Origin of the sequence: Chromobacterium piscinae (assembly GCF_021129175.1) — a bacterium.
Taxonomy (GTDB): domain Bacteria; phylum Pseudomonadota; class Gammaproteobacteria; order Burkholderiales; family Chromobacteriaceae; genus Chromobacterium; species Chromobacterium piscinae.
The window spans coordinates 1-53,072 of the sequence record NZ_JAJOHV010000018.1 but is presented as its reverse complement, the minus strand read 5'-3'; the positions used below and the strand labels follow the sequence as shown (position 1 = coordinate 53,072).

Sequence of the window (53,072 nt, the reverse complement as noted above, 5' to 3'; positions counted from 1 at the left end):
CGCCCATCGCATCGCGCTCGGCCAGCGGCAGCACCGCCATCCGTTTGACCGCGTCGGCGATCACCGCCGGGTCTTCCACGCCTATGCTCAAGCCCGCGCCGGCATCCTTCACCATGTCGTTGCCGGCCTCCACCGAGTGGATCACCGGCTTGCCCGCCATCATGTAGTCGAACAGCTTGTTCGGGTTGATGCCGAAGCGATAGATCGGCAGCTTGCGCCAGCCGATGTATAACGCGTCGCACTCGGCCAGAAAGGCCGGCACGCTGCGTTTGGCGATGGACGGCAGGAACATCACGTTGTCCAGCTTCAGCTCGGCGGCTCGCGCCACCAGCGCCTCTTTGTCCGGACCGTCGCCGACCAGAACGAAAGTCACCGGCGCGTCGCGCATCAAGGAAGCGGCTTCCAGCAGATAATCCAGCGCGTTGGCCAGGCCGTGGCCGCCGGCGTAGCCGACGATGAAGCGCCCATGGGCCTTCAATTCCGCCAGCCGCATCCGGTGTTCGGCTGACAGCGGCAAGGCCTCGCCCTGCCACTCGCCCACGTCCACCCCATTGGGAATCACCGCGTATTTTTCCGGCGCCATGCCGTGCGCCATCATATAGTCCCTGGCGCAGGGCAGCATCGACACCACGGTGTCGGCGCGCTTGTAGCCGAAATCCTCGGCCCACTGCAGCAGGCGGATGAACGGGTGCTTCGGCGACATGCCACCCACTTCCACCGGCGTCAGCGGCCACAGGTCGTGCACCTCGTACACCAGCCGCGCGCCGGTCTTGCCGGCGATCCACGCCGCCGGCACGGTGTCCAGCGGATAGGTGGACGAGGCGATCACCACATCCGGCTTCCACTCTTTCAGATAGCGGCGCGACAGGCCCATCACCTTGGCCAGGAAGCTGAAGATGTTCAGCACCCGGCCGATGCCATTGCCTTCGTAAGGGCGCGTCTTGCACCAGGTGTAGCGGATGCCGTCGATATCCTCGTCGCGGTACTTGCCGTCCACCTGCGGATGGGTCTGACGCAGGTGCGACACGTCGGCCGCCAGCATGTTCACTTCGTGCCCGGCCTGCACCCATTCGCGCGCCAGGTAATACGGGCGGAATTCCATGCCGTGGCGTGGGCTGCCGGCGTAGTGGTTGATGTAGAGAATTTTCATGGTTTACAGCGTCGCGTACAGCTTGATCAGCTTGTCGGCCTCGGCCGCCCAGCTGTATTTATTGAGCACCGCCCGCTTGCCGGACTCGCCGAGCGCGCGCATGCGCGCTTCGTCGCCCAGCAGCTCGTTGATGGCGGCGGAGATGGCGGCCGCGTCCTGCGGATCGACCAGCACGCCGCAGCCTGCGTCGTCGACGATCTCGCGCCAGACCGGGAAATCGCTGGCGATCACCGGCATGCCGGCGGCCATGTATTCAAATAGCTTGATCGGCAGCGCGTCGACGTAATTGGGCGTGGGGAACAAGGTCACCAAGCCGATCTTGCTGCGGGCCAATACCTCGGCCACGCCCTTGCGGTCCAGCACGCCCAGGTCGTTGACCCGCGCCCAGCCCGGCTCGGCCGTGACCTTGGCGCGGAGATCGCTCTCGCTCCACGGCCCGGCCAGGTTCAGCCGGGTGGAAGTGCCCGGCAGCGCGGCGACAATGGGCTCGATGCCGCGGATGCGGCTGATGCCGCCGATGTAGCACACCTCGTTGCGGCGGCTTTCCCACGGCGTGTCGCGCACCAGCTCTTCCAGTATCGGGAAGTTGCACACGTCCAGCGCGTTGGCGCCCAGCTTCTCGAAGCGTTTGCGGATGTGCGGGGTGGAGGTGACGATGGCGTCGAAGCGGCGCGCCGCCCAGTCCTCCAGCGTCTCGAAGCCGCCGGACACCAGCGGACGCACCGCGCCGGGTATCCAGTGCTTGGCCAGGATCTGGCGCGGCACGTCCTCGTGCACGTCGTACACCACCTTGATGCCGGCCTGCTTCAGTCGCACGCCGGCGGGGATCAGCTCCGGGTCGTGAAAGTGCACTACGTCCGGCCGCAGCTTCAGCGCGGCCTGGTAGACGCGCTTGACGGTGCCGGTCATCCGCGACAGCCGGCCGCCGGTCTTGGGGCCGACATCATGGATGCGCACGCCGTTGCGGATTTCCTCGCCCTGGCCGTCGGCGACGATCAGCGTCACCTCATGGCCGGCCGCCGCCAGCGAGCTGCACTCCTTGACGAAGATGCGGATGTCGTGGCGCGGATGGGCGGAGGTCAGGTGGGCTATTTTCATCAGGTTCAAACCTTGTTGGCGGCCAGTTCGCGGATCAGATCGGCGAAGCCGGCCATATTGGCCTGGTGCAGCGCCTTGGCCGCCACCAGGCCGCGGTTGGTCTCGGCCATGCCGCGCAGCGCGTCGTCGTCGGCGGCCTTGATCATCGCGCGGCACAGCTCCGGGCCCAGCCGGCCGGCATCCTCGGCGATCATGCCGTTGAGGCCGTCGATCACCCATTCGCCGTTGGCCGGCAGATTGGACAGCAGCGGCAGGCAGCCATGGCCCATCGCCTCCATCAGGCTGACGCTGGTGGCGTCCGAGCGCGGCACGCTGACGAAGACGCGCGACTCGGCGTACAGCTTGCCCAGCGCGGCGCTGTCGACGAAGCCGGCGAACTCGACGCGCTGAAGGCCCAGCGACGCCGCCAGCCGTTTCAGATTCTCGGTCTCGCCGCCGCTGGCGGCGACGACCAGGTTCCAGTCGGCGCAGCAGCCGCTGTTCTCCACCCCGGCCCAGCCCTTGAGGATGGCGTCGATGCGGTACAGCGGCTTATGCAGTCGGCAGGACAGCACCTGCTTCTTCTTGGCCGGAACAACAGGCTCCGGCGGCAGCGCGTCGATGCCGTAGCTCAGCAGGCTGATGCGGCAATCGCCGGCCAGCTCGCGGATCTTCGCCGCCATGTACAGCGAGTCGGACGTGATCGCGGCGGCGGCTTTGAGGTTGCCGCGCACCATCGCCCGCAGCAGCGGGTTCTGGTCGGGCAGCAGCAGCACGTCGGAGCCCCAGGCGGTCAGCAGCATCGGAATGCCTGAACCGGCCAGCGCGCGGCGGGCGTGCCAGGCCACGCTATTGGCCTGGTGGACGTGGACCACGTCGGGCTTCACTTCGGCGATCCAGTTCTTGAGCCGCGCGGCGGTGGACAACGCCTTCAGACTGAAGTCGACCCGCAACTCGCCTTTCAGATTGGCCGGACGGCGGTCCGCCGGCACGTCGCCGTTGCAGGCCAGGTACAGTTCGTCGACATGCGGCGCGATGCCGGCCAGAAAGCGCCAGGTATGGATGGAGGCCGAGCCCGCCACCAGCAGGCGGGCGATCTTGTCAGTCATTGGCCCAGGCCTCGTACAGACGGTGCAGCTCCGGACTCTGCGCCAGCCACTCGGCATCGCCGTCGCGGGTATCGCCGACCACCCGCGCCGGATTGCCGGCCAGGATGGCGAAATCCGGATACTCGCCGGCCGGCACGAAGCTGTAGGCCGACACGATGCTGCCCTTGCCCAGCTCCACGCCCGGCATCAGCACCGAGTGCGGGCCGATGAAGCTGTACGCCCCCAGCCGGGTGGATTTCTTCAGATAGCCGACATGGTTGTCGCGCGTCAGGTACTCGCGGCCATACAAACGAATCGCCACATGGCTGGAGTGGGTCAATACAGACACGTAGTTGGTGACCTGGCAGCCCTCGCCGATGTACAGGCCGCCGGAAGCGTCGATCAGATTGAAATGGCCGATGTAGACATTGTCCTCGACCATCAGTTTGTCGATGTGTTCGATGCGCGTCATATTGGAGACGCGGGTGCGCTTCAGGAACACGCCGTCGCCGCGCTGGAAGCCGTATACCATGCGCGGCCGCACCCATGCCGACAGCCGAAAGCGGATGCGGCTGAAGAGTCCATTCCAGTTCATCGTGCCGCCTTATAAAGCCAGGTGAAGTAAGCAAGGAAATAGCCGGCCATCACGACCGACACCAGTTGGAACGTGGCTACCGCATCCTGCCAGAGATGGAAGCCCAGCCACAACGAGCCCAGGAACAGCACGGCCTGCACCAGGGACAGGAAAAACGCGAAGCGCTGGCGATTGATCACCGGCGGCACCATGCCCAGCGGCGAGGCGACGAAATGGAACAGGATGTACAGCGACATCGCCTCGGCGTAGCGGCCTGCCTCGGCCCAGTTGCGGCCGAACACCAGCGTGAACAGCGGCTCGCCGAAAATCTGGATCACCAGGAAGGGAAACAGCGACATGCCGAACAGCGTCAGCATCATCTTGCGCAGGATGGGGCGCAGCGGCTTGCCCAGATTGCGCGCCTCGGCCAGCTCGCGGTAGGCCACCTGGGCCACCGCCTGGCCGATCAAGGCCGCCGGCAGTTTCAACACCCGCATCATCAAGCCGTAGAAACCGACCGCCGAGGTGCTGGCCAGCACGGCCAACACCGCCAGCGTGGCGGAGTCCAGCAGCGCCGTGCTCAAGGCGTGCGGCGCGTTGATCTTGGGAAATTCGATATAGGCGATCGCCGCCTCGCGCATGCCCTGGCGGCTGACGCCGCGCCGCCAGCCGAAGCGGGCCTTCAGGTCCTGCCAGCTTTGCGCCAGCAGCGAGCCGATCTGGCCAGCCAACTGGCCCAGGATCAGGCCGCCGGCGCCGGCGCCCAGCCAGCCGGCCAGCACCTGGGTGCCGGCCATGCCGAAAGACTGGGTCATGCGGCCGTTGGCGTTGGCCTGGTAGCGGCGATGGCGGTTGTTCCAGTTGGTCCAGGCCTGCATCAGGCCCGCCAGCCACACCGACAGCGGCAGCAGCACCAGCCAGGACTCCAGCTCTGGCGCGCCCAGACGGGCGGCGATGTGCGAATGGCCGCCCATCAACACCACCAGGCCGATCAACAAGGCCAGCGCGCTGGCGCACAGCAGAGACAGGCCCATCAGGTTGTCCGCACGGCTTTCCTCGGCCGGCAGCACGATGGCCATCTCGTAGCGGGCAGTGGCCAGCACCGCCAGCGTCGACATCCACGACACGTACACCGCCTGGATGCCCACCTCGTGCGGGTCGTACAGGCGGGTGATCAGCGGCGAGGCCAAGAGCGGCACCACCTGGGCCACCGCCGCCCCGGTGACCAGGGTGATGATGTGGCGGATGAAACCGCTTTTAGGCACGCGCAGCGACGACAATGACACCATCCGCTCAGCCCAGCGCCTTCTTCACCGCGGCGACGATGGCGTCCTGCGCCTCTTCCGTCAGGAAGGGATGCATCGGCAAGCTCATCACGCGGCGGCCGGCGGCCTCGGACAGCGGGAAGCTGCCCTCGCCCTGGCCCAGGTGGGCAAAGGCCGGCTGCAGGTGCAGCGGGATCGGGTAATGGACGGCGGTGGGCACGCCCAGCTCTTTCAGCTTGGCCTGCACCGCCTCGCGCTCGTCGACCTCGATGGTGTATTGCGCGTAGACGTGGGTGTTGCCCGCGCCGATCACCGGCACGCGCGCCACGTCCTTCAGCAAGTCGCTGTAGCGGGCGCCGATGCGCTCGCGGGCGGCCACCTCGTCGGCGAAGCTGGGCAGCTTGGCCAGCAGCACCGCAGCCTGGATGGTGTCCAGCCGGCCGTTCAGGCCGATGACCGGATGGTGGTAGCGGCGGTCCTGGCCGTGCACGCGGATCTCGCGGATCTTCTTGGCCAGCGCGTCGTCGCTGGTGAACACCGCGCCGCCGTCGCCGTAGCAGCCCAAGGGCTTGCTGGGGAAGAAGCTGGTGCAGCCGATGGTGGACAGGTTGCCGGACTTGTTGCCGTGCTGGCTGGCGCCGAAGCTTTGCGCGCCGTCCTCGATCACCGGAATGCCGTGCTTGTCGGCGATGGCGTTGATGGCGGCGAAATCGGCCGCCTGGCCGTACAGGCTGACCGGCATGATCGCGCGGGTGCGCGGCGTGATCGCCGCTTCCAGCAGGTTCGGGTCCAGGTTGTAGCTGACGGGGTCGATGTCGACGAACACCGGCTTGGCGCCCAACAGCGCGATCATCTCGCCGGTGGCGATGAAGGTGAACGGGGTGGTGATCACCTCGTCGCCGGGACTGATGCCCAAGGCCATCATCGCGATCAGCAGCGCCTTGGTGCCGTCGCAGACGCCGATGGCGTGCTTGGCGCCGGTATAGGCCGCCAGCTGCTCCTCCACCTCCTTCACCTCCGGCCCCATGATGTACTGGCCGTGGTCCAGCACCGCGTGGATGCGGGCGTCGATGTCGGCTTTCAGATGCTGGTATTGCGCTTTCAGATCGATGAACTGGATGGACATAAGAGGATCAACCCCAAATCAATATTTTGGAAAATCGCGCGGCGGCGGCCCATCCCAAACAATGAGGAGCCGCCCCTAGACAAGCCGCGCGGGCGGCGCTTACTCGCCGCTCTTGATCGGCGTGCAGTGGTTGCCGCCGACCTCGTAATGAATGCCGCACACCGGGCAGGAATGGGTACCGATGTCATTGGACAGGCGCTCGCCGCACGAGCACATCCAGCCGATGCGCTTGGCCGGCGTGCCCACCATCAGCGCGTAGGCCGGCACGTCGCGCGTCACCACCGCGCCGGCGCCGATGAAGGCGTACTCGCCCACCGTGTGGCCGCAGACGATGGTGGCGTTGGCGCCGATCGACGCGCCCTTCTTCACCACCGTGCGGCGGTATTCGTTCTTGCGGTTGACGTGGCTGCGCGGATTGTTGACGTTGGTGAACACCATGGACGGGCCGCAGAACACGTCATCCTCCAGCGTCACCGCGTCGTAGATCGACACGTTGTTCTGCACCTTGACGTTGTCGCCGATCAGCACGTCATTGCCGACGAACACGTTCTGGCCGAAGGAGCAGCCCTTGCCGATCTTCGCGCCGCCGCAGATGTGCACCCAGTGCCAGACGCGGGTGCCTTCGCCCAGGGAGGCGCCTTCGTCGACGATGGCGCTGGGGTGGATGTGAACCTGGCTCATTTCTGCCGCTCCCATTTTTCCAAAAGCTTGTCCAAGCGAGTCAATTGCTGCTCGGAGCGAGCCATCGCTTTTTCCTGACGGCTCATCAAGTCCTCATAGCGGGCATGTTGGCGCTCGGCCTCCCGCTGCTGCGCCGATGCCGCTGAAACTTGCTTCTGGGCTTCAACGTGGTTCCCGAAAGAAGAAAATATCAACATCAAAACGCCACCGACCAGCCAGAACCCCAGGCCCCACAATGCGCCGTCCACTATTTTTCTGAACATGCTGTCCGCCTTAATAATCCAGCGGCAGGCTGACGCGGCGGCCGTCGCGGGCCGACAGATACATCGCGATCAGCAATTCCAGCGACTTCAGGCCCTCGCGGCCGTCGGTTTCCGGCGTGGCTTCGCCGCGCATGGTCTTGATCACGTTGTCGTAGTACAGCGGGTGGCCGAAACCGTACACGCTGGTGGTCGCGTAGCTGGCTTTCTTGATGTCTTCATCCATCGCGTGCGGCTCGGCGAACTCCCAGTGCTGGATCTCGTTGACGGCCACGCCGCCCACGCGCACCGAGCCCTTCTCGCCCAGGATGGTGATGCTGCCTTCCAGATTCTTCGGATAGGTCAGCATGGTGACGTTCATGCTGCCCAGCGCGCCGGAGCGCCATTTGACGCTGACGGTGCCGGTGTCTTCCACCTCGATATTGCGCGCCAGCGTGGCGGTGTAGGCCTGCACGCTTTCCACCGGGCCGATCAGCCAGTCCAGCAGATCGACGTAGTGGCTGGCCTGATTCATGAAGGCGCCGCCGTCGAATTCCCAAGTGCCGCGCCAGCCGGCCGCGTCGTAGTACTCCTGCGGACGGGTCCAGAACACATTGACGTTGACCATGTAGATGCGGCCGAAGCGCTTTTCAGTCATCGCGCGCTTCAACAGCTGCAGCGTGTCGTTGCGGCGGTTCTGCTTGACCACGAACAGGTGCCGGTTCGCCTTGTCGGCGGCCTTGACCATCTCCAGGCCGTCTTCCCAGCGGGTGGCCATCGGCTTCTCGGTCATCACGTGGAAGCCTGCTTCGGAGCACTGAATGCTCTGGCTCGGATGCAGGCCGGACGGCGTGGTCAGGATGACGATGTCGGCGTTGGTTTGCGCCAGCATGTCGGTCAGGCTGGCGTGGCCGCGGGCGCCGGTGCGCTCGACGGCGGCCTTCAGCGCGGCCGGATCGATGTCGCAGACGTCGACCAGCTCGGCGCGGTCGGCGTGTTTCTCCAGCGCGCCGAAGTGGTTGTTGGCGATGCGGCCGCAGCCGACCAGGGCGAAGCGGATCTTGCGATCGGCAATCGGAGGAATCACTATCATTTGAACGTCCAGTAACGTACTGAATACACCAGTATCTTCAAATATTCGGTCAGCACCGCGCCGGCCTCATACCAGGCCAGGCTGTGGTACAGGTCGTTGCCCGGGTACACGATGTGCATGCCCCAGTCCACTTCCGGCCAGGCCTGGCGGAAAGTCTCCAGCGCCCGCCGCGAGTGGAACCACGAGGTCACCAGCGTCACGCGCCGCGGCTGATGCGAGGCCAGCGCCAGCCGGGTGAACTCGGCGTTCTGCCGCGTGTTTCTGGACTGGCACTCATAGCCTATCTTCCCGCGCGGCACGCCGGCCATCTGCAGCCGCTTGACAATCAACAGGCAATCGCCCTCGCCGCTGACGAAGACGAAAGGCGCGCGGCCCTGATGGTACAGTTCCGCCGCGCCTATCACCCGCTCGCCGCTCTCCCCGCCCAGCACCACGATCCAGTCCGCGCGCGGCTGGGGCGCCTCAGCCACCAGCCAGCTCTTGGAATAGCGGATCAGCGGCGTCATCGCCAGCACGGCCAACAGCGAGAGCGCGCCCAGCGCCGCCAGCCACGCTCCCGCCCGGGAAAAGCGCCCTTGCACGCCTTAAGCCTTGACGATGTGCTCGGCCGGCTCCAGGTACTTGCCGCGGCTGTCGACCACCAGTTGGGCCTTGGCCTTGATCAGCTCGTAGTCGAACTTGTCGTGGTCGGTGGCCAGCAGCACGCAGTCGTAGCCGGCGATGGACTCGGCGCTCAGCGGCACGCTCTTCAGATCGAACGCGTGTTCGCGCATCTTCGGGAACACCGGCACGTGCGGATCGCTGTACGCCACTTCGGCGCCCAGGTCGCGCAGTTTTTCCATCAGGAACACCGACGGGCTTTCGCGCATGTCGTCGACGTTCTTCTTATAGGCGATGCCCAGCACCAGCACGCGGCTGCCGTTGATGGCCTTCTTGCGCAGGTTCAGCGCGGAAGCCACCTTGGACACCACGTAGTCCGGCATATTGCTGTTCACTTCGCCCGCCAGCTCGATGAAACGGGTGTTGACGCCGTACTCGCGCGCTTTCCAGGTCAGATAGAACGGGTCGATCGGGATGCAGTGGCCGCCCAGGCCCGGGCCCGGGTAGTAGGGCACGAAGCCGAAGGGCTTGGTGGCCGCGGCGCGGATCACTTCGTGGATGTCGATGCCCATCCGGTCGGCGACGATCTTCATCTCGTTGACCAGGCCGATGTTGACCGCGCGATGGATGTTCTCCAGCAGCTTGGTCATTTCCGCGGCGCGGGTGGACGACACCGGCACCACCTTGTCGATCACCGCGCTGTACAGCGCGACGCCGATTTCCTGGCAGGCTTCGGTGACGCCGCCGCACACTTTGGGGATGGTGCGGGTGGTGAAGTCGGGGTTGCCCGGATCTTCGCGCTCCGGCGAGAACACCAGGAAGGCGTCGTCGCCCACCTTCAGGCCGCGCGATTCCATGCGCGGCAGCAGTTCTTCGTCGGTGGTGCCCGGATAGGTGGTGGACTCCAGCGACACCAGATGGCCTGCGCGCAGGTAAGGCACCAGGCTGTCGATGGTGTTCAGCACGAAGGACAGGTCCGGCTCGCGGTACTTGTTCAGCGGCGTCGGCACGCACAGGATCAGCGTGTCGGCCTCGCCGGCGCGGGAGAAGTCGGTGGTGGCTTCGAAGCCGCGGGTCAGGGCGGTGGCGATGCTGTCGGCGGAAATGTGCTCGATATAGCTGTTGCCGGCCATCAGGGCATCGACCTTGCTCTTGTCGATGTCGAAGCCCAAAACCTTGTAGCCGACCTCGGCGAAACGCAGCATCAGCGGCAGGCCGACATAGCCCAGACCCACGATGCCGATCACAGCGGATTTGTCCGCGATACGATTGAGCAGTTGCTGCTTGATCACGATGAAAGTCCCAACAGGATGTAAAAGCTTGAGCGGCAGACGCCCGTCTGCCGCCCGGTCATTCGGTACTCAGGTATAAGGTACTGCCACGTCTGACCCGGGCCTCGGGCCCGAAACCGGCGCTCGATGCGCGCGCAACGTGGCATTATACGCCGCGTTGCTCCGGCTTTTGGGTAAGCAAACGTAACCGCCGCGCGCTTTTCGCGGCGGATTTGTCCTGGCTCAGATCAACAGGTGCCCGGCGGTCTGCTGGTTGGTCTGCTTCAGCCGGTTGACGAACTCGCCGAACTCCAGCCCGAAGCGCCCTTCCAGCTCATCGGCGCGCTTTTTCAGCGCCTCCCACTGCGTCAGCGTCGGGCTCTGGCGGAAAGCGATCACCGCGACGTTGCCATGGGTGGCGGCAGGCAGTTCGATCACACGGCCCTCGAAAACGTTCAACAGCCGTTCGATGAAAGCCTGGTAGCGCTTGTCGCCGCTCCACCAGTTGGTGACGAACACGCCCTTGGGGCTCAGCGCGCGCTTGCAGTCCTCGAAGAAGTCTTCCGTCGTCAGCGCGTCGACGATCTGCAGGCCGTCGAAGCCGTCCACCAGGATGGCGTCGGTGGAGCCGCGGAAGATCTTCACGTAGTCGGCGCCGTCGGCTTCGACGATCTCGAAGAAATCGCCCTCCTCCGGCAACTGGAAAAAGGCGCGCGCCACCGCGATCACCTGCGGATTGATGTCCACCGCCACGCTGACCGCGTCAGGCAGGTATTCGTCGATGAAGCGGGCGAAGGAACCGCCGCCCAGGCCGATCTGCAGGATGTGCTTGGGATCGTCGTTCCACAGCAGAAAGCCCATCATCGCGCGGCTGTAGGACAGCACCAGGTCCGGCGGATCGTCGAGGTCCATCGAGCTCTGTATCGTTTCCGAGCCCAGGTGCAGCGAGCGGATGTTGCCCTCTTCCGAGATTTCCACCTCCGGCATCGCCTCCACCGCCGGCCGCACGCGGCGGCGGAACGGATGCAGCGCCCTACGCGCCACAGCCGCTCTCCTTGCCGCGCGAATCCAGGATGCTGATGGTGCGTTTTTTCGGCGCGTCCTCCACATCGTCCGCGTCCGGCGCCGGATCGCGGAATTCCTCCTTGTCGAAGGCGGTGTCGCCGTCGGCGAACGGCGCGTCGCCGGTCTGCAAACCGACAAAGTCGAACAGCTTCGGATCAGCCAGATGCGACGGAACCACGTTCTGCAGCGCGCGGAACATGCTCTCGACGCGGCCGGGGAAACGCTTGTCCCAGTCATTGACCATTTCCTTGACCACCTGGCGCTGCAGATTGGGCTGCGAGCCGCACAGATTGCACGGAATGATCGGAAATTCTTTCAGATCAGCGTAGCGGATGATGTCCTTCTCGCGGCAATAGGCCAGCGGGCGGATCACCATGTGGCGGCCGTCGTCGGACACCAGCTTGGGCGGCATCGCCTTCATCTTGCCGCCGTAGAACATATTCAGGAACAGCGTGTGCAGGATGTCGTCGCGGTGGTGGCCCAGCGCGATCTTGGTGGCGCCCAATTCGTCGGCCACGCGGTACAGGATGCCGCGGCGCAGCCGCGAGCACAGGCTGCAGGTGGTCTTGCCTTCCGGCACCAGCCGCTTGACGATGGAGTAGGTGTCTTCCTCGACGATGCGGTACTCGACGCCGATGGACTTGAGATACTCCGGCAGAACGTGCTCGGGGAAGCCCGGCTGCTTCTGGTCCAGATTGACCGCGACGATGGAGAAGTTGATCGGCGCGGACTTCTGCAGGCCCAGCAGGATGTCCAGCAAGGTATAGCTGTCCTTGCCGCCCGACAGGCAGACCATCACGCGGTCGCCTTCTTCGATCATGTTGAAATCATTGATGGCGTCACCAACGTGGTGGCGCAGGCGCTTGGCCAGTTTGTTGCCTTCAAACGCGGCCTTCTTGGCCTTGTCGTCGAGCGCGGCGTTCAGTTCGGACATGGGTACGGCTAAGAAATTGAAAAACAGGCGATTTTACCGTTTCCCGCCGCCAAAATCCATGGCGGCGGAAAACCGTCACAACACGATGCCGCGGCCGCCATCCACCGCCAGGATCTGGCCGGTGACGTAAGTCGCGTCCAGCAGCAAAAAAGCCACGGCCCGGGCGATGTCTTCCGGCACGCCGGTGCGCCGCAGCGGTATGCTCGCCTCGATCGCTTCGCGCCCCGCCGCGTCGAACGAAGCCTCGCTCTCCGGCCATAGATTGACGCCCGGCGCCACGCCGTTGACGCGCACCGCCGGCGCCAGCTCGATCGCCAGGCTGCGGATCAGCTGGGCGTGGCCGGCCTTGGCCAGGTTGTACACCACATGGCGCGCCATCGGCCGGTCCACGTGGATGTCGGCGATGCCGACAATCGCGCCGCCTCGCCGCGTCAGCTCCGGCGCTAGCGCCTGGCTGAGGAACAGCGGCGCTTTAAGATTGCTGCCCATCAGATCGTGCCAGGCGGCTTCGTCGATCCGGCCCACTTCGGTCGGGAAGAAACTGGACGCGTTGTTGACCAGGCCGTCCAGCCGGCCGAACGCCGCCACCGCCCGCGCCGCCAGCTCCGGCAGCGCCGCCGCGTCCAGCAGATCGGCCTGGGCCAGCTTGGCGCTGTCCGGCCGAATCGCGTTCAATTCCGCCGCCAGCGCCTCGGCGTCGGCGCGCGAACCGCGGTAGTGCAACACCAGCCTCAGCCCGCGCGCGTGCAGCAGCCGGGCGATGCCCGCCCCCACCCGGCGCGCGGCGCCGGTGATCAGAACCACGCGCTCATCTTGTTGTCGCTCTGTTAGCATTGCTTCCTCGAATCGAATTCCTCGCCCCTTCACGGGCGCTGCGCTTTGCACCACAATCGCGTCACATTGTAGCAGGACGACAGCCATGACCACCTTACCCGCCGCCAGTCCAGAAGCGCTGGCCACCAGCCAGGCCCTGTGCGGCCGCATCAGCCAGGCCGTCGCCGACGCCGGCGGCTGGATACCCTTTTCGCATTATATGGAATTGGCGTTGTACGCGACCGGCATGGGCTATTACGCGGCCGGCAGCAGCAAGCTGGGCGAGAGCGGCGATTTCATCACCGCGCCGGAGCTGACGCCGCTGTTCGGCCAGTCGCTGGCCCGCCAGCTGGCCGAGTTGCTGCCGCAGACGGCCGGCGCCATCTACGAATTCGGCGCCGGCACCGGCAAGCTGGCGATAGACCTGCTGGCCGAACTGGAGACGCTGGGCTGCTTGCCGCAAAAATACGTGATCCTGGACCTGTCGCCGGACCTGGTGGAACGCCAGCGCGACAACATCCGCGCCGCGCTGCCGCACCTGGCCGGCCGCGTCGAATGGGCCGATCGGCTGCCGGACTCGATAGACGGCATCGTCATCGGCAATGAATTGCTGGACGCGATGCCCTGCGAGATGGTGTTCCGCGACGAAAACCGCCAGCTTCGCCAGCGCGGCGTCACCATCCGCGACGGCGCCCTCGCCTATGAAGACCGCGATTTCGCCAACGCCCGGCTGGCGGAGCTCGCCGCGCAGCTGGTGCCGGACATTCCGCGCTACGAGACCGAGATCAGCCTGGCCAACCGCGGCTTCATCGCCACCGTGGCCGGCGCCCTGACCCGCGGCGCCATTCTGATGATCGACTACGGCCACGCCGCGTCCGAGTACTACCACCCGGAGCGCAGCATGGGCACGCTGCTGGGCCACTACCGACACCACACGGTGCAGGACCCGTTCTACCTGCCCGGCCTGATGGACCTGACTTGCCACGTCGACTTCAGCGCCGTCGCCCAAAGCGGCATCGATGCCGGCCTCGACCTGATAGGCTATACCAGCCAGGCGCAGTTTCTGGTCAACTGCGGCCTGGTGGACCGGCTGCAGTCGCTGGACGCCAACGACGTCAAAAGCTATCTGCCGGTGGCCAAGGCGGCGCAGCGCTTGCTGTCGCCGCAGGAAATGGGCGAAACCTTCAAGGCGATGGGCTTCGGCAAAGGCGTTTCCATAGACTGGCTGGGCTTCGCCCGCGGCGACCGCTGCTATACGCTGTGAGCCGCCGCCACAATCCCGCAAAAGCCGCTTGACAGCTCCCTGGGCGCTGCGTATAGTTCGCGTCTCGGTGCGACAGCATCGAAATGTGGCGAATTAGCTCAGTCGGTTAGAGCGACGGAATCATAATCCGCAGGTCCGGGGTTCGAGTCCCTGATTCGCCACCACAGTTTGACGAGAACACGCGAAAGCGGTTTCTCTTGGCGAATTAGCTCAGTCGGTTAGAGCGACGGAATCATAATCCGCAGGTCCGGGGTTCGAGTCCCTGATTCGCCACCAAATACAAAAAAGGCCAGCGCAAGCTGGCCTTTTTTGCTTCCCGCCCTCCCTGAATCCGTCTTCCGCGAGCGCATATCAACCATTCGGCCCGGCGCTATAATCAAGCATCGCTTCATTCGCCAAGGCCATTCATGATTCGCCGCGCCCTCCTCGACAGCTTCCGGCTACGGCTGGCCGCCTTGTTCGGCGGGCTGTTTCTCGCCTCGGCGCTGCTGGCCGCCGTCTGCCTCGACCAGGTGTTGTCCGACCGCATCATGCTCGACCAGGGAGAAGCGATGAGCAGCCTGGCCGGCAGCATCGCCAAAGCCATCGAAGCCAATCTGCGGGAACGCCACCGCGAAGTGCTGCTGCTGGCGCAGACCCCCACCTACATCCGGGCGCCGCTGGACGGCGACGAGCTGCGCCAGAGCCTGGAGCGCACCAAGCAGGCCTACAAGTACTACGCCTGGATCGGCATCGCCGACACGCAAGGCAAGATCGTTTCCGCCGCCGGCGGCATGCTGGTCGGCCAGAGCGCCGCCAAACGCCCCTGGTTCATCCACGGCCTGCACGCGCCCTTCGTCGGCGACATCCACCAGGCCGTGCTGCTGGCCAAGCTGCTGCCAGCCTCCTCCGCCCAGGGCGAGCCGCTGCGCTTCGTCGATTTCGCCTCCCCGGTTTACGACCCATCCGGCAAGCTGCGCGGCGTGCTGGCCACCCACGCGCTATGGGATTGGGTCGAAGACATCATACGCGAGCGGCTGCCGCCCAAATCCGGCCTGGAAACCTTCATCGTCGACCGTCAAGGCAACTTGCTGTCGCCGTTCGAGGCGGTGGGAAAAATGCAGGCGCCGGCGCCGATGCCAGCTGCGCAGACCTTCCGCCTCGGCCCCTGGCCCGGAGGCGGCGACTACCTGTACAGCGAATCCCGGGTGCAGGAGGCCGGGCTGGGTTGGCGCGTGATCGTCCGCCAGCCCAAGCAACAGGCGCTGGCGGCGCTGAACCGCCTGCGCGGCGCCTTGATGCTGCTGGGTCTGGCTGCCAGCGCGCTGCTGATGGCCGCGGTCTATCGGCTGGCCACCTCGTTCAGTCGCCCGCTGGAACAACTGGCCGGCACCGCGCAGCGCGTCGGCGGCGGCGAAGAGGACGCCGACTGGGCCATACGCGGCGGCACACAGGAGCTGCGCCAGCTGTCGGAAGCCATGCGCAACATGACCTCCTCGCTGCTGGCCCGCAAACAACAGCTGGCCGACGTCAACGCCAACCTCGAGCAAATGGTGGCCGACCGCACCGAACAGCTGCGCGAGTCCAACCACCTGCTGCTGCGGAAGGCCGCGGAACTGGCGCTGCAGGCGCGCCATGACGCGCTGACCAACCTGCACAACCGCATGGCCGCCAACGAGCAGCTGCAGGAAGAGCACCTGCGCTACAAGCGCACCGGCGCGCCATATGCGGTGTTGCTGCTGGACGTCGACCACTTCAAGCGCGTCAACGACACCTTCGGCCACGATGCCGGCGACCGCGTGCTGCGCCACATCGCCGATACGCTGCGGAATTCGGCGCGCGCCACCGACTTCGTCGCGCGCTACGGCGGCGAGGAATTCCTGTTGCTGCTGCCGGAAACCGACGCCGCAGGCGCGGCGGTGTTGGCCGAAAAAATCCGCGCCGCCGTCGAGCAATCGCAGGCGCCGGATGTCGGCCGGATCACGATCAGCATAGGCCTGGCCACCTCTGACGCCGCGGACGCGCAACCTGAGGCGACGGTGAAGCGCGCCGACTTGGCGCTGTACCGCGCCAAAGCCGGCGGCCGCAACCGGGTGGAAACCGAGACAACCGCCTGACCCCGCCAACTTACCCACAGAATCGGCGCGCCGCGCATTTTATCCACAGCTCGGCGCCCGGATGAACAATCAGCCGCCCGGCAGCGCCCGCTCCAGCAGATAGCCGACATCCACCGCCCGCGCGTCCAGCGCGCCCGCCACCCGCCCCCAGTGCCCATCCGCCAGCCTGCTGGCGATGAAGCCGTCGACCACCGCCGCCGGCGCGCATGCCCGCAGCAGGCAGCCCTGGGCGGTCAGCGCCAGTTGCTGGGCGAAACGACGGCCGAGCGCCTCCAGCTCCGGCGCGGACAAGCCCGCCATCGCCCGCAGATCCGCCAGCGCGGCGCGCAGGCGGCGATCGTCGCCCGCCTGGGCGGCCAACTCGTCCAACAGCCGCTGCCAAGCCTCGGGCTCGCGCTGCAGCGCCCGCATCACGTCCAAGCACATCACATTGCCCGAACCCTCCCAGATCGAATTGACCGGCGCTTCGCGGAACAGCCGCGCCATCGGCCCGGCGTCGACATAGCCGTTGCCGCCGAACACTTCCATGGTCTCGCCGGCCAGTTCCACCGCGCGCTTGCACACCCAGAACTTGGCCGCCGGCGCGACAATGCGCCTCCAGGCCGGCTCGTCGTTTTCAAAGCCCTCGGCCAGCCGCGCCGCCAGCCGCAGCGCCGCCTCGCTCTCCAGCGCCAGATCAGCCAACACCGCGCGCATCAACGGCTGCTCGGCCAGACGCTTGCCGAAGGCGACGCGCCGGCGGGCGTAGGCGATGGCCTGGACCAGGCCCTGGCGGATCAAGGCCGCGCTGCCGATCACGCAATTGAGCCGGGTATAGGCAGCCATCTCGATGATGGTGGGAATTCCGCGGCCGGGGTCGCCGATCAGCACGCCCCAGGCGTCTTGGAACTCCACCTCGCTGCTGGAGTTGCTGCGGTTGCCCACCTTGTCTTTCAAGCGCTGGATCGCCACCGCGTTGCGGCTGCCGTCCGGCCTCCAGCGCGGCACGTAGAAGCAGGACGGGCCGCCGTCGCGCAACTGCGCCACCACTAGGTGGGCGTCGCTCATCGGCGCGGAATAGAACCACTTGTGGCCACGCAGCGCGTACTCGCCGCCGCGCCCGCCGGTGCCCAGCGGCGTCGCCGCCGTGGCGTTGGCGCGCACGTCGGAGCCGCCCTGCTTCTCGGTCATGCCCATGCCCAGCCAGACCGATGTCTTGCGCTCTGCCGGCAGGTCGCGCGCGTCGTATTCGCGGCTGAGCAGCTTGTCGCCCAACTGCGCCCACAGCGCCGGCTCCCGCCTCAGCAGCGGAATCGCCGCCTGGGTCATGGTGGCCGGGCACAGGGTGCCGGCCTCCACCTGGCCATGCAGGTAGAACCCGGCTAGAAAGGCGGTCCAGCGCCCGGGGCGTTCGCTGTCGAACGGCAACGACACCAGCCCCTGGGCGCGGTACAGCGCCAGCAGCTCATGCCAGGACGGGTGGAAATCGACGCGGTCGACGCGCCGGCCGCGGCGGTCGAAGGCCTGCAGCTGCGGCGCGCAGCGGTTGGCCCGCTCGGCCAGCTCGAAGGTTTCCGCGCGCCCCAGCTTCTCGCCGTAATCGGCCAGCCAGGGCGTCGCCCAATCCGCGCCAGCGCGATGCAGCGCCTCCTTCAGCGCGACATCGGTGTCGAACAGACTGTAATCCTGCAACTCGTCGTACTGATTGCTCACCTCGTGGGTCTGCCAATTCATGCGCGCCGCTCCCGAATGGCTGCGCCGCCTCGCGGCGGCGCTCCAATGAACGTTTGCTCTATCGCTTCAGCTTAGCGGATCGGGCCGCCGGCCGCAGCCGGCCCAAAGCGCATCAGCACAGCGGCAGATGAATGTCTGTCAGCAGCAAATGCTCCGGCGTGTCGCTGGCCAGGTTCAGGTAATGGAAGTACACCGGAAAATCCCGCAACGTCTCGCCGCTGGCCGGCAGCCACTCCCGGTACAGATACCCGATCATATCGCCCAGACCGTGGTGCGACCCCGCGTGGCGCGCCACCGCGCAGCGCCCCCCCGGGATCTCTTTAGTCACCACGCCTTGCGGATTGCCCGGCACCGGCGCGGCGACGCTGCCGCAGATGTCGAAACGAAAACGCTCCGGTTCGGCGGTTTCCGGATTGTCGTAGGCGATGCCATAGGTCTGGCTGCTGGCGACCGGCGACAAGCCGCTCTCCTTGCGCCACGCGATGAAGCGCAGCGCGCTGTCGTTGACCCGCTCCGGCGGCCCCAGATGCTCCAGCGCCGCCACCATGACGGGCTGGACATTGACGATATTGACTTCCATGGTTTCCATTCTTTCTCTGACGGGAGGCGTCATCCGCGCGTGCCAGTCCGGCCAGTCCGGACCGCGCCGGAATTCGCTGGGCGAACAACCCAGCGCTTGCCGGAAAGCGCGCGAAAACGATTCGGGATTGTCGAAACCGCAGTCCAGCGCGATGGATGTGATCTTGCGCCGCGGCTGAAACGCCAACCAGTACGACGCCCGGCGCAGCCGCTGCATCAGGATGTAGCGGGCCACGCCCACGCCCAGATAAGCTGAAAACTGTCGGTGGAAATGGAAGCGCGAGAAATGGGCCAACTGGCTCAACCGCTCGACGTCGAGCGGCTGGTCCAGATGGCTGGCAATATGATCCAGCACTTTTTCGAAACGCCGCGCGTAGCGGCCCGCCTTGTCCATGCTCGTCCTCCATGGCGGCCACTATGCGGGAATGCGCGAAAACCTTCTTGACGCGGCTTGCTCTATTTCACGCCGCGCCCGTAACCGGCGCCGGGTATGCCAGCGTTACGATACACCCGGCGCTGGATGCGCCTCAGTCCGCCACGCGCGCCCAGTCCTCGACCAAGCGCTCCGGCGTGCGGCAAGCGCGGCGCTTCAAAACGAAGCCCTGGCAGCGCTCGGCGAAGCCGCGGCGGTTTTCCAGCATGTCCTGCCGCATCTCGTCCAGCTCCGCGCGCCGGCACAGCTGCAGACGGGCCGGGTCCAGCTCCTGCTTGCGCCGGACAAGCTCCGGCCAGTTGCGCTCGGCTGCGCCGGCCATGCTCAGCAGCCAGCTGCCGAAGGTTTCCGGATCGCGCGGGCCGATGTCCTGCACCATGCCCAGCCGCCAGGCCTGGCGCGCGCCGATGGGCAGGCAGTCGCCGCTTAGCCTGGCCGCCGTCTCGCCGCCCACTGCGCGCGGCAGGGTATAGGTCCAGTACTCGGAGCCGTACAGGCCCATGGTTGCATAATGCGGATTCAGCACCACGCCCTGGCGCGCCAGCACCACATCGGCGGCCAGCGCCATCATCACCCCGCCGGCGCCGGCGTTGCCGGCCACGCCGGCCACCGTCAGCTGCGGCGCGGTGAGGATTTCCAGACAGACGTCGTCTATCGCCTGGATGTTGCGCCACGCTTCCTCGCCTGGACGCTCCGCTGCCTGGATCACGTTGAGATGGACCCCGTTGCAGAAGCTCCCGCGGCCGCTGCGTATCAGCAACACCCGAGTGTCCTGCCGCTTCGCCCATTGCAAGGCCCGTACCAGGCGCTGGCAGTGCTCGGTGCTGAGCGCGCCGTTGTATAACTCGAAAGTCAGCTCTCCCACCCGGCCCACCTCGCGGTAGCGGATGGGCTGGTAGCTCTCCTCGCAGTGCGGATGGGTATCCACCGCCCACTCCAGCCGGGGCGCGGCGTCCAGCAGGCGACCTAGCTCGTGGCGGGCCGGCCGCTTGAAGGTTTCCTCGCCCGGCGCCGGCTGCCGCCGCACCGATCCTATCCACAGACTGGCGTCGCCGCAGGCCACCAGCACCGCGTCGTCGTGTACCGCCAGGATGCGGCCCGGCTCGCCGGTCCGGTGGTCGAGATGGGCGTCGCACAGGAAATAACGGCCGCCGGCCAGATCGGCCAACACGCCGGGCTGGCCATCGGCGGCGTCGATGCGGCGCTTGATCTCGCCCGCCGGCTGGCGCCAGTCGAAAGCGCGGTCAGCCTGCTTCATGTTCGGCTGCAGCCGGCCGGCCACCTGCGGATCGGCGTAATCGACCGCCTGCGGCTGATAGCCGCCGACGAACTTCTCCACCACGTCGCGGATGCAATACATCGCGGCGTCGCTGACCGGTCCGTTGTAGAGCTCGGACTTGCGGATGCCCGGCGGCAGGTCGAACTCGCGGCTAGACCACACCGGCCCGGCGTCCATCTCCTCAACCGCCTGCAGCGCGGTCACGCCCCAGCGTTTCTCGCCCTTCATGATCGCCCAGTCCAGCGCTGACGCGCCGCGGTCGCCGACGATGCCGGGATGGACGATCACCACCGGAAACGGACTGTCCCGCCACAACTCGGCCGGTACCCTGTCCTTCAGAAAGGGGCAAATCACCAGCTGCGGCCGCGCCTCCCTCACTTGGCGCGCCACCTCGTCGGCGTCGGTGAACAGCACCACGCTCGGCTTGTGGCCGGATTCGCGCAACTCCAGCCAGGCGCGTTGGGTCAGGCCGTTGAAGGCCGTGGACAGCAAAACAATTCTCAAGGCTTGCACTGCATTCTCCCGCGTATGGGCTCGGACAAGCGCCGCATGCTACGCAGAGAAAATTCAATACAATTTGACTGGAAACAATTTAAATGATTAAAGCATAATTAACCTGACCCATTGGTCAGTCCAGCCGTCCCCTCTCGGCCAGCATGCCTTCCAAGCCGCCTTCCCGCCTCAACCGACCGGCCATCTGCAAAAACGCTCGCGCCGCCGGACTGGCCTGCTCTTCGTCCAGCATCACCAATCCCACTTGGCGCAGCACCGCCGGATGCAGCGGCTTGCTGACATAGCCGGTCACATAGGGGCGCAGCGGCAACGACAGCTCGGCGACGACGGTGACCGCCTCGCCCCGCGCCACGGTTTCCAGCGTGCTGAGCAGCTGTCCGCAGCGGTAGCGGATGTTCGGCTGCAGCCGGGCGGCCTGGAACAGCCGGGTGACCAGCTCCGCCGAACCAGCGCCGGTCAACGCGAACGGCTCGCCGCACAATTCGCCCAGAGTCAGATTCGGCCGGCCCGCCAAGGCATGGCCGGCTGGCAGCACCGCCACCATTTGGTCCTCCACCAGCGGACAGCTGGCGAACCTCGGCTCGGGCAACACCGCGAAACCAACATCCACCCGCCGCTCCAGCAGCCATTGCAACACCTGGCTGTCCGTTCCCTCGTCGATATGCACTTCGATTCCCGGGTACTGTTCCCGGTAACGGGCCAACAGTCCCGGCAGCAGGCGCATTGAGGAGGTGGGGCCGAACGATCCTATGCGCAGCGTGCCCCGGCGCAGGCCGCGCGCGTCCGCCGCCTCCTGCCGCATCGCCTCCGCCAGCCCCAGCATGCCGCTGGCCCGAGGCAGCAATTGCCGGCCGATGTCGGTCAGTTCCGCCCGCCCCTGCTGCCGCCGCAGCAGCTCCACGCCCAGCTCCCGTTCCAGCTCGCGCACCGCGTGCGATACGCCCGACTGCGAAATCCCCAGCCGGGCCGCCGCCGCGGTGAAGCCCTGCATTTCCGCGACCAGGGCGAAAATCTCCAGTTGCGTCAGCGTCATCGGCCCGCTCCATCATGAGTAATCGCTCATTTTACCATGACTTGCATTTAGCATAAGAATATGCCTGATTAAACTAACTCCCTAGTCCGCCATGGAATCCGACACCATGCCCCAATTCGTCTATTCCGCCGCCGACGGCGCCTCCCAGATCTGGCCGGAAATCAATGGCCACTTCCTGTCGCTGCGCGGCATCCCGGACCATCTGCAGGCGGACACCCCCATCCGGGCGGTCTACCGCCGGCTGCTGGTCGGCTTCGACGCCATCACCTCCTGCGAGCTGAAGGACCTGTACAAGTTCACGCTCTGCCTGCAGCAACTGGCGCCGGAGGAAACCGACTGTCCCGAACTGCGCCTGCTGGTGGCTGCGTTCCGCGCCTGGGTGAGCTTCGACTACCCACGGGCCCGCCAGTTGTTCCGCCAGCACCTGGACGCCTATCCCAGCGACGTGGTGGCGCTGTTCTTCACCCATATGTTCGACTTCTGCACCGGCCACACGCCGGAACTGGTGCCGGACCTGGAGCGCTGCGATCGCCACATCGGCGCCGACCATCCGCTTTCCTCCTATTACCTGGCGATCAAGGCCTTTGTCACCGTCGAAGCCGGCCACCCGGGCCAGGCGCTGAAACTGGGGCTGGAATCGCTGCGCCATTGCGCCGACAACATCTACGGCATCCACGCCGTCGCGCATGCATTGCACGAGCAGGAGTGCTGGCAGGAACTGTGCACCTTCCTCGAACAATGCAAGGCGCAGTGGATAGACAACGCCGGCATGCGCATGCATGTGTACTGGCACCTGGCGATAGGCTACGAGAAGAGCCTGCAGACCGAGCAGTCGGTACGCACCTTCCACGAAATGTACGCGCTGAAGGATAGCCGCTTCGCCAAACAGGACCTGGACGCCGTGGCCTTTCTATGGCGCTACCGCCTCAATCATCCGGACGACTCCCGCTTCGACGACATCTGGCAGCAGCTGGCCTTCTTGTGGAGCGGCAGCATAGGCGCGTCGATGTCCCACTTCCACCGCCTGCACGCGGCGCTGGCCTTCGCCGCCAGCGGCCAGCCGGTGCTGATCGAAAAACTGATCGCGGAAAGCGACGGCTTCGGCTTGGACCCGCAGACCCACCAAACCGGCCTCACCGTGCTCAAGGGCATCCTGCATTTCGCCGAAGGCCGCGTCGAAGACAGCCTGCGCACCTTGCAGGCGGCGCAGCCGCATTGGAGCGTGCTGGGCGGCAGCCGTGCGCAGCGCGAGCTGCTGCCGCTGACCCTGCAGGCCTGTCAACGCCGGCAGGCCGGCCTAGAGGCGAACCATGCGCCGGCCTGAGCGCGACGCGTCTCCCCGGCTGTATCTGCAACTGGTGCTGGTGGCCGTGATCTGGGGCGGCACCTTCATCGCCGGCCGCCTGCTTGCCGGCGGCCTGCCGCCGCTGCTGGCCGCCTGCCTGCGCTTCACCATCGCCAGCGCCACTCTGCTGGGTTGCCTGGCGCTGACGCGAACGCCGCTGGTCCGCCCTGCCCCCGGACAAATGCTCAGACTGGCCCTGCTGGGCCTGTTCGGCGTGTTCGGCTACAACCTGTTCTTCTTCTATGGCCTGCAGCACATCGGCGCCGCCCGCGCCTCGCTGATCGTCGCGCTCAATCCCGCCATGATCGCACTGGCCTCCTTCCTGCTGCTGAAGGAAGCCTTGCCGCCGCTCAAGCTGGCCGGCGTCGCGTTGTGCCTGGCCGGCGCGGGGCTGGTCATCATCGGCAAGAACCCCGACGCGCTGACCGCCGCAGCCGGCTCCAGCGGCGATTTGCTGATTCTGGGCTGCGTCGCCTGCTGGGTGACGTACAGCGTAGGCTCGCGCGGCCTGTCGCAGGCGCTGGGGCCGCTACAGACAGTCGCCTGGTCCATCCTGCTGGGCACGTCGATGCTGTGGCTGACCGCATGGCTGCACGGCGACGCCAGCCTCGCCGCCATCGGCAAGCTGGATACCGCGCAATGGGGCGGGTTGTTCTATCTGGGCGCGCTGGGCTCGGCGCTGGCTTATATCTGGTACTACGACGGCATCCGCCGGATCGGCGCCACCCGCGCCGGCGTGTTCATCGCCCTCAATCCTCTCAGCGCGGTGCTGCTGGGCGCCGGCCTGTTGGGAGAGCGGCTGTCGCTGGAAATGGCGGTCGGCGGCGCGCTGGCCATCGCCGGCATCGTGCTCGGCAACCGCGCCTCCGGACCCAGCTGGCGCGGACTTCGCCCCTCCCGTTCCGCCTGAGCGCCGTTTCCGTTGCCAGCCCGCGGGCGGCAACGGATAATCGCCGTCCGTTTTACAAGGTGTGAACAAATGGATGAGACGAGCGTGCGCCTGTCCAAGCGCATGGTGGAGCTAGGCCTGTGCTCGCGGCGCGAGGCCGACGCCTGCATCGAGCAGGGCTTGGTGAAAGTAGACGGCAAAGTGGTCAATACGCTGGGCGCGCGGGTACGGCCGGAACAGCAAATCACGCTGGCCGGAACACCCCAGGCTCTGGCCACGCTGCCGGTGACGATGCTATTGAACCGCCCGGAGGGCGAGGACGCGCCGCCGGCGCAGCTGCTGGGGCCGGATAGCCGCTCGCCGCAGGACGGCGCGGAACAAGTCTGGCTGGCCCGCCACCGCCAGCACCTGAGCGTCCTCGGCGCCGTGGATGAGCGCTGCCATGGCCTGCTGGTCCTGACTCAGGATAAAAAGCTGCCGCGCCATCTGGCTGAGTGCGAAATGGAATTCCTGCTGCAAGTGGAGCGGGCGCCGGCGGCCGACGAGTTGAAAGCGCGCGTCGCAGCCATCCGCCTGGACGGCAAACCCTTGCGCCAATGCAAGATCAGCCGCCAGAGCGACCATCAACTACGCTGCGCCGTTTACGCGCCGCGCGCCGGCTTCTTCGCCGAAATCAGCCGCCAGCTCGGCATCAGCCTGCAAAGCGCGCGCTGCATCCGCATCGGCCGCCTGGCCCTGGCCGGACTGCAGCCGGGACAATGGCGCTATCTGCAGCCGTTCGAACGCTTCTGATCCTTGCCCGCGCAGCCCGCCGCCCCCCCCCGCGCGGGCTGCGCGCCTCCGGTTTTCCATGCGATGACGATGCGTATTGTCCCGCCGACGCGGGCGCCTCATACCGAGCAGATCAAGGCGCGCGGGACGGCTTCGTGCCAAAATGAAAGTTGAATAAAAAAATAAATTTATCGGAACTCGGTTCCTGATATTCCGTCTTTATACCATCCAGCCATTCAACCGGAATTCCGCCCATGCCCCACGACACCCCCTTGATCACCACCATCGTCGGCGGCCTGGTCTTCGCCTTCGCGCTCGGCGCGCTGGCCTTGCGCCTCAGGCTGCCGCCGCTGGTAGGCTATCTCTGCGCCGGCATCCTGGTCGGCCCGTTCACGCCGGGCTTCCAAGCGGATACCGCGTTGGCGCCGGAGTTGGCGGAGCTAGGGGTGATCCTGCTGATGTTCGGCGTCGGCCAGCATTTCTCGATCAAGGACCTGATGGCGGTGAAAGCCATCGCCGTCCCCGGCGCGCTGGTGCAGATCGCGGTGGCGACGCTGCTGGGCATGGGCCTGTCCCATTTCCTCGGCTGGCCCTTGGGCGAAGGCGTGGTGTTCGGCCTGGCCCTGTCGGTGGCCAGCACGGTGGTGCTGCTGCGCGCGCTGGAGGAATACGGCTGGCTGGACAGCGAGGACGGCAAGGTGGCGGTGGGCTGGCTAGTGGTGGAAGACCTGGTAATGGTGCTGACCCTGGTGCTGCTGCCCGCCTTCGCCGGCGCGCTGGGCGGCGGCCAGGCTGCGCCGTCGCTGGCCCAGCTGGGCTGGGCGCTGGCGCTGACCGTGGCCAAGGTCGCGGCTTTCGTCGCGCTGATGCTGATCGTCGGCCGCCGCTTCATTCCGTGGATGCTGGAGCTCATCGTCCACACCGGCAGCCGCGAGCTGTTCCGGCTGGGCGTGCTGGCCACCGCGCTGGGCGTGGCCTACGGCGCCACCCAGCTGTTCCAGATTTCGTTCGCGCTGGGCGCCTTCTTCGCCGGCATGGTGATGGCCGAGTCGCCGTTCAGCCACCGCGCCGCCGAAGAATCGCTGCCGCTGCGCGAAGCGTTCGCCGTGCTGTTCTTCGTGTCGGTGGGCATGCTGCTGGACCCGGAAGTGCTGCTGAAGGACACCCTGGTGCTGCTGGCCACCGTGCTGATCATCGTGGTCGGCAAATCGGCGGCGGCCTACGGCATCGTGCGCCTGTTCCGCCGCAGCCACCACACCAGCCTGCGCATCGCGGCCAGCCTGTCGCAGATCGGCGAATTCTCCTTCATCCTGGCCGGACTGGGCATGTCGCTGGGCTTGCTCAGCGCGCGCGGCCAGGCGCTGATCCTGGCCGGCTCCATCGTATCCATCCTGTTCAACCCGATGATGTTCGCGCTGGCCGAGCGCTACAGCCGCCGCGCGGAAGCTGCGGCCTGAGCCAGCGGATGCCGAACATTTGGCCGGCTCGGCCGCCGGCTATGATAGAATCGCGCGCAACGCGTTCAATTTGCTATGAAAAAACTCATCGCCACGCTATGCCTATTCTGCCTCGCCCTGCCGTCATCGGCCGGCCGCTTGCTGCCCGACGGCCTGGTGATGGGCAGGCTGGCCGGCGTCGAAGACTCGGGCATCGAGTTCGTCCGCTCCGACCGCACGCTGCTGCAGCGGCTGTCGGCGCTGATCGCCGTCGAGCCGCAGCATTTCGCGCTCGCCACCGGCCTACGCGTGTTCGATGAGCACAACCGCTTCCTGCTGAGCGGGCAACTGAACGCTCTGAAAGGCCGCACCATAGGCGTGACCTTCGATCAGCAAGGCAATATCAACCGCATCTGGGCGCTGGGCGACGACGAGATCGAGGCGCTGAAACAGCGCCAGGCCCAGATCCAACCCTGAAACCGAATACGAGCTGGAACCGAGTAGCAATGAAGAAGGTATACATCAAGACCTTCGGCTGCCAGATGAACGAGTACGATTCCGACAAGATGGCGGACGTGCTGGGCAGCGCCGAAGGCATGGTCAAGACGGACAACCCGGAAGAAGCCGACGTCATCCTGTTCAACACCTGTAGCGTGCGGGAAAAGGCTCAGGAGAAAGTGTTCTCCGACCTGGGCCGCATCCGCCCGCTGAAGGAAGCCAACCCCAATCTGATCATCGGCGTCGGCGGCTGCGTGGCCAGCCAGGAAGGCGACGCCATCGTCAAGCGCGCGCCCTTCGTCGACGTGGTGTTCGGCCCGCAGACGCTGCACCGGCTGCCGGATTTGATCGAAAGCCGCAAGCAAAGCGGCCGCTCGCAGGTGGACATCTCCTTCCCCGAGATCGAAAAGTTCGACCACATCCCGCCGGCCAAGGTGGATGGCGGCGCGGCCTTCGTCTCCATCATGGAAGGCTGTTCCAAGTACTGCTCGTTCTGCGTGGTGCCGTATACCCGCGGTGAGGAAGTGTCGCGCCCGTTCGAGGACGTGCTGACTGAGATCGCCGGCCTCGCCGCCCAGGGCGTCAAGGAAATCTCGCTCTTGGGCCAGAACGTCAACGCCTACCGCGGCCTGATGAGCGATGGCGAGATCGCCGACTTCGCGCTGCTGCTGGAATACGTACACGAGATCCCGGGCGTGGAGCGCATCCGCTTCACCACCAGCCACCCGCGCGAGTTCAGCCAGCGCATCATCGACTGCTACGCCAAGCTGCCCAAGCTGGTCTCCCACCTGCACCTGCCGGTGCAGAGCGGCTCCGACCGCGTGCTGATGGCGATGAAGCGCGGCTACACCGGCCTGGAATACAAGTCCATCATCCGCAAGCTGCGCGCGATCCGCCCGGACCTGTGCCTGAGCTCGGACTTCATCGTCGGCTTCCCCGGCGAAACCGAAGCCGACTTCGAACAGACGCTGAAGCTGGTGCGCGACTGCGAGTTCGACTTCAGCTTCGTGTTCATCTACAGCCCGCGCCCGGGCACGCCGGCGTCCAACCTGCCGGACGACACTCCCCACGCCGAGAAAGTGCGCCGTCTGGAAGCGCTGAACGAGGTGATCGAAGCCAAAGGCTTCGAAATCAATAAGGCGATGGTCGGCTCCGTGCAGCGCGTGCTGGTGGAAAACGTCTCGAAGAAAGACGCCTCGATGCTGGCGGCGCGCACCGCCAACAACCGCGTGGTCAACTTCGCCGGCCATCCGCGCCTGCTGGGCCAGACGGTGGATGTCAGAATTACCGAAGCCCGCCCGCACTCGCTGGCCGGCGAGGTGGTGATCAACGAGATCGCCTGACCGGGAGCGGAGCCGGCTTGCTATGCAATGCGCATCGCGCGGCGTATGCTCGGCTGGTTCCGATACGGAGGATTTCAAGATGTTCGTCGTCTCGCTGACCTATACCGCCCCGCTGTCCGATGTCGACGCGCTGCTGGATGCCCACGTCGCCTGGCTGAAACAAGCCTACGCCGACGGCGCCTTCCTGGCCTCCGGCCGCAAGGTGCCGCGCGAGGGCGGCGTGATCCTGGCGCGCGGCGAGCACGCGGCGCTGGAAGCCCGCCTTGCCAGGGACCCGTTCGCCAGGGGCGGCGTCGCCCGCTACGACATCATCGAATTCGTGCCCGGCATGACGGCCGCGGGGCTGGAAAGCCTGAAGGAAGCATGAACGCGAGCGGCATCAAGGCCCTGCTGCTGGACCTGGACGACACGCTGTTCGACGACAGCCACGCCACCCATCAGGCGTTTTCCGCCTTCATCGGGCCGCATGCCGCCCGTTTCGCCGAATCCGAAACCCAGCTGTTCCGCCGCTGGCGCGCCTGCGTCGATCGCCACTGGCGGCGCTTCGAGGCCGGCGAGCTGACGATAGAACAACAGCGCCACGAACGGCTGCGCGACTTTCTCGGCCTGCCGCATATCGCCGAAGACGAGGCCGCGCGTCTGTTCCAGCCGTATATGGACGCCTACCGCCGCCACCGTCGGCTCACGCCCGGAGCGGCAGGCTTTCTCGACGCCACCCGCCATTTGATCCGCATCATCGTCAGCAACGGCGGCGCCGAACAGCAGCGGGCCAAGCTGGCGCACCTGGGCATCGCCCACCACTTCCGCCACGTCGTCACCGTGGAGGACGCCGGCGCCGCCAAACCGGACCCGCGCATCTTCCGCCACGCGCTGGCGCTGGAAAGCCTCGCGCCCGGACATTGCCTGATGGTGGGCGACGACTTGGAACGCGACATCGAGCCGGCGAGCCGGCTGGGCATGGCCGCCTGCCAGGTTTCGCACGGCAGCCACGCCGCCGTTTTTCAACAGTTAAGCGAACAATTGCACACGCATGAGCACTAGCGAATCCCTCAGCTTCAACCCGGTGGACAACGAACGGCTGGCCCGCCTGTGCGGCCCCCTGGACGAGAACCTGAAACAGGTGGAAACCGGCCTGGACGTCGTCGTCCAGCGCCGCGGCGAAGCCTTCCGCGCGCAAGGCCCGGCCGCCAAGCTGGCGGTGGAGGCATTGACCCGGCTCTACCTGCTGGCGGAGAAACAGGACATCTCGGTCGACGACGTGCAACTGACCCTGGTGGAGCTGCGCCAGCAGCAATCCAGCGCCGAGCAGGAAGAATCGCCTGTGCTGGCCACCCGCCGCGGCGATCTGAAAGGCCGCACGCCCAATCAGGCCCGCTACATCAAGGCCATCCAGCAGCACGACGTCACCTTCGGCATCGGCCCGGCGGGCACCGGCAAGACCTACCTCGCCGTCGCCTGCGCGGTGGACGCGATGGAGCGCGACGCGGTCAAGCGCATCGTGCTGGTGCGCCCGGCGGTGGAGGCCGGCGAGAAGCTGGGCTTCCTGCCCGGCGACCTGGCGCAGAAGGTAGACCCGTATCTGCGGCCGCTATATGACGCCTTGTACGACCTGATGGGCTTCGACCGCGTGACCCGGCTGTTCGAGAAGAACCTGATCGAGATCGCGCCGCTGGCCTATATGCGCGGCCGCACGCTGAACCACGCCTTCATCATCCTGGACGAGGCGCAGAACACCACGCCGGAGCAGATGAAGATGTTCCTGACCCGGATCGGCTTCGGCTCGCGCGCGGTGATCACCGGCGACGTCACCCAGATCGACCTGGCCCGCCACCAGAAGAGCGGCCTGGTCGAGGTGGAGCGCATCCTCGGCCATGTGCGCGGCATCCACTTCCATCATTTCAACAGCAACGACGTGGTGCGCCATCCGCTGGTGCAGAAAATCGTCGACGCCTACGACCATTACCAAAGCAAGCAAGATGAAAAAAGCTAAACGCAACCCGCTGCTGGCCCGCCTGGCCGAGCGGCTGGAACTGACCCTGGACGTGCGCAGCGACGCCGCCGCCCTGCCGGAGCCGGCGCTGATCCGCCGCGCCTGCCAGGCCGCGCTGCGCCGCGACGTCAAACAAGCGCAGATCAGCATCGTCATCGTCGACGCCGCTGAAGGCCGTCAGCTCAACAACGACTACCGCGCCAAGGATTATGCGACCAACGTTTTGTCCTTCGCGCTGAACGAAGGCGAGCCGGTGGCCGGCCTGCCGCTGTTCGGCGATCTGGTGCTGTGCGCGCCGGTGGTGGAGCAGGAAGCCGCCGAGCAGAACAAGGACCTGATGGCCCACTACGCCCACCTGCTGGTGCACGGCATGCTGCACCTGCAGGGCTTCGATCACGAGGAAGACGAAGAGGCCGAAGCGATGGAAGCGCTTGAAACCGTAATCGTTAAACAGCTAGGATATCCCGATCCCTACCACGAGGAGCACATCTAAGAAATGGAAGACCCCAGTAAACCGCGACCCAGTTGGCTTGAACGCCTGTCCACCATGCTCTTGCGCGAGCCGGAAGACCGCGAGGAGTTGATCGAGCTGTTGCACAACGCCTTCGAGCGCAACCTGCTCGACGCCGAGGCCCTCGGCATGATCGAAGGCGTGCTGGAGGTCAGCGAGCTGACCGTGCGCGACGTGATGATTCCGCGCAGCCAGATGCACGTGCTGAACATCGACGACCCCATCGCCCGCTTCCTGCCGACCGTGATCGATTCCGGCCACTCGCGCTTCCCGGTGATAGGCGAAAGCAAGGATGACGTGCAAGGCATCCTGCTGGCCAAGGAGTTGCTGCGTTACTTCCATGCGCCCTCCACCTTCAATCTGAAGAACGTGCTGCGCCCGGCGGTGTTCGTGCCGGAATCCAAGCCGCTGAATGTGCTGCTGCGCGACTTCCGCGCCACCCACAACCACATGGCGGTAGTGGTGGACGAATACGGCGGCGTCTGCGGCCTGGTGACCATCGAGGACGTGATCGAGCAGATCGTCGGCGACATCGAGGACGAGTACGACATCGACGACGATGAGGACGACATCGTCCCTGTGCGCGGCAACGAGCGTTACCGCGTCAAGGCGCTGACCGAGATCGAAGACTTCAACCACTACTTCGGCACCGACTACGCTGACGACGACGTCGACACCGTCGGCGGGCTGGTGATCTCGCTGACCGGCCACCTGCCCAAGCGCGGCGAAAAGATCGAAGCCGCGGGCCTGCGCTTCACCGTGCTGCGCGCCGACAGCCGCCGCCTGGACACCCTGCTGGTGGAGCGCATCCAGGCCTCCATCGACATGGCCGAATAAGGCTATGCTGAATGCAGCCGGCAGCCGCCGGCTGCAACCTCGTATCCAACTGCAACAAGCCCCATGCGAATCCTGATCCTGCTATTGGCCGCCGCGCTGGCCGGCGCCCTCACCCTGTTTGCCTTCGCCCCCTATCGGCTGTTCTGGCTGATGCCGATCACGCTGGCCGCACTAGTCGAGCTGCTGCAGCGCGAGCCGCGCCGTGCGTTCTGGATAGGCTACGCCTGGGGCCTCGGCGCCTATGTCAGCAATTTCCGCTGGATCTACGACAGCCTGCACGACGTGGCCGGCCTGCCGGCCTGGATCGCCGCGCCGCTGGTGCTGCTGCTGCCGGCCTATCTGGCGTTGTACCCCGGCCTGGCCTCCTGGCTGGCCTGCCGCATCGATCCGCGGCCTGGCGTGCGCTGGCTGCTGGCCTTCCCCGCCGCCTGGGAATTGGGCGAATGGCTGCGCGGCTGGGTGATGACCGGCTTTCCCTGGGGCGCGGCCGGCTACTCGCAGATCACCGAAAGCCCGCTGGCGGGCTACGCGCCGGTCGGCGGCATCCACCTGGTCAGCTACCTGGTGGCGCTGTCCGCCGGCGCGCTGGCCATGCTCGCGCGCGCCGGCATGCGGCAGCGCATCGGCATCCTGATCGCCGCCGCGCTGGTCTGGGGCAGCGGCGTGTGGCTGCGCGACATCGAATGGACCCATCCGGTCGGCAAACCGATCACGGTGGCGCTGGGCCAGGGCAATATCGCGCAGGAATTGAAATGGTCGCCGGAGAACCTGGAAAACTCGCTGCTCACCTATTACCGCCAGGTGGCGATGACTCGCGCCGACCTGATGATCCTGCCGGAAACCGCGCTGCCCTTGTTCCTCGATGACCTGCCATCCGGCTACCTGTCGATGATCCGCGGCGAAGCCTCTCGTTCCGGCATGGCGCTGGCCACCGGCATTCCGCGCCGCACCAACGACGGCCGCGGCTATCTGAATTCGGTGGTGGCGCTGTCCGACCCCAAGATGCCCTACTACGCCAAGGACCATCTGGTGCCCTTCGGCGAGTTCGTGCCGCTGCCGGGCCTGATAGGCTGGATCTACCAGCACATGGACATGCCGCTGTCCGGCTTCAGCCGCGGCGGCGCCGATCAGGCCCCGCTGACGCTGGCCGGACATAAAGTGGCGTTCAACGTCTGTTACGAGGACAGTTTCGGCGAGGAGCTGATCGGCCCGGCCTCCCGCGCCGATATCTTGGCCAACGTCAGCAATCTGGCCTGGTTCGGCCGGAGCGAGGCGATGAGCCAGCACCTGCAGCTGTCGCAGGCTCGTTCGCTGGAAACCGGCCGCTACATGCTGCGCGCCACCAATAACGGCATGACCGCCATCATCCGACCGGACGGCGAGATTTCGGCGGTGGCAGCCCCGTTCACCACCCAGGTGCTGACCGGCTTCGCCCAAAGCCGCCAGGGTCTGACGCCTTACATGCGCGTCGGCAACTTGCCGGTCATCATCGGCTGCGGCGCGCTGCTGCTGCTGGCCCTGCTGCTGGGTTGGCGCCGCCGCGGCCAGCACTAGGCCGCATTGATCAAAAAAGCCCGGCTCGCAGCCGGGCTTTCCGCATCCACTCCCGCGCGGCCGCCGCGCCGCTCAGCCCCTGACCGAGAAGCGCGACACCAGTTGCCGCAAATTGGCCGCCAATTGGTGCATATTGTGGATGGCCTGCGACGCCGATTGCGATGCCGACGCGTTGCTGGTGGCGCTGTGGGCGATCTGCTCCACGTGCTGGGCGATGGTCTGGCTGGCCGCGCTCTGCTCCTGCAGCGCGTGGGAAATGTCGCCGATCACGGCCACCACGCCGCTGGCGCTGTCCTGGATGCGGGCGATCTCGGAACCCGCCTGCTCGGCCAGCCCCAGCCCCGCCTTCACCCGCGACACCGCCTCCTCCATGCTGTGGCGGGAATGCTCGGCCCCCTGCTGCACATCCTGGATCATAGAGGCGATTTCCTGCGTCGCCTGCGCCGTGCGCTCGGACAGCTTGCGCACCTCGTCGGCCACCACCGCGAAGCCGCGCCCCATCTCCCCGGCCCGAGCCGCCTCGATCGCCGCGTTCAAGGCCAGCAGATTGGTCTGGTCGGCGATATCCTTGATCACCTGCATGATGCTGGAAATGGTCTGGGTCTTGTCCGCCAGGCTGGTGATGATGCCCGAGGTCTGGTCGACCGCGTCGTTGATGCGCCGCATTTCGCTGACCGCCTCGGCGATCACCGCCCCGCCGCTCTTGGACAGCGTGCCGGACTCGTTGGCCAGATTGCGCGCATCCTGCGAGCGGTCGGAAATGTGATTGACGCTGACGGTGAGCTGCTCGATCGACGCCGCCATCGCCGTGGCCGCCGCGCTCTGCTGCTCGGAGCCGCGCCCCACCGCCTCGGCCTCGCCGGTCACCTTGCTGCTGACCTGGGACAGCTGGTTGGCGCCGTCGATGATGTCGCGCACCAGCCGCTCCAGCTCGCGCTGCATCGCGCCCACCGCCGACATCAGGCTCTCCTGATCGCCCTCCCTCACCGCCACGTCCTCGTCCAGATGGCCGGCGGCGATGCGCTTGACCACCGCCACCGTCTCCTGCGGATCCGCGCCCAGCTGGCTCAACACATTGCGCAATATCATGCCGCCCATGCCCAGCAGCACCAGCAGCGCCGCAGCCAGCACGCCGCCCAGCCACAACAGCTCCCGATGGAAGGCGGCTGAAACATCGTCCAGATAGATGCCCGTGCCGACGATCCAATGCCACTTCGGCGTGGTGGTGACATAGGAAATTTTGGGCTGCGGCTGATCGAAGCCGGGCTTGCTCCACACGTACTCGCCATAACCGCCGCCGCCGGGCGATGAAATCGCGTTCTGGAACAGCGTCTTCAATTCGATGCCGTTCGGATCCTTCACTCCGGCGAGGTTCTTGCCGATCAGCTCCGGTTTGGCGCCGTGGGCGACATAATTCCAGTCCGAGTCATAGGCGAAGAAATAATCCGCCTTCTCGTAATGCATCGAACTCAGCGCTTTGGACAGCATGCGCTTGGCGTCGGCCTCGCCGATCTTGCCGCTCTCCACCAGCTTCTCGTAGCTGGATACTAGGCCCACCGCGCTCTGCACCAGATTGCGCACCTTGTCCTGCCTGTCCTGCAGCATCACCTGGCGCTGGTTGTACACCGACACCACGCCCAGGCCGCACACCACCGCCACCACCAGCGCCATCAAGCCGACCAGCCGGGCCTTCAAGCTCATGCCTGCGTTTGCCATTTCCCGCTCCTTCCCCAACCCCGCACGTATTCGTGCTTGTTTTGATAGTTCGATTACAAAATTATTCTAGAAACGGATGCCCCCCGCCGCCACGCCGTTTTGCGCATTCCGATCAAGCGCAAGGCTAGCAGGCATGAAAAAGCCCGGACATGCCGGGCTTGAGGGACGGGTCGATCAGACGCGGAAGCTGGAGAACAGCTGCCGCATGCTGCTGGCCGAGTGCGACAGCTCGGACAGCGTGTCGCGCACGGTTTGCAAGGCGTCGTCGCTGTCGACGATGCGGCCGTTGATCTGCTCGGTGCTCTGGGCGATCATCGTGGTGGCCTTGTGCTGCTCGCTGGTGGACAAGGTGATCTCGTTCATCTTGGCCATCACCTCCTGCATCGCCTGCTGGATCTGTTCGATGCGCTGCACCGCGCCCAGCGTCAGTTCCACGCCGCCGTCGACCGAGCTGACGGTGCGCTGCATATTGCTGACCGCCTGGCTGGTTTCCTCGCGGATGGTGCTGACCATGCCGGAAATCTCCACCGTGGCCTGGCCGGTGCGCTCGGCCAGCTTGCGCACCTCGTCGGCCACCACCGCGAAGCCGCGGCCCATTTCGCCGGCGCGCGCCGCTTCGATCGCCGCGTTCAGCGCCAACAGATTGGTCTGGTCGGCGATGTCTTTGATCACATTGGTGATGCCGCTGATCTGCTGCGAACGCTGATCGAGCGAGCCCAGCATCGTGGACAGCCCCTTCACCGCCTCGACGGTGCTGTTCATCTCCTGCGAGATCTGCTGCATGCCGTGCGCGCTCTCGCTGGACACCTGGCCGGTATGGTTGACCAAGCCGTCCGCTTCGCGGGCCGCGTCGGCGATGTGGGAGATGCTGACGGTGATCTCCTCCAGCGTCGCCGCGTTGGAGCTGGACACATCGGAAATCTGGCGCGAATCGTGCGCCACCTTGTCCACGGTGTCGGTCACGCTCTCGACGCCGCCGGTCACCCGTTCGGCCTCTTCCTTCACCGCGATGAACATCTTCTGCAATTGGCCGATGAAACGGTTGAACGCGGTGGCGGTTTCGGCGATCTCATCCTGGCCGGTCACCTGGATGCGGCGGGTCAGGTCGCCTTCGCCCTGGGAAATTTCCAGCATCGCGTTGCGCAGGCGGCCCAGGCCGGCCAGCATCTTGCTCAGCATCACGCTCGCCACCGGGATCAGGATCAACACGCACAGCGCGCCGATGCCGATCACGGTCAGCAGCAAGGTGTTCAGCGGCCCGGTGACCACCGATTCGTCGGTCACCACGCCCAGCAGCCAGTTGGTGCCCTCCACCGGCTGCACCTCGATCAGCTTGCTCTCGCCCCCGATGCTGACCTCCTGCATCGTGGTATCGGTCGCCAGCTTGGTCAGGCGGTCGCCGGTCAGCTCCGGCACTTTCTCGGACAGCGGCTTCAGCGTCAGGCTGGCGTCCGGGTGGGCGATCACCTTGCCGCTCTTGTCCACCAGGAAAGCGTAGCCGTTGCCGCGCAGCTTGACCGACAGCACGGTCTTGACCAGGTCGTCGATGAAGATGTCGCCGCCGACCACCGCCTTCAGCGTGCTGCCGTCCTTGACCGGCGACACGAAGGTCACCACCAGCTTCTTAGTGTCGAAATCGACATAGGGATCGGAGACGCCGGGGTTGCCGCTGGCCGCCGCCTGCTGATACCACGGCCGTGCAACCGGATCGTAGCCTTGCGGTTGCGGCTTCATGTCGGAGCGTATCATCACGTGATCGGCGGTGCCGATATAGGTCATGTCGAAGCCGCCCGCCTGGCTCATCCTGGCCAGGGTCTGCCGCGGATCCGGCGTGCCCACCAGCGGATTGGCCGCGATCACCACGCCCACCTTGCTCTTGTACCAGCTGCTCACCAGGGCCGAGTAGCCCTTGGAGGTGCCGCCCAACTCATTATCGACGCCACGGACGATCTCATTCCGCATCTGGCCGTAGACCAGCACGGTAATCACCATACCCAGCAATACCAGCAGCAGGGCAATCACTGCAATCAGCTTGACACGCAAAGAGCGCATTACACTTCCTCCTCATCCCCAATTACTTGCCAGGCCGCATCGACCGCGGGCTTGCGGCATCGGGCGCTGTTATCTTGTAAGCCTCTACTCAGGTTTAGTCCGAATAAGCATAAAGCTCAACGAACAATTCCCTTCTCGCAAATTTTGCCCTCCATTTTTCCAGATGGCATGAAACATCCACTCCATCGGCAGCGCCGGCCATCGCACGACAGTCCGACAATAAGCGGTGGGCATCTCAATGTAAATGCCCGGTCGCAGATATGCAATGCCCACGTTACAACTTGCCGCGCCCATCCAGGCGCCATGCTTGAAAATCGGCACGCCGCACCCGTCCCCCCGCCGCCTCCGTGCTAGCATGCCGTCTATACGACAATGGAGACCCCCATGCACCTGAGCGCCATGTTCGTCCATCCGGTGAAGTCCTGCCGCGGCATCGCCTTCGACCGCGCCTACGCGGGCAAGCTGGGCTTGCTTCACGACCGCGAATGGCTGCTGGTCAGCCCGGACGGCCAACAGATCACCGCGCGCACGCATCCCCAACTGGTCACCGTCCGCGCCGAGCTGTTGCCGGGCGGCGTGCTGCTGCATCGCGCCGGCCAACCGCCGATCTTCGCGATGGCCACCGTCTACACCCGGCCTCACCCGGCCCAGGTGTGGAAGGACGGCTTCCAGGCCTGGCACGGCGACGAACGCGTCGACGCCTGGTTCGCCGACATTCTCGGCTGCGAATGCCGGCTGCTGTGGCTGGGCGCGCAATCCAACCGACCATTCAAGGGCGGGACCGAGAAGATGAGCTTCGCCGACGGCTACCCTTTCCTGCTGGTCAACCAGGCCTCGCTCGACGATTTGAACCGCCAGCTCCCCGAGCCCGTCACGCTGCGCCACTTCCGCCCCAATCTCGTCGTAAGCGGCGCGTATCCGTGGGAAGAGGACGATTGGCAGGTGATCCGCATCGGCGAGCTTGAATTCGACGTGATGAAGCCCTGTGTGCGCTGCGTGCTGACCACCGTGGATCCGGACTTGGGCGAAAAACGCGCCGACGGCGAGCCGCTGCAGACCCTGGTCCGCACCCGCCGCCTGGATGAAGGCGTCTGCTTCGGCATGAACCTGCGCGCCCGCAACGAAGGCGTGCTTGAGCTTGACGCGCCGGTCGAGGTTCTGGAGCAGCGCTACAGCTTCTAGACTGGGCTGCCGGCAAGTGCTTACAATCTGTCAATGAATCTGCAAGCGCTCATTGAAGATATCCGGCAGCAAGTGCTGCCGTTTTACGACCGGGGCCAGGTCGCCGACTACATCCCGGCGCTGGCCTCGGTGCCTCCGCATCAGTTCGGTTTCGCCATCCACACGCTGGATGGACAGGAATATGGCTGCGGCGAAGCCGACGTCCCCTTCTCCATCCAAAGCATCAGCAAAGCCTTCATGCTGGCCCTGACGCTGCAGGCCGACGGCGAGGCGCTGTGGCGCCACGTCGGCAAGGAACCGTCCGGCAATCCGTTCAACTCGCTGGTGCAGCTGGAATACGAGCATGGCATTCCGCGCAATCCCTTCATCAACGCCGGCGCGCTGGCGGTCACCGATCGAGCGATCAGCCATTTCGGCGACTCGCACTTGCAGCTGCTGGCCTGGCTGAGGAATGAGGCCGGCAACCCCGGCCTCGCCGCCGACGAGGCGATCGCCGCTTCGGAACGCGAGCACGGCGACCGCAACGCGGCGCTGGCCCACTTCATGAAAAGCTACGGCAACCTCGACCATCCGGTAGAGACGGTGCTGGATCATTACTTCCACAACTGCAGCATCGCGATGAGCTGCCGCGAGCTGGCCCGCGCCGGCCTGTTCCTGGCCAACCACGGCGCCTCTCCCCAGACCGGACGACAATACCTGACTCGCAGCCAGGCCAAACAGGTGAACGCCGTCATGTTGACTTGCGGCACTTACGACGCCGCCGGCGAGTTCGCCTATCGCGTCGGCCTGCCGGTGAAAAGCGGCGTCGGGGGCGGCCTGCTGGCGGTGATTCCGGGCAAGATGAGCATCGCGGTATGGAGTCCTCAGCTGGATGCCCGCGGCAACTCGGTGCTGGGCCTGGAAGCGCTGGACCGCTTCACCACCCGCACCGGACTATCCATCTTCTAGACGCGACAAAGCCGGGCCCGCTAGGCAAACCCGGCTTTCCAGACATGAAAAAAGCCAGCTCCAAGGAGCTGGCTTTTTCTTTCAACTTCGTCGATTAATCGGCGGAGTTGTCTTCTACGGCAACGGCGTCTTCCGGACGGTCCACCAGCTCTACCAGAGCCATCGGGGCGTTGTCGCCCTTGCGGAAACCGTACTTCAGGATGCGCACGTAACCGCCATTGCGGGTAGCGTAGCGCGAGCCGAGCACGTCGAAGAGTTTAACCACGATTTCGCGGTCACGGGTGCGGTCGAACGCCAGACGACGGTTGGCGAGAGACGGCTTTTTGCCGAGCGTAATGAGCGGCTCGGCCACACGACGCAGTTCCTTGGCCTTCGGCAGCGTGGTCACGATAACTTCGTGCTTCAGCAGCGAGTTGGCCATGTTACGCAGCATCGCCAGACGATGGCTGGTCGTGCGGTTCAGTTTACGATTACTGTAACGATGACGCATTGTTAATGTCCTTTAGTCTCAAACTTACGGCTTTTCCAGACCAGCCGGAGGCCAGTTCTCGAGCTTCATGCCGAGAGTCAGGCCCTTGGAAGCGAGAACTTCCTTGATCTCGTTCAGCGACTTGCGGCCGAGGTTCGGAGTCTTCAGAAGCTCGGTTTCGGTGCGCTGGATCAGATCGCCGATGTAATAAATGTTCTCTGCTTTCAGGCAGTTGGCCGAACGGACCGTCAGTTCAAGATCGTCTACCGGACGCAGCAGGATCGGATCGATCGGCGGCGCCTTTTCAACGACTTCTTCAACCGCTGTGCCCTGGAGGTCGGCAAAGATCGACAGCTGGTCCATCAGGATGCGGGCTGCGTTGCGCACAGCCTGCTCCGGCTCGATGACGCCGTTGGTCTCGATGTCGAGAACCAGGCGGTCGAGGTCGGTACGCTGTTCCACACGGGCGCTTTCCACAGCGAAGCTCACGCGGCGAACCGGCGAGAAGGAAGCGTCCAGTTGAATGGTACCGATGGAACGGTTGTCGTCATGGCTGGTGCGAACGGACACCGGCTGATAGCCGCGGCCCTTCTCCACCTTGACCTCCATGTCGATCTTGCCGCCGGAGGAGATGTGACAAATCACGTGTTCCGGATTGATCACTTCCACATCATGCGGCAGCTCGATATCGCTAGCCAAGACAGCGCCCTCGCCTTCCTTTTTCAAGGTCAGCACGACACTGTCGCGACCATGCAGCTTAAGCACTACGCCCTTGAGGTTGAGGAGGATGTCAACGACATCCTCCCGCACGCCGTCAAGTGCGGAATACTCATGCAAAACGCCAGCGATAGTCACTTCGGTCGGAGCATAGCCCGGCATCGACGACAGCAGGATACGACGCAGCGAATTGCCCAGAGTATGGGCATAGCCGCGCTCGAACGGCTCCATCGACACGCGAGCGTGAGTGGCGGAAACCGGCTGTACGTCGATCAGACGAGGTTTCAGAAATTCCGAAGCGCTGTTTTGCATAGTCATTCCCTAAGAGCTAGCGATTACTTGGAGTAGAATTCCACAACGAGTTGTTCGTTGATATCGCTAGACAGTTCGGAACGTTCCGGAGTGGATTTGAAAACGCCTTCCATTTTCTTGGAGTCAACAGACACCCAAGACGGGAAGCCGCCTTGCTCGGCCAGAGCCAGGCCTTCGACGATACGGGCCTGCTTCTTGGCCTTCTCACGGACGGTCACTACGTCACCGGCTTTAACCTGGTAGGACGGAATGTTCACAACCTGGCCGTTCACAACGATAGCCTTGTGGCTGACCAGCTGGCGCGCTTCGGCGCGAGTGGAGCCAAAGCCCATGCGATATACAACGTTGTCCAGGCGGGACTCAAGCAGCTTCAGCAGGTTTTCACCCGTGGAGCCCTTGCGGCGAACAGCTTCCGCAAAGTAATTGCGGAACTGACGCTCTAGTACGCCGTAGATGCGGCGGATTTTCTGCTTTTCACGCAGCTGGACGCCGTAGTCCGACAGACGGCCGCGACGGGCGCCGTGCTGGCCGGGGGCAGCATCCAGTTTGCATTTGGAATCCAGTGCACGACGCGCGCTCTTCAGGAAAAGGTCGGTGCCTTCACGACGAGCGAGCTTGCACTTCGGGCCAATATAACGTGCCATGTTCTCACACTCTCCGAATTAGATACGACGTTTTTTGGGCGGACGGCAACCGTTGTGCGGTACCGGCGTCACGTCGGAGATGCTGGTGATCTTGAAACCCAGCGAGTTGAGTGCGCGAACAGCGGATTCACGACCCGGGCCCGGGCCTTTGATACGAACTTCGAGGTTCTTCACACCATATTCTTGGGCAACTTTACCAGCGTGCTCTGCAGCTACCTGAGCAGCAAAGGGTGTACTCTTGCGCGAGCCCTTAAAACCAGCGCCGCCAGAGGTAGCCCAAGACAGTGCATTGCCTTGACGGTCGGTGATAGTGATGATGGTGTTGTTAAACGAAGCGTGCACGTGCACGATGCCTTCGCTAACAGACTTGCGCACTTTTTTACGTACACGGACAGCTGTGTTTGCTTTAGCCATTCTCTGTGTTCCTTAGTTTACTTCTTGCCGGCAATCGCCTTGCGCGGACCCTTGCGGGTGCGAGCATTGGTGCGAGTGCGTTGACCGCGGCACGGCAAGCCGCGACGATGGCGGAAGCCGCGATAGCAGCCCATGTCCATCAGACGCTTGATGCTCATTGTGATTTCACGACGCAGATCACCTTCAACGGTGAACTTGGCGACTTGATCACGCAGAGTCTCCATCTCAGCTTCAGTCAGATCCTTCACCTTGGTGGAAGGATTCACGCCAGCTGCAGCACAAATTTGCTGAGCGCGAGTCTGACCGACGCCGAAAATTGCCTGCAGGCCGATAACGGCATGCGCATGATTGGGGATGTTTACCCCTGCAATACGGGCCATACTCTTTCCTTAAGCCTTAAGACCTTGAAAAGTTTGCGATTGTATCACGCAAATCGAGGTCTAACAAATGTTAGCCTTGTTTTTGCTTGTGACGCGGGTCCGTGCAGATCACGCGAACTACGCGATTGCGACGAATGATTTTGCAATTACGGCAAATCTTCTTTACAGAAGGCTGTACTCGCATGTTCAGATCCTTTCAAATCCAAAAAAGAGCGAATGCGTTACTTCGCACGGAACACAATACGGGCTCTAGACAGATCGTATGGAGTCAACTCCACAGTCACCTTGTCGCCCGGCAGGATGCGGATGTAGTGCATCCGCATCTTCCCAGAGATATGCCCGAGTACCACGTGTCCATTTTCAAGCTTGATCTTGAAAGTTGCGCTGGGCAAATTTTCCAAGATCTCGCCCTGCATCTGGATAGTGTCTTCCTTAGCCATATAACCCAGTGTCAACTCGTGTGTCAGCGGGTAAGGGCGTTGCCTTTGAAGTTGGCCTTCTTCAGCAAGCTCTCATACTGATGCGACAACACGTAGGACTGCACCTGCGCCATGAAGTCCATCGTCACCACCACGATGATCAGCAGCGATGTACCGCCGAAATAGAACGGCACGTTCCACTTCAGGATCAGGAATTCCGGCAACAAGCAGACCAGCGTGATGTAGATCGCACCGATCAGCGTCAGCCGCAGGATGATCTTCTCGATATAACGAGAAGTTTGCTCACCTGGACGGATGCCCGGAATGAAAGCCCCGCTCTTCTTCAGGTTGTCAGCCGTTTCCTTCGGGTTGAAAACCAACGCCGTGTAGAAATAGCAGAAGAAGATGATCGCCGCCGCGTACAGCAGCACATAGATCGGCTGACCCGGATGCAGCTTGTCAGCCACGCCCTTCAGCCAAGCCATGTGCTCGCCCTGGCCGAACCAACCGAGAACGGTGGCCGGGAACAGGATGATGCTCGAGGCGAAGATCGGGGGAATCACCCCCGCCATGTTCAGTTTGAGCGGCAGATGCGTGCTCTGGCCTTGCATGACGCGATTGCCCACTTGACGCTTGGCGTAGTTCACCAGCACCTTGCGTTGGCCACGCTCAGCGTAGACAACAAGGAAGGTGACCAGGATCACTCCGACAAACAGCAGCACGGCAAACAGGATGGGCAAAGAGCCCTGGCTGGTCAGAGTCAGGGTCTTACCGATCGCAGCCGGAACACCTGCGGCGATACCCGCGCAGATGATCAGCGAGATACCGTTGCCGATACCGCGCTCGGTGATCTGTTCGCCCAACCACATCAGGAACATGGTTCCAGTGACCAGAGACACCACGGTTGTCAGGTAAAACTCCCACTGAGCAGTCATCACCAGATTAGGCTGCTTGTACAACATCACCGCGATGCCGAAACTTTGGAAAGTTGCGAGCGCCACGGTGGCATAACGCGTGTACTGGGTTATCTTGCGACGTCCCGCATCGCCTTCCTTCTTCAGCTGCTTCAGGCTGGGCAGAACCTCGGCCGCGAGCTGCAGAATGATGGAAGCCGAGATGTACGGCATGATGCCCAGGGCAAATACCGTAAACCTCGAGAGGGCGCCGCCCGAGAACATGTTGAACATGTCGAGCAGGCCCGTCTGCGATGTGTGGAACAACTTCGCTAGTTCGGCAGGGTTGATACCCGGGACCGGAATATGGGCGCCGATACGATAAACGATCAGCGCGCCAATCAGGAACCAGATACGACGCTTCAGATCACCAAACTTATTGGCATTGGCCACTAGAGAAGTATTCGCCACAAATTTATGCCTTATTCAATGCTGCCGCCGGCAGCCTCGATGGCAGCGCGGGCGCCAGCGGTAACGCTGATACCACGCAGTTTGACCGCGCGCTCAACCTTGCCGGACAGGACTACTTTGGCAACGAGTGCCTGAGCAGCCACCAGACCGGCTTGCTTGAGAGCCAGCAGATCGATTTCATCGACCGGCAGCAGGTTCAGTTCGGACAGGCGAACTTCGCATACGAAGCGAGCCGTCAGAGACTTGAAGCCGCGCTTCGGCAGACGACGTTGCAGCGGCATTTGACCGCCTTCGAAGCCTAACTTGTGGAAGCCACCGGCACGGCTCTTCTGACCCTTGTGGCCGCGGCCGCAAGTCTTGCCCAGGCCGGAACCGATGCCACGGCCTACACGGCGCTTGGCATGCTTGGCGCCGACGCCCGGTTGTACGGTGTTCAGCAGCATCTCTTAGCCCTCGAATTTGAGCAGGTAGCTGATCTTGTTGATCATGCCACGGTTTTCAGGGGTATCGAGCACTTCAACAGTCTGACGAATCTTCTTCAGACCGAGACCGCGGGCGCAAGCCTTGTGAGACTCCAGGCGACCGATCAGGCTCTTTACCAGAGTGACCTTGACAGTCTTGGCGTTACTCATGACCCACCCCCAGGATGTCCTCGATGCTCAGGCCACGCTTGGCGGCGATTTGAGCCGGGGTATTGATCTTGCTCAGGCCGTCCAGAGTCGCGCGAACCACGTTGTACGGGTTCGTGGAGCCGTGGATCTTGGCCGAAACATTGTGAATACCCATTGCGTCGAAGATCGCGCGCATCGGACCGCCGGCCTTGACGCCAGTACCATCCTTTGCCGGCTGGATCAGGACGCGAGTCGCGCCATGACGGCCTTCAACGGTGTGCTTCACGGTACCGTTGTACAGCTTGATCTTCACCATGTTGTGGCGGGCTTGTTCCATCGCCTTTTGTACGGCAACCGGAACTTCCTTGGAACGGCCCTTACCCATGCCGATACCGCCGTCGCCATCACCAACCACGGTCAGAGCGGAGAAAGCCATGATACGGCCGCCCTTAACCACTTTGGTGACGCGGTTGACGCTGATCATTTTCTCGACCAGACCGTCGCCGCGATCTTCCATTTCGTGCTTAGCCATTCTTTACTCCGAATTAGAATACGAGGCCGTGTTCGCGAGCGGCGTCAGCCAGTGCCTTCATGCGACCGTGGTATTTGAAACCGGAACGATCGAAAGCAACTTGCTCGATGCCAGCGGCTTTTGCCTTTTCGGCAATGCGCTGGCCGATCACGGCTGCAGCTGCCACGTTGCCACCATTGGCCATTGCGGAGCGAACATCGGCTTCCAGCGAGGAAGCGCTGGCCAGTACCTTGTTGCCGGTCTCGTCAATGATCTGGGCGTAAATGTGGCTATTGGTGCGGTGTACAGAGAGACGCACCATCTTGAGCTCCGCGATCCGTGCACGGGTTTTACGTGCGCGGCGGAGTCGAGTCTGTTTCTTGTCCATGTCAGTGCCTCAGTTACTTCTTCTTGGTTTCTTTCAGAACCACAACCTCGTCGGCATAACGCACGCCCTTGCCCTTGTAAGGCTCCGGCGAACGGTAAGCGCGAATCTCGGCTGCGACCTGGCCCACGAGCTGCTTGTCAGCGCCCTTGACCAGAATCTCGGTCTGAGTCGGAGTCTCAACTTTGACGCCAGCGGGCATCTTGTGAGCCACCGGGTGCGAGAAACCCAGAGACAGGTTCAGGGTATCGCCTTGGGCTTGGGCACGGTAGCCCACGCCGACCAGCTGCAGCTTCTTCTCGAAGCCCTTGGATACGCCGTTCACCATGTTGTTCAACAGGGCGCGCAGGGTGCCGGACATGGCACGTGCGAACTTGCTGTCGTTCTTGGCGGCGAAAGTCAGCTGGTTGTTGTCCAGCTTGACTTCCACGTCGTTGCACAGAGCGGTGCTCAGGGAGCCCAGGGCGCCCTTGACAGTCACATCTGCAGCGCCGAACTTGACTTCGACGCCGGCCGGAATGGCTACCGGATTCTTAGCTACGCGAGACATTTGACCCCCTTACGCCACGACGCAGAGCAGTTCGCCGCCGATACCGGCAGCGCGCGCCTTGCGATCGGTCATCACGCCACTGGAGGTGGACAGGATCGCCACGCCCAGGCCGTTCATGACCTTCGGGATTTCGGTGGAGCCCTTGTACACGCGCAGGCCAGGACGGGATACGCGCTCGATGCGCTCGATCACCGGACGGCCAGCGTAGTACTTGAGCTGGATATCGAGAACAGGCTTCTTCTCTTCGCCGGCGACGGCGAAGTCTTCGATGTAGCCTTCTTCTTTCAGCACCTGCGCCAACGCAACCTTCAGCTTCGAGCAAGGCATGGAAACCTTGGTTTTGGAAGCTTGTTGGCCGTTGCGGATGCGGGTCAACATATCGGAAATAGGATCGTGCATGCTCATTTATGTGTCTCCTATTACCAGCTGGCCTTCACAACACCCGGAATCTCACCCTTCATGGCGATCTCACGCAGCTTGTTGCGACCCAAACCGAATTTACGGAACACACCACGCGGACGACCGGTCACGGCGCAGCGGCGACGCTGGCGAACCGGAGAAGCGTTGCGCGGCAGTTGCTGCAGTTGCAGGCGGGCGGCGAAACGCTCTTCTTCCGAGAGGTTCTGGTTGTTGATGGTGGCGATCAGGGCTTCACGCTTGGCGGAGAACTTCTCAGCCAGCTTGACGCGCTTCTCTTCACGGTTAATCAGTGCAAGTCGTGCCATGTGCTTAACCCTTGAACGGGAACTTGAACGCGGCCAGCAGAGCGCGGGCCTCTTCGTCAGTCTTCGCCGAGGTAGTGATAGTGATGTTCATACCACGCAGAGCATCGATCTTGTCGTACTCGATTTCCGGGAAGATGATCTGTTCTTTGACGCCCATGTTGTAGTTGCCGCGGCCGTCGAAAGACTTGGCGGAAACACCACGGAAGTCGCGAACTCGCGGCAGCGCGATGGTGACCAGGCGGTCCAGGAACTCATACATGCGTTCGCGACGCAGAGTTACCTTGCAACCAACCGGATAGTCGTCGCGAATCTTGAAGCCTGCGATGGACTTGCGAGCGGTGGTGACGACCGGCTTCTGGCCGGCGATCTTTTCCATGTCGCCCACGGCGAATTCCATTACCTTCTTATCGGCAACGGCTTCACCCACGCCCATGTTCACGGTGATCTTCTCGATACGCGGAACTTGCATGATCGACTTGTAGCCGAACTGTTTCATCAGTTCCGGCACTACGCTGTCTTTGTAGAAATCGTAGAGACGTGCCATGTTTGCTCCTTAGGCGCCGATAACTTCGCCGCTGGACTTGAACACGCGCACCTTACGGCCGTCTTCAAGAACCTTGAAGCCTACGCGGTCAGCCTTTTGGCTTGCCGGATTGAAAATCGCGACGTTAGAAGCGTCGATGGGCATGGTCTTCTCGACGATACCGCCAGCTACGCCACGTACCGGGTTCGGCTTCTGGTGTTTCTTGGCGACATTCACGCCTTCCACAACCAGCTTGGTTTCCAGAACACGCAGGACAGTGCCGCGCTTACCCTTGTCTTTGCCGGTGATTACTACGACTTCATCACCCTTGCGAATCTTGCGCATGCGACCTCTCCTTACAGCACTTCAGGAGCCAGCGATACGATCTTCATGAAACGCTCGGTACGCAGTTCGCGCGTAACGGGTCCGAAGATGCGTGTGCCGATCGGCTCAAGCTTGTTGTTGAGCAGAACAGCAGCGTTGCTGTCAAACTTGATCAAAGAGCCGTCGGGACGACGCACGCCTTTGGCAGTGCGTACCACGACCGCGTTGTATACGTCGCCTTTTTTGACGCGACCACGCGGAGCGGCATCCTTGATGCTCACCTTGATGATGTCACCTACGCTAGCATAGCGACGCTTGGAGCCACCCAGCACTTTGATGCACTGAACATGACGTGCACCAGTGTTGTCAGCGACCTCAAGCATGGTCTGCATTTGGATCATTTGAGATTACCTTTCTAATCCAACTTTATCCGTCACTTTCCACTGCCGTTAGCCTGGGCATGTGTCGCCAGACTCGAACAGCGGAAACGCCACAGAACATTCTGTGGCGTGTCAAACGGCCAGTTTTGGACCCCGTAAGGGCGGAACTCCTACGCAGTTAGCGCGTAGGAGATGGCCATTATACAGAGGGACGCAGCCCTCTGCAAGCTTTATACCTGACGAGATTTCTCAACCAGGCCAGTTACCACCCACGACTTGGTCTTCGAGAGCGGGCGGGACTCGCTGATGATCACCAGATCGCCTGCCTTGAACTCGTTGTTTTCGTCGTGCGCGTGGAACTTCTTGGAGCGACGGATAATCTTGCCGTAGATCGGGTGCTTTACTTTGCGCTCGACCAGAACGGTCACAGTCTTATCCATCTTGTCGCTGACCACAACGCCGGTCAGCGTACGTACTACTTTGGTTTCGCTCATCTTAAACTGCCTTTTCTTTCAGAACGGTACGTACACGAGCAATGTCGCGACGCACTTTCTTCAGTTCAGAGGTCTTGGCGAGTTGCTGAGTAGCGTGCTGCATGCGCAGCGCAAACTGGGCCTTCAGCAGGCTCAGCAGTTCCACCTTCAGCTCGTCAACAGTTTTGGCTTTCAGTTCGGACGCTTTCATTACTGACCTACCTGTTTGGTTACGAACACAGTGGCGATCGGCAGCTTGGCGGCGGCCAGACGGAAAGCTTCGCGAGCGAGTTCCTCGGATACGCCATCCATTTCGTACAGCATCTTGCCAGGCTGAATTTCAGCCACGTAGTACTCCGGAGAGCCCTTACCCCCGCCCATACGGACTTCGGCAGGCTTGGAGGTGATCGGCTTGTCCGGGAAGATGCGGATCCAGATGCGGCCGCCACGCTTGATGTGACGGGTCATCGCACGACGCGCAGCTTCGATCTGACGCGCGGTCAGACGACCACGACCAATAGCCTTCAGACCGAAATCACCAAAGCTCACCTTGTTGCCACGAGTGGCGATACCGGTGTTACGGCCTTTGTGCTGTTTACGGTACTTGAGTCTAGTTGGCTGCAGCATTGCGGGCACCCTTTCTCATTTTCTTCTCGGGAGCTGCCGGCGCGGCCACAACTTGGCCCGGCTTCAGCTCGCCTTTGTACACCCATACCTTGATGCCGATGATGCCGTAGGTGGTCTTGGCTTCAGAGGTGGCGTAGTCCACATCTGCGCGCAGGGTATGCAGCGGCACGCGGCCTTCGCGGTACCATTCGCTACGAGCGATGTCGATGCCGTTCAGACGGCCGGACGACATGATCTTGATGCCTTCGGCACCCAGACGCATGGCGTTCTGCATGGCGCGCTTCATGGCGCGACGGAACATCACGCGCTTCTCCAGTTGGGAAGCGATGCCGTCGGCGATGATTTGCGCGTCCAGTTCCGGCTTGCGAACTTCTTCGATGTTCACGTGGACCGGAACGCCCAGGCGCTTTTGCAGTTCTTGCTTCAGAACTTCAATGTCTTCGCCCTTCTTGCCGATCACGACGCCCGGACGGGCGCTGTGAATGGTGATGCGGGCGGACTTGGCCGGACGCTCGATGGTTACGCGGCCAACCGAAGCATGACCCAGACGCTTCTTCAGGAATTCGCGAACTTCGATATCCTGCTTCAGCATTTCCGGGAAGTTCTGCGAAGACGCGAACCACTTGGAAGACCAGTTTTTGTTAACGGCAAGACGGAATCCCGTCGGATGAATCTTCTGACCCATTTCTTACCCCTTAATTGCCAACGGTCAAGGAAATGTGGCAGGTCTGCTTTTCGATGCGATTGCCACGACCCTTAGCACGGGCAGTGAAACGCTTCAGACTAGCGCCCTTGTCAACGAAGATGCTGGTGACACGCAGGGTGTCGATGTCAGCGCCTTCGTTGTGCTCGGCGTTAGCGATTGCAGATTCCAGCACTTTCTTGATGATTACCGCGCCCTTCTTCGGGGAGAAGGCCAGGATATTCAGCGCCTGGGCCACGGACTGACCGCGGACCAGATCGGCCACCAGACGGCACTTTTGAGCCGAAAGGCGAACACTTTTCAGATTTGCAGATACTCTCATCGCTTCACCTTACTTCTTCTTCGCCTTCTTGTCGGCAGCATGGCCTTTGAAGGTACGAGTCAGAGAGAATTCACCCAGTTTGTGGCCGACCATGTTTTCAGAAACATAAACCGGAACGTGAGTGCGACCGTTGTGCACAGCGATGGTCAGACCAATAAAGTCCGGCAGGATGGTCGAACGACGCGACCAGGTCTTGATCGGACGCTTGTCGCTGGTTGCCCGTACCGCATCTACCTTCTTCAGGAGATGCAGATCGACGAACGGGCCTTTTTTCTGCGAACGTGCCATTGTCAATTACCCTTTGGTGGAATAGCGACGGCGTACGATCATGTTGTCGGTACGCTTGTTGCGACGGGTACGGAAGCCCTTAGCCGGAGTGCCCCACGGGCTAACCGGTACGCGGCCTTCGCCAGTGCGGCCCTCACCACCACCGTGCGGGTGGTCGATCGGGTTCATCGCCGTACCGCGAACGGTCGGGCGAACACCGCGCCAACGGGAAGCGCCAGCCTTGCCCAGCTTGCGCAGGGAGTGCTCTTCGTTACCCACTTCACCAACGGTCGCACGGCAATCGACGTGCACCAGGCGGATCTCGCCAGAGCGCAGACGCAGTTGAGCGTACACGCCTTCGCGAGCCAGCAGCATTGCAGAAGCGCCAGCGGAACGAACCATCTGAGCGCCCTTGCCGGGTTGCATTTCCACGCAGTGGATAGTGGTACCCACCGGGATGTTGCGGATCGGCAGAGCGTTACCGGCCTTGATCGGAGCCTCGGAGCCGGACAGCAGCACGGCGCCAACCTTCACGCCGCGCGGAGCGACGATGTAGCGACGTTCGCCATCGGCGTAGCACAACAGGGCGATGTGGGCGGTGCGGTTCGGATCGTATTCGATGCGTTCCACTTTCGCCGGGATGCCATCCTTGTTGCGACGGAAGTCGATCAGACGGTAGTGCTTCTTATGGCCGCCACCACGATGACGCGTGGTGATGTGGCCATTGTTGTTACGGCCGCCGGTCGAGTTTTTCTTCTCAACCAGGGCAGCGTGCGGAGCACCTTTGTGCAGGTCAGGGTGTACCACCTTGACAACGGCACGGCGGCCCGCGGAAGTCGGTTTTACCTTAACGATAGGCATGCTCTATCTCCTTACTCCGCCGCGGCCGGGCTAGCGGTCAGGTCAAGCTCTTGACCCTCGACCAGGCTAACATAGGCCTTTTTCCAGTCACTGCGACGACCCGTGCTGCGGCCGAAACGCTTAACCTTGCCCTTGACGTTCACAGTGGACACGCCGTCAACTTTTACGTTGAACAGCATTTCCACGGCGGCCTTGATTTCCGGCTTGGTTGCGTTGGTAGCAACACGGAACGCCACTTGCTGATTTTTCTCAGCGATCATGGTGCTCTTCTCGGAAACGATGGGCGCAAGGATTACTTGCAACAGACGTTCTTGGTTCATGCCCACTGCTCCTCCAGTTGCTTCACGGCGTCGCGGGTGATCACGGTCTTCTTGAAGCGCAGCAGGCTGTACGGGTCAGCTTGAACCGCTTCGATAACCAGCATGTTCGGCAGGTTACGCGAAGAGAGATAGAGGTTTTCGCTCAGTTCATTGGTGATGAACAGAGCCTGCTCCAGACCCATCGGCTGAACGGCGCCGACGAATTCCTTGGTCTTCGGGCTGGCAACCGACAGGTCGTCAACCACGATCAGGCGTTCGTCACGCACCAGCTGCGACAGGATGGTCGCGATGCCCGCACGGTACATCTTGCGGTTGACCTTCTGAGTGAAGTTCTCGTCCGGCTTGTTCGGGAAGGCACGGCCACCACCACGACGGTTCGGGGTAGAGGTCATACCGGCACGAGCGTTACCAGTGCCCTTCTGACGGAACGGCTTCTTGGTCGAGTGCTTCACTTCAGCACGAGTCAGCTGGGCGCGGTTGCCGCTGCGCGCGTTCGCCAGGAACGCGGTCACAACCTGGTGCACCAGAGCTTCGTTGTATTCGCGGCCGAACAGAGCGTCGGACACTTGCAGGCTGCCAACAGCCTTGCCTTGGGTATTGATTACATTCAATTCCATCACGCACCCGCTTTCACGCTAGGACGCACGACGACGTCGCCGTTCTTGGCACCCGGGACTGCGCCCTTGACCAGGATCAGCTGACGCTCGGCATCGACACGAACGATCTCGAGGCACTGAACAGTGCTCTTCACGTTGCCGTATTGACCAGCCATGCGCTTACCCGGGAAAACGCGACCCGGATCTTGAGCTTGACCGATGGAACCCGGCGTATTGTGCGAACGCGAGTTACCGTGCGAAGCACGGTTGGAAGAGAAGTTGTGGCGCTTGATCACGCCGGAGAAACCCTTACCCTTGGAGGTGCCGGTTACATCAACCAGTTGACCAACGGTGAAGATTTCGACAGCGATAGCGTCGCCCGGCTTGAAGTTGGACAGCGCGTCGGCGGACAGAGCGAACTCAGCCAGACCCAGACCGGCTTCAACGCCAGCTTTGGCGAAGTGACCGGCAGTAGCCTTGTTGACACGATTGGCCTTCTTGGAGCCATAGGTAACCTGAACGGCAGTGTAGCCGTCGGTTTCAGCGGTTTTGATTTGCGTGACGCGATTGGAGGACATGTCCAGCACAGTTACCGGGATGGTTGCGCCATCTTCGGCAAAAATGCGGGTCATGCCGACTTTGCGACCGACAAGACCTAAACTCATGTTTATTTCCTTTTTCAGGCGCCGATTGCGATTGACCGGCATAAAAAACACGACATAAAAAACAAAAGCGGACTCGCCAAAATGGCGAGTCCGCTAATGTATCACAGAAAATTCAAGAATCGCAAGCACTTAGCCCGCAAACCCTTGAACTTAAGCGATTACTGCAGCTTGATTTCCACATCCACACCGGCCGGCAGGTCGAGCTTCATCAGAGCATCAACAGTCTTGTCGGTCGGGTCTACGATGTCCATCAGACGCAGGTGAGTGCGGATTTCCAGCTGGTCGCGGGAAGTCTTGTTCACGTGCGGGGAACGCAGAACGTTGAAGCGCTCGATTTTGGTCGGCAGCGGAACCGGGCCTTTGACAACGGCGCCGGTGCGCTTGGCGGTTTCAACGATTTCCTGAGCGGAACGGTCGATCAGATTGTAATCGAACGCCTTCAGGCGGATGCGGATCTTTTGGCTAGACATGAGAAATCTCCGCTTCCGTTACTTGATGATCTTGGCAACGACGCCGGCGCCGACGGTACGGCCGCCTTCGCGGATAGCGAAG

The 53,072-nt window shown here is 63.5% G+C and carries 65 protein-coding genes and 2 tRNA genes (1 of these 67 running past the window's edge); 18 read left to right on the top strand and 49 right to left on the bottom strand.

All coding sequences use genetic code 11. The features are described 5' to 3' along the window. The 14 genes from LQR33_RS05495 to LQR33_RS05430 form a co-directional block, all read right to left on the bottom strand. Positions 1–1,150: the 5' portion of a glycosyltransferase family 4 protein gene (locus LQR33_RS05495; protein ID WP_166440319.1), read on the bottom strand. 86 nt of this gene lie to the left of the window's left edge; 1,150 of the gene's 1,236 nt are visible here — the first part of the coding sequence; its start codon is at positions 1,148–1,150; its stop codon lies off the left edge, out of view. A gap of 3 nt (positions 1,151–1,153) precedes the next feature. Further along, complete coding sequence (locus tag LQR33_RS05490; protein ID WP_046157461.1) at positions 1,154–2,248, bottom strand: glycosyltransferase family 4 protein; 1,095 nt, start codon at positions 2,246–2,248, stop codon at positions 1,154–1,156. Between the two features lie 5 nt (positions 2,249–2,253). After that, positions 2,254–3,336, bottom strand: a complete 1,083-nt coding sequence (locus LQR33_RS05485) for a glycosyltransferase family 4 protein (RefSeq protein WP_231179249.1) — start codon at positions 3,334–3,336, stop codon at positions 2,254–2,256. Next, positions 3,329–3,910, bottom strand: a complete 582-nt coding sequence (locus LQR33_RS05480; protein ID WP_021477405.1) for an acyltransferase — start codon at positions 3,908–3,910, stop codon at positions 3,329–3,331. The genes LQR33_RS05485 and LQR33_RS05480 overlap by 8 nt, the downstream gene beginning before the upstream one ends. Next, positions 3,907–5,178 carry a lipopolysaccharide biosynthesis protein gene (locus tag LQR33_RS05475; protein ID WP_166440321.1) on the bottom strand — a complete coding sequence of 424 codons (1,272 nt, stop codon included), beginning with the start codon at positions 5,176–5,178 and terminating at the stop codon, positions 3,907–3,909. Before LQR33_RS05475 ends, LQR33_RS05480 begins: the two co-directional genes overlap by 4 nt. A 4-nt stretch (positions 5,179–5,182) precedes the next feature. Next, a complete protein-coding gene (locus LQR33_RS05470; RefSeq protein WP_166440322.1) occupies positions 5,183–6,280 on the bottom strand; it encodes a DegT/DnrJ/EryC1/StrS family aminotransferase in 1,098 nt (365 codons plus the stop codon). Positions 6,281–6,379: 99 nt separating this feature from the next. Next, entirely contained in the window at positions 6,380–6,961 is a 582-nt protein-coding gene (locus LQR33_RS05465) for an acyltransferase (protein ID WP_021477408.1), read from the bottom strand. Next, on the bottom strand, positions 6,958–7,224 hold the full coding sequence (locus LQR33_RS05460) for a hypothetical protein (RefSeq protein WP_046157431.1): 267 nt from the start codon (positions 7,222–7,224) through the stop codon (positions 6,958–6,960). The genes LQR33_RS05465 and LQR33_RS05460 overlap by 4 nt, the downstream gene beginning before the upstream one ends. 10 nt (positions 7,225–7,234) lie before the next feature. After that, positions 7,235–8,293 (bottom strand): Gfo/Idh/MocA family protein, encoded by a 1,059-nt coding sequence (locus tag LQR33_RS05455; protein WP_046157430.1) that lies wholly within the window; start codon positions 8,291–8,293, stop codon positions 7,235–7,237. Continuing rightward, the gene (locus LQR33_RS05450) at positions 8,290–8,874 is read right to left on the bottom strand and encodes a YdcF family protein (RefSeq protein WP_221664580.1); all 585 of its coding nucleotides are present in this window, start codon (positions 8,872–8,874) and stop codon (positions 8,290–8,292) included. The genes LQR33_RS05455 and LQR33_RS05450 overlap by 4 nt, the downstream gene beginning before the upstream one ends. A gap of 3 nt (positions 8,875–8,877) precedes the next feature. Further along, positions 8,878–10,182 (bottom strand): nucleotide sugar dehydrogenase, encoded by a 1,305-nt coding sequence (locus tag LQR33_RS05445; RefSeq protein ID WP_166440395.1) that lies wholly within the window; start codon positions 10,180–10,182, stop codon positions 8,878–8,880. A 225-nt stretch (positions 10,183–10,407) separates the two neighbouring features. After that, positions 10,408–11,208, bottom strand: a complete 801-nt coding sequence (locus LQR33_RS05440; RefSeq protein ID WP_021477413.1) for a polyamine aminopropyltransferase — start codon at positions 11,206–11,208, stop codon at positions 10,408–10,410. Beyond that, positions 11,198–12,163: a tRNA 2-thiocytidine(32) synthetase TtcA gene (ttcA, locus tag LQR33_RS05435; protein WP_231467893.1), complete on the bottom strand. Its 966-nt coding sequence runs from the start codon at positions 12,161–12,163 to the stop codon at positions 11,198–11,200. Before ttcA ends, LQR33_RS05440 begins: the two co-directional genes overlap by 11 nt. Positions 12,164–12,238: 75 nt before the next feature. Next, on the bottom strand, positions 12,239–12,997 hold the full coding sequence (locus LQR33_RS05430; protein WP_046166926.1) for a pteridine reductase: 759 nt from the start codon (positions 12,995–12,997) through the stop codon (positions 12,239–12,241). A gap of 85 nt (positions 12,998–13,082) precedes the next feature. On the opposite strand from LQR33_RS05430, the gene LQR33_RS05425 reads away from it, so the two are divergent. The 4 genes from LQR33_RS05425 (at position 13,083) to LQR33_RS05410 (ending at position 16,336) form a co-directional block, all read left to right on the top strand. Further along, positions 13,083–14,240: a class I SAM-dependent methyltransferase gene (locus tag LQR33_RS05425; protein ID WP_231467891.1), complete on the top strand. Its 1,158-nt coding sequence runs from the start codon at positions 13,083–13,085 to the stop codon at positions 14,238–14,240. Between the two features lie 87 nt (positions 14,241–14,327). After that, a tRNA-Met gene (locus tag LQR33_RS05420) sits at positions 14,328–14,404 on the top strand. Positions 14,405–14,439: 35 nt separating this feature from the next. Continuing rightward, positions 14,440–14,516: transfer RNA gene (locus tag LQR33_RS05415), tRNA-Met, on the top strand. Between the two features lie 131 nt (positions 14,517–14,647). Then, entirely contained in the window at positions 14,648–16,336 is a 1,689-nt protein-coding gene (locus tag LQR33_RS05410; protein WP_221664583.1) for a sensor domain-containing diguanylate cyclase, read from the top strand. A gap of 69 nt (positions 16,337–16,405) precedes the next feature. Here LQR33_RS05410 and LQR33_RS05405 read toward each other — a convergent pair whose 3' ends face one another. The 4 genes from LQR33_RS05405 to LQR33_RS05390 form a co-directional block, all read right to left on the bottom strand. Then, positions 16,406–18,049 carry an acyl-CoA dehydrogenase family protein gene (locus LQR33_RS05405; RefSeq protein ID WP_231467889.1) on the bottom strand — a complete coding sequence of 548 codons (1,644 nt, stop codon included), beginning with the start codon at positions 18,047–18,049 and terminating at the stop codon, positions 16,406–16,408. Positions 18,050–18,161: 112 nt separating this feature from the next. Further along, positions 18,162–19,022 (bottom strand): AraC family transcriptional regulator, encoded by an 861-nt coding sequence (locus LQR33_RS05400; RefSeq protein ID WP_231467887.1) that lies wholly within the window; start codon positions 19,020–19,022, stop codon positions 18,162–18,164. 133 nt (positions 19,023–19,155) lie between these two features. Next, a complete protein-coding gene (locus LQR33_RS05395; protein WP_221668136.1) occupies positions 19,156–20,853 on the bottom strand; it encodes a hydrogenase maturation protein in 1,698 nt (565 codons plus the stop codon). A gap of 115 nt (positions 20,854–20,968) precedes the next feature. Then, positions 20,969–21,886, bottom strand: a complete 918-nt coding sequence (locus tag LQR33_RS05390) for a LysR family transcriptional regulator (protein WP_166440348.1) — start codon at positions 21,884–21,886, stop codon at positions 20,969–20,971. A gap of 106 nt (positions 21,887–21,992) precedes the next feature. Between LQR33_RS05390 and LQR33_RS05380 the strand changes: the two genes are divergently transcribed. The 12 genes from LQR33_RS05380 (at position 21,993) to lnt (ending at position 33,060) form a co-directional block, all read left to right on the top strand. Next, the gene (locus LQR33_RS05380) at positions 21,993–23,210 is read left to right on the top strand and encodes a tetratricopeptide repeat protein (protein WP_231179256.1); all 1,218 of its coding nucleotides are present in this window, start codon (positions 21,993–21,995) and stop codon (positions 23,208–23,210) included. Then, complete coding sequence (locus LQR33_RS05375) at positions 23,197–24,141, top strand: DMT family transporter (RefSeq protein WP_231467885.1); 945 nt, start codon at positions 23,197–23,199, stop codon at positions 24,139–24,141. The genes LQR33_RS05380 and LQR33_RS05375 overlap by 14 nt, the downstream gene beginning before the upstream one ends. Before the next feature lie 69 nt (positions 24,142–24,210). Further along, on the top strand, positions 24,211–24,912 hold the full coding sequence (locus LQR33_RS05370; RefSeq protein WP_231467883.1) for a S4 domain-containing protein: 702 nt from the start codon (positions 24,211–24,213) through the stop codon (positions 24,910–24,912). Between the two features lie 233 nt (positions 24,913–25,145). Continuing rightward, positions 25,146–26,348, top strand: a complete 1,203-nt coding sequence (locus LQR33_RS05365) for a cation:proton antiporter domain-containing protein (RefSeq protein ID WP_231467881.1) — start codon at positions 25,146–25,148, stop codon at positions 26,346–26,348. A gap of 75 nt (positions 26,349–26,423) precedes the next feature. Further along, positions 26,424–26,804 (top strand): hypothetical protein, encoded by a 381-nt coding sequence (locus LQR33_RS05360; protein ID WP_221663689.1) that lies wholly within the window; start codon positions 26,424–26,426, stop codon positions 26,802–26,804. 29 nt (positions 26,805–26,833) lie between these two features. Continuing rightward, positions 26,834–28,168 (top strand): tRNA (N6-isopentenyl adenosine(37)-C2)-methylthiotransferase MiaB, encoded by a 1,335-nt coding sequence (gene miaB, locus LQR33_RS05355; RefSeq protein ID WP_166440354.1) that lies wholly within the window; start codon positions 26,834–26,836, stop codon positions 28,166–28,168. Positions 28,169–28,247: 79 nt separating this feature from the next. Next, a complete protein-coding gene (locus LQR33_RS05350) occupies positions 28,248–28,535 on the top strand; it encodes a YciI family protein (protein WP_231467879.1) in 288 nt (95 codons plus the stop codon). Further along, on the top strand, positions 28,532–29,209 hold the full coding sequence (locus LQR33_RS05345; RefSeq protein ID WP_231467878.1) for an HAD family hydrolase: 678 nt from the start codon (positions 28,532–28,534) through the stop codon (positions 29,207–29,209). Before LQR33_RS05350 ends, LQR33_RS05345 begins: the two co-directional genes overlap by 4 nt. After that, the gene (locus LQR33_RS05340; protein ID WP_166440357.1) at positions 29,199–30,158 is read left to right on the top strand and encodes a PhoH family protein; all 960 of its coding nucleotides are present in this window, start codon (positions 29,199–29,201) and stop codon (positions 30,156–30,158) included. Before LQR33_RS05345 ends, LQR33_RS05340 begins: the two co-directional genes overlap by 11 nt. Beyond that, complete coding sequence (ybeY, locus tag LQR33_RS05335; RefSeq protein WP_221667012.1) at positions 30,145–30,651, top strand: rRNA maturation RNase YbeY; 507 nt, start codon at positions 30,145–30,147, stop codon at positions 30,649–30,651. Before LQR33_RS05340 ends, ybeY begins: the two co-directional genes overlap by 14 nt. A 3-nt stretch (positions 30,652–30,654) precedes the next feature. Beyond that, positions 30,655–31,506 carry an HlyC/CorC family transporter gene (locus tag LQR33_RS05330; protein ID WP_166440359.1) on the top strand — a complete coding sequence of 284 codons (852 nt, stop codon included), beginning with the start codon at positions 30,655–30,657 and terminating at the stop codon, positions 31,504–31,506. 63 nt (positions 31,507–31,569) lie between these two features. Continuing rightward, a complete protein-coding gene (lnt, locus tag LQR33_RS05325; RefSeq protein WP_221667013.1) occupies positions 31,570–33,060 on the top strand; it encodes an apolipoprotein N-acyltransferase in 1,491 nt (496 codons plus the stop codon). Positions 33,061–33,132: 72 nt separating this feature from the next. Here the strand turns inward: lnt and LQR33_RS05320 are convergent, their stop codons facing one another. After that, on the bottom strand, positions 33,133–34,776 hold the full coding sequence (locus tag LQR33_RS05320; RefSeq protein ID WP_221667014.1) for a methyl-accepting chemotaxis protein: 1,644 nt from the start codon (positions 34,774–34,776) through the stop codon (positions 33,133–33,135). 174 nt (positions 34,777–34,950) lie between these two features. Continuing rightward, positions 34,951–36,828 (bottom strand): methyl-accepting chemotaxis protein, encoded by a 1,878-nt coding sequence (locus LQR33_RS05315; RefSeq protein WP_221667015.1) that lies wholly within the window; start codon positions 36,826–36,828, stop codon positions 34,951–34,953. A 384-nt stretch (positions 36,829–37,212) separates the two neighbouring features. On the opposite strand from LQR33_RS05315, the gene LQR33_RS05310 reads away from it, so the two are divergent. Next, a complete protein-coding gene (locus tag LQR33_RS05310) occupies positions 37,213–38,010 on the top strand; it encodes an MOSC domain-containing protein (RefSeq protein WP_231467876.1) in 798 nt (265 codons plus the stop codon). A gap of 33 nt (positions 38,011–38,043) precedes the next feature. Beyond that, on the top strand, positions 38,044–38,958 hold the full coding sequence (locus LQR33_RS05305) for a glutaminase (protein ID WP_231467874.1): 915 nt from the start codon (positions 38,044–38,046) through the stop codon (positions 38,956–38,958). 94 nt (positions 38,959–39,052) lie between these two features. Here the strand turns inward: LQR33_RS05305 and rplQ are convergent, their stop codons facing one another. The 29 genes from rplQ to rpsJ form a co-directional block, all read right to left on the bottom strand. After that, complete coding sequence (gene rplQ, locus LQR33_RS05300) at positions 39,053–39,448, bottom strand: 50S ribosomal protein L17 (RefSeq protein WP_021478373.1); 396 nt, start codon at positions 39,446–39,448, stop codon at positions 39,053–39,055. Positions 39,449–39,472: 24 nt separating this feature from the next. Beyond that, positions 39,473–40,456 carry a DNA-directed RNA polymerase subunit alpha gene (locus LQR33_RS05295; protein ID WP_021478372.1) on the bottom strand — a complete coding sequence of 328 codons (984 nt, stop codon included), beginning with the start codon at positions 40,454–40,456 and terminating at the stop codon, positions 39,473–39,475. A gap of 23 nt (positions 40,457–40,479) precedes the next feature. Further along, on the bottom strand, positions 40,480–41,100 hold the full coding sequence (gene rpsD, locus LQR33_RS05290) for a 30S ribosomal protein S4 (protein ID WP_021478371.1): 621 nt from the start codon (positions 41,098–41,100) through the stop codon (positions 40,480–40,482). 18 nt (positions 41,101–41,118) lie between these two features. Continuing rightward, complete coding sequence (gene rpsK, locus LQR33_RS05285) at positions 41,119–41,514, bottom strand: 30S ribosomal protein S11 (protein WP_011137709.1); 396 nt, start codon at positions 41,512–41,514, stop codon at positions 41,119–41,121. Positions 41,515–41,531: 17 nt separating this feature from the next. After that, positions 41,532–41,894, bottom strand: coding sequence for a 30S ribosomal protein S13 (gene rpsM, locus LQR33_RS05280; protein WP_021478370.1), 363 nt, complete (start codon positions 41,892–41,894; stop codon positions 41,532–41,534). Between the two features lie 70 nt (positions 41,895–41,964). After that, positions 41,965–42,078, bottom strand: a complete 114-nt coding sequence (gene rpmJ, locus LQR33_RS05275) for a 50S ribosomal protein L36 (RefSeq protein WP_011137711.1) — start codon at positions 42,076–42,078, stop codon at positions 41,965–41,967. Between the two features lie 37 nt (positions 42,079–42,115). Next, the gene (infA, locus tag LQR33_RS05270) at positions 42,116–42,334 is read right to left on the bottom strand and encodes a translation initiation factor IF-1 (protein WP_031296780.1); all 219 of its coding nucleotides are present in this window, start codon (positions 42,332–42,334) and stop codon (positions 42,116–42,118) included. Between the two features lie 23 nt (positions 42,335–42,357). Continuing rightward, positions 42,358–43,677, bottom strand: coding sequence for a preprotein translocase subunit SecY (gene secY, locus LQR33_RS05265; RefSeq protein ID WP_021478368.1), 1,320 nt, complete (start codon positions 43,675–43,677; stop codon positions 42,358–42,360). Between the two features lie 11 nt (positions 43,678–43,688). After that, complete coding sequence (rplO, locus tag LQR33_RS05260; protein ID WP_231467872.1) at positions 43,689–44,120, bottom strand: 50S ribosomal protein L15; 432 nt, start codon at positions 44,118–44,120, stop codon at positions 43,689–43,691. A gap of 3 nt (positions 44,121–44,123) precedes the next feature. Then, the gene (rpmD, locus tag LQR33_RS05255) at positions 44,124–44,309 is read right to left on the bottom strand and encodes a 50S ribosomal protein L30 (RefSeq protein WP_011137715.1); all 186 of its coding nucleotides are present in this window, start codon (positions 44,307–44,309) and stop codon (positions 44,124–44,126) included. Further along, positions 44,302–44,820: a 30S ribosomal protein S5 gene (rpsE, locus tag LQR33_RS05250; RefSeq protein ID WP_021478366.1), complete on the bottom strand. Its 519-nt coding sequence runs from the start codon at positions 44,818–44,820 to the stop codon at positions 44,302–44,304. The genes rpmD and rpsE overlap by 8 nt, the downstream gene beginning before the upstream one ends. Before the next feature lie 13 nt (positions 44,821–44,833). Beyond that, positions 44,834–45,187, bottom strand: coding sequence for a 50S ribosomal protein L18 (gene rplR / locus LQR33_RS05245; RefSeq protein WP_021478365.1), 354 nt, complete (start codon positions 45,185–45,187; stop codon positions 44,834–44,836). A 13-nt stretch (positions 45,188–45,200) separates the two neighbouring features. Next, positions 45,201–45,734, bottom strand: coding sequence for a 50S ribosomal protein L6 (gene rplF, locus LQR33_RS05240; RefSeq protein ID WP_021478364.1), 534 nt, complete (start codon positions 45,732–45,734; stop codon positions 45,201–45,203). A gap of 9 nt (positions 45,735–45,743) precedes the next feature. Further along, on the bottom strand, positions 45,744–46,139 hold the full coding sequence (rpsH, locus tag LQR33_RS05235) for a 30S ribosomal protein S8 (protein ID WP_021478363.1): 396 nt from the start codon (positions 46,137–46,139) through the stop codon (positions 45,744–45,746). Between the two features lie 14 nt (positions 46,140–46,153). After that, entirely contained in the window at positions 46,154–46,459 is a 306-nt protein-coding gene (rpsN, locus tag LQR33_RS05230) for a 30S ribosomal protein S14 (protein ID WP_011137720.1), read from the bottom strand. A gap of 4 nt (positions 46,460–46,463) precedes the next feature. Then, positions 46,464–47,003, bottom strand: a complete 540-nt coding sequence (rplE, locus tag LQR33_RS05225; protein WP_021478362.1) for a 50S ribosomal protein L5 — start codon at positions 47,001–47,003, stop codon at positions 46,464–46,466. A gap of 9 nt (positions 47,004–47,012) precedes the next feature. Next, complete coding sequence (gene rplX / locus LQR33_RS05220; RefSeq protein WP_011137722.1) at positions 47,013–47,327, bottom strand: 50S ribosomal protein L24; 315 nt, start codon at positions 47,325–47,327, stop codon at positions 47,013–47,015. 11 nt (positions 47,328–47,338) lie between these two features. Further along, the gene (rplN, locus tag LQR33_RS05215) at positions 47,339–47,707 is read right to left on the bottom strand and encodes a 50S ribosomal protein L14 (protein ID WP_011137723.1); all 369 of its coding nucleotides are present in this window, start codon (positions 47,705–47,707) and stop codon (positions 47,339–47,341) included. A gap of 209 nt (positions 47,708–47,916) precedes the next feature. After that, a complete protein-coding gene (rpsQ, locus tag LQR33_RS05210) occupies positions 47,917–48,180 on the bottom strand; it encodes a 30S ribosomal protein S17 (protein WP_021478361.1) in 264 nt (87 codons plus the stop codon). Position 48,181: 1 nt separating this feature from the next. Then, on the bottom strand, positions 48,182–48,370 hold the full coding sequence (gene rpmC / locus LQR33_RS05205) for a 50S ribosomal protein L29 (protein WP_021478360.1): 189 nt from the start codon (positions 48,368–48,370) through the stop codon (positions 48,182–48,184). Next, on the bottom strand, positions 48,370–48,786 hold the full coding sequence (rplP, locus tag LQR33_RS05200) for a 50S ribosomal protein L16 (protein ID WP_011137726.1): 417 nt from the start codon (positions 48,784–48,786) through the stop codon (positions 48,370–48,372). Before rplP ends, rpmC begins: the two co-directional genes overlap by 1 nt. Next, positions 48,770–49,471, bottom strand: coding sequence for a 30S ribosomal protein S3 (gene rpsC / locus LQR33_RS05195; protein ID WP_043579382.1), 702 nt, complete (start codon positions 49,469–49,471; stop codon positions 48,770–48,772). The genes rplP and rpsC overlap by 17 nt, the downstream gene beginning before the upstream one ends. Positions 49,472–49,481: 10 nt before the next feature. Continuing rightward, positions 49,482–49,811 carry a 50S ribosomal protein L22 gene (gene rplV, locus LQR33_RS05190; RefSeq protein WP_021478358.1) on the bottom strand — a complete coding sequence of 110 codons (330 nt, stop codon included), beginning with the start codon at positions 49,809–49,811 and terminating at the stop codon, positions 49,482–49,484. A 9-nt stretch (positions 49,812–49,820) separates the two neighbouring features. Next, entirely contained in the window at positions 49,821–50,099 is a 279-nt protein-coding gene (rpsS, locus tag LQR33_RS05185) for a 30S ribosomal protein S19 (protein ID WP_011137729.1), read from the bottom strand. Between the two features lie 6 nt (positions 50,100–50,105). Further along, entirely contained in the window at positions 50,106–50,939 is an 834-nt protein-coding gene (gene rplB, locus LQR33_RS05180; RefSeq protein WP_021478356.1) for a 50S ribosomal protein L2, read from the bottom strand. An 11-nt stretch (positions 50,940–50,950) separates the two neighbouring features. Continuing rightward, a complete protein-coding gene (rplW, locus tag LQR33_RS05175; RefSeq protein WP_021478355.1) occupies positions 50,951–51,259 on the bottom strand; it encodes a 50S ribosomal protein L23 in 309 nt (102 codons plus the stop codon). Then, positions 51,256–51,876, bottom strand: coding sequence for a 50S ribosomal protein L4 (gene rplD, locus LQR33_RS05170; protein ID WP_011137732.1), 621 nt, complete (start codon positions 51,874–51,876; stop codon positions 51,256–51,258). The genes rplW and rplD overlap by 4 nt, the downstream gene beginning before the upstream one ends. Beyond that, a complete protein-coding gene (gene rplC / locus LQR33_RS05165) occupies positions 51,876–52,520 on the bottom strand; it encodes a 50S ribosomal protein L3 (protein WP_021478354.1) in 645 nt (214 codons plus the stop codon). The genes rplD and rplC overlap by 1 nt, the downstream gene beginning before the upstream one ends. Before the next feature lie 158 nt (positions 52,521–52,678). Beyond that, entirely contained in the window at positions 52,679–52,990 is a 312-nt protein-coding gene (gene rpsJ / locus LQR33_RS05160; RefSeq protein ID WP_011137734.1) for a 30S ribosomal protein S10, read from the bottom strand. Positions 52,991–53,072: the final 82 nt, after the last annotated feature.

Excerpts from the sequence above, each read along its gene's own strand:
- rpsQ (WP_021478361.1), bottom strand. The coding sequence starts at position 48,180 with ATGAGCGAAACCAAAGTAGTACGTACGCTGACCGGCGTTGTGGTCAGC.
- LQR33_RS05410 (WP_221664583.1), top strand. The coding sequence starts at position 14,648 with ATGATTCGCCGCGCCCTCCTCGACAGCTTCCGGCTACGGCTGGCCGCC.
- rpsK (WP_011137709.1), bottom strand. The coding sequence starts at position 41,514 with ATGGCTAAAGCAAACACAGCTGTCCGTGTACGTAAAAAAGTGCGCAAG.
- LQR33_RS05375 (WP_231467885.1), top strand. The coding sequence starts at position 23,197 with ATGCGCCGGCCTGAGCGCGACGCGTCTCCCCGGCTGTATCTGCAACTG.
- rplV (WP_021478358.1), bottom strand. The coding sequence starts at position 49,811 with ATGAGAGTATCTGCAAATCTGAAAAGTGTTCGCCTTTCGGCTCAAAAG.
- LQR33_RS05340 (WP_166440357.1), top strand. The coding sequence starts at position 29,199 with ATGAGCACTAGCGAATCCCTCAGCTTCAACCCGGTGGACAACGAACGG.
- LQR33_RS05455 (WP_046157430.1), bottom strand. The coding sequence starts at position 8,293 with ATGATAGTGATTCCTCCGATTGCCGATCGCAAGATCCGCTTCGCCCTG.
- rplB (WP_021478356.1), bottom strand. The coding sequence starts at position 50,939 with ATGCCTATCGTTAAGGTAAAACCGACTTCCGCGGGCCGCCGTGCCGTT.
- rpsS (WP_011137729.1), bottom strand. The coding sequence starts at position 50,099 with ATGGCACGTTCGCAGAAAAAAGGCCCGTTCGTCGATCTGCATCTCCTG.
- LQR33_RS05400 (WP_231467887.1), bottom strand. The coding sequence starts at position 19,022 with ATGGACAAGGCGGGCCGCTACGCGCGGCGTTTCGAAAAAGTGCTGGAT.
- LQR33_RS05350 (WP_231467879.1), top strand. The coding sequence starts at position 28,248 with ATGTTCGTCGTCTCGCTGACCTATACCGCCCCGCTGTCCGATGTCGAC.
- LQR33_RS05320 (WP_221667014.1), bottom strand. The coding sequence starts at position 34,776 with ATGGCAAACGCAGGCATGAGCTTGAAGGCCCGGCTGGTCGGCTTGATG.
- rplO (WP_231467872.1), bottom strand. The coding sequence starts at position 44,120 with ATGCTGCTGAACACCGTACAACCGGGCGTCGGCGCCAAGCATGCCAAG.
- LQR33_RS05485 (WP_231179249.1), bottom strand. The coding sequence starts at position 3,336 with ATGACTGACAAGATCGCCCGCCTGCTGGTGGCGGGCTCGGCCTCCATC.
- LQR33_RS05305 (WP_231467874.1), top strand. The coding sequence starts at position 38,044 with ATGAATCTGCAAGCGCTCATTGAAGATATCCGGCAGCAAGTGCTGCCG.
- rplD (WP_011137732.1), bottom strand. The coding sequence starts at position 51,876 with ATGGAATTGAATGTAATCAATACCCAAGGCAAGGCTGTTGGCAGCCTG.
- rpsC (WP_043579382.1), bottom strand. The coding sequence starts at position 49,471 with ATGGGTCAGAAGATTCATCCGACGGGATTCCGTCTTGCCGTTAACAAA.
- rplP (WP_011137726.1), bottom strand. The coding sequence starts at position 48,786 with ATGCTGCAGCCAACTAGACTCAAGTACCGTAAACAGCACAAAGGCCGT.
- LQR33_RS05365 (WP_231467881.1), top strand. The coding sequence starts at position 25,146 with ATGCCCCACGACACCCCCTTGATCACCACCATCGTCGGCGGCCTGGTC.
- LQR33_RS05330 (WP_166440359.1), top strand. The coding sequence starts at position 30,655 with ATGGAAGACCCCAGTAAACCGCGACCCAGTTGGCTTGAACGCCTGTCC.
- LQR33_RS05480 (WP_021477405.1), bottom strand. The coding sequence starts at position 3,910 with ATGAACTGGAATGGACTCTTCAGCCGCATCCGCTTTCGGCTGTCGGCA.
- LQR33_RS05380 (WP_231179256.1), top strand. The coding sequence starts at position 21,993 with ATGCCCCAATTCGTCTATTCCGCCGCCGACGGCGCCTCCCAGATCTGG.
- LQR33_RS05425 (WP_231467891.1), top strand. The coding sequence starts at position 13,083 with ATGACCACCTTACCCGCCGCCAGTCCAGAAGCGCTGGCCACCAGCCAG.
- rpmD (WP_011137715.1), bottom strand. The coding sequence starts at position 44,309 with ATGAGTAACGCCAAGACTGTCAAGGTCACTCTGGTAAAGAGCCTGATC.
- LQR33_RS05345 (WP_231467878.1), top strand. The coding sequence starts at position 28,532 with ATGAACGCGAGCGGCATCAAGGCCCTGCTGCTGGACCTGGACGACACG.
- rplX (WP_011137722.1), bottom strand. The coding sequence starts at position 47,327 with ATGCGCAAGATTCGCAAGGGTGATGAAGTCGTAGTAATCACCGGCAAA.
- LQR33_RS05370 (WP_231467883.1), top strand. The coding sequence starts at position 24,211 with ATGGATGAGACGAGCGTGCGCCTGTCCAAGCGCATGGTGGAGCTAGGC.
- LQR33_RS05430 (WP_046166926.1), bottom strand. The coding sequence starts at position 12,997 with ATGCTAACAGAGCGACAACAAGATGAGCGCGTGGTTCTGATCACCGGC.
- LQR33_RS05315 (WP_221667015.1), bottom strand. The coding sequence starts at position 36,828 with ATGCGCTCTTTGCGTGTCAAGCTGATTGCAGTGATTGCCCTGCTGCTG.
- rpsJ (WP_011137734.1), bottom strand. The coding sequence starts at position 52,990 with ATGTCTAGCCAAAAGATCCGCATCCGCCTGAAGGCGTTCGATTACAAT.
- miaB (WP_166440354.1), top strand. The coding sequence starts at position 26,834 with ATGAAGAAGGTATACATCAAGACCTTCGGCTGCCAGATGAACGAGTAC.
- rplC (WP_021478354.1), bottom strand. The coding sequence starts at position 52,520 with ATGAGTTTAGGTCTTGTCGGTCGCAAAGTCGGCATGACCCGCATTTTT.
- LQR33_RS05470 (WP_166440322.1), bottom strand. The coding sequence starts at position 6,280 with ATGTCCATCCAGTTCATCGATCTGAAAGCGCAATACCAGCATCTGAAA.
- rpsD (WP_021478371.1), bottom strand. The coding sequence starts at position 41,100 with ATGGCACGTTATATTGGCCCGAAGTGCAAGCTCGCTCGTCGTGAAGGC.
- rplN (WP_011137723.1), bottom strand. The coding sequence starts at position 47,707 with ATGATCCAAATGCAGACCATGCTTGAGGTCGCTGACAACACTGGTGCA.
- rpsH (WP_021478363.1), bottom strand. The coding sequence starts at position 46,139 with ATGAGCATGCACGATCCTATTTCCGATATGTTGACCCGCATCCGCAAC.
- rplR (WP_021478365.1), bottom strand. The coding sequence starts at position 45,187 with ATGGACAAGAAACAGACTCGACTCCGCCGCGCACGTAAAACCCGTGCA.
- LQR33_RS05295 (WP_021478372.1), bottom strand. The coding sequence starts at position 40,456 with ATGCAAAACAGCGCTTCGGAATTTCTGAAACCTCGTCTGATCGACGTA.
- rplE (WP_021478362.1), bottom strand. The coding sequence starts at position 47,003 with ATGGCACGTCTCTACGATTTCTACAAAGACAGCGTAGTGCCGGAACTG.
- rplF (WP_021478364.1), bottom strand. The coding sequence starts at position 45,734 with ATGTCTCGCGTAGCTAAGAATCCGGTAGCCATTCCGGCCGGCGTCGAA.
- LQR33_RS05460 (WP_046157431.1), bottom strand. The coding sequence starts at position 7,224 with ATGTTCAGAAAAATAGTGGACGGCGCATTGTGGGGCCTGGGGTTCTGG.
- infA (WP_031296780.1), bottom strand. The coding sequence starts at position 42,334 with ATGGCTAAGGAAGACACTATCCAGATGCAGGGCGAGATCTTGGAAAAT.
- lnt (WP_221667013.1), top strand. The coding sequence starts at position 31,570 with ATGCGAATCCTGATCCTGCTATTGGCCGCCGCGCTGGCCGGCGCCCTC.
- rpsN (WP_011137720.1), bottom strand. The coding sequence starts at position 46,459 with ATGGCACGACTTGCACTGATTAACCGTGAAGAGAAGCGCGTCAAGCTG.
- LQR33_RS05310 (WP_231467876.1), top strand. The coding sequence starts at position 37,213 with ATGCACCTGAGCGCCATGTTCGTCCATCCGGTGAAGTCCTGCCGCGGC.
- ttcA (WP_231467893.1), bottom strand. The coding sequence starts at position 12,163 with ATGTCCGAACTGAACGCCGCGCTCGACGACAAGGCCAAGAAGGCCGCG.
- rpmC (WP_021478360.1), bottom strand. The coding sequence starts at position 48,370 with ATGAAAGCGTCCGAACTGAAAGCCAAAACTGTTGACGAGCTGAAGGTG.
- rplW (WP_021478355.1), bottom strand. The coding sequence starts at position 51,259 with ATGAACCAAGAACGTCTGTTGCAAGTAATCCTTGCGCCCATCGTTTCC.
- rpsE (WP_021478366.1), bottom strand. The coding sequence starts at position 44,820 with ATGGCTAAGCACGAAATGGAAGATCGCGGCGACGGTCTGGTCGAGAAA.
- LQR33_RS05390 (WP_166440348.1), bottom strand. The coding sequence starts at position 21,886 with ATGACGCTGACGCAACTGGAGATTTTCGCCCTGGTCGCGGAAATGCAG.
- LQR33_RS05475 (WP_166440321.1), bottom strand. The coding sequence starts at position 5,178 with ATGGTGTCATTGTCGTCGCTGCGCGTGCCTAAAAGCGGTTTCATCCGC.
- LQR33_RS05360 (WP_221663689.1), top strand. The coding sequence starts at position 26,424 with ATGAAAAAACTCATCGCCACGCTATGCCTATTCTGCCTCGCCCTGCCG.
- rpsM (WP_021478370.1), bottom strand. The coding sequence starts at position 41,894 with ATGGCCCGTATTGCAGGGGTAAACATCCCCAATCATGCGCATGCCGTT.
- ybeY (WP_221667012.1), top strand. The coding sequence starts at position 30,145 with ATGAAAAAAGCTAAACGCAACCCGCTGCTGGCCCGCCTGGCCGAGCGG.
- LQR33_RS05405 (WP_231467889.1), bottom strand. The coding sequence starts at position 18,049 with ATGAATTGGCAGACCCACGAGGTGAGCAATCAGTACGACGAGTTGCAG.
- LQR33_RS05490 (WP_046157461.1), bottom strand. The coding sequence starts at position 2,248 with ATGAAAATAGCCCACCTGACCTCCGCCCATCCGCGCCACGACATCCGC.
- rpmJ (WP_011137711.1), bottom strand. The coding sequence starts at position 42,078 with ATGCGAGTACAGCCTTCTGTAAAGAAGATTTGCCGTAATTGCAAAATC.
- LQR33_RS05465 (WP_021477408.1), bottom strand. The coding sequence starts at position 6,961 with ATGAGCCAGGTTCACATCCACCCCAGCGCCATCGTCGACGAAGGCGCC.
- rplQ (WP_021478373.1), bottom strand. The coding sequence starts at position 39,448 with ATGCGTCATCGTTACAGTAATCGTAAACTGAACCGCACGACCAGCCAT.